General features: G+C 65.8%; 50 protein-coding genes (1 of these 50 cut by a window edge). 34 read left to right on the top strand and 16 right to left on the bottom strand.

The features are described from left to right. Together SAOR_RS01620 and SAOR_RS01625 are read left to right on the top strand one after the other, a co-directional pair. Positions 1-127, top strand: partial view of a transglutaminase-like domain-containing protein gene (locus SAOR_RS01620; RefSeq protein WP_123629913.1) — the final stretch only. The gene continues 659 nt to the left of window position 1, outside the view; the window shows 127 of its 786 coding nt (coding positions 660-786); its start codon lies off the left edge, out of view; the stop codon is at positions 125-127. Positions 128-573: 446 nt separating this feature from the next. Next, positions 574-1,317: a dienelactone hydrolase family protein gene (locus tag SAOR_RS01625; RefSeq protein WP_123629914.1), complete on the top strand. Its 744-nt coding sequence runs from the start codon at positions 574-576 to the stop codon at positions 1,315-1,317. 663 nt (positions 1,318-1,980) lie between these two features. Here SAOR_RS01625 and SAOR_RS01630 read toward each other — a convergent pair. The 5 genes from SAOR_RS01630 to SAOR_RS01650 form a co-directional block, all read right to left on the bottom strand. Continuing rightward, positions 1,981-2,628: a class II aldolase/adducin family protein gene (locus SAOR_RS01630; RefSeq protein ID WP_123629915.1), complete on the bottom strand. Its 648-nt coding sequence runs from the start codon at positions 2,626-2,628 to the stop codon at positions 1,981-1,983. Between the two features lie 158 nt (positions 2,629-2,786). Further along, entirely contained in the window at positions 2,787-5,333 is a 2,547-nt protein-coding gene (locus SAOR_RS01635) for a heavy metal translocating P-type ATPase (protein WP_123629916.1), read from the bottom strand. A gap of 17 nt (positions 5,334-5,350) precedes the next feature. Then, positions 5,351-5,653 carry a metal-sensitive transcriptional regulator gene (locus SAOR_RS01640; RefSeq protein ID WP_123592596.1) on the bottom strand — a complete coding sequence of 101 codons (303 nt, stop codon included), beginning with the start codon at positions 5,651-5,653 and terminating at the stop codon, positions 5,351-5,353. Next, entirely contained in the window at positions 5,653-5,853 is a 201-nt protein-coding gene (locus SAOR_RS01645; RefSeq protein WP_123592597.1) for a CopZ family metallochaperone, read from the bottom strand. The genes SAOR_RS01640 and SAOR_RS01645 overlap by 1 nt, the downstream gene beginning before the upstream one ends. A gap of 268 nt (positions 5,854-6,121) precedes the next feature. Continuing rightward, the gene (locus SAOR_RS01650) at positions 6,122-6,532 is read right to left on the bottom strand and encodes a MerR family transcriptional regulator (RefSeq protein ID WP_123629917.1); all 411 of its coding nucleotides are present in this window, start codon (positions 6,530-6,532) and stop codon (positions 6,122-6,124) included. 73 nt (positions 6,533-6,605) lie between these two features. On the opposite strand from SAOR_RS01650, the gene SAOR_RS01655 reads away from it, so the two are divergent. The 5 genes from SAOR_RS01655 to SAOR_RS01675 all read left to right on the top strand — a co-directional run bounded on the left by SAOR_RS01655 (position 6,606) and on the right by SAOR_RS01675 (position 10,227). Continuing rightward, positions 6,606-7,247 carry a cation diffusion facilitator family transporter gene (locus SAOR_RS01655; RefSeq protein ID WP_123592599.1) on the top strand — a complete coding sequence of 214 codons (642 nt, stop codon included), beginning with the start codon at positions 6,606-6,608 and terminating at the stop codon, positions 7,245-7,247. Positions 7,248-7,389: 142 nt separating this feature from the next. Continuing rightward, a complete protein-coding gene (locus SAOR_RS01660) occupies positions 7,390-8,004 on the top strand; it encodes a methyltransferase domain-containing protein (RefSeq protein ID WP_123629918.1) in 615 nt (204 codons plus the stop codon). 88 nt (positions 8,005-8,092) lie between these two features. Next, positions 8,093-9,180, top strand: a protein-coding gene (locus tag SAOR_RS01665) for an IS3 family transposase (RefSeq protein WP_123629919.1) whose coding sequence is annotated in 2 segments (ribosomal slippage) — positions 8,093-8,354 and positions 8,354-9,180 — 1,089 coding nt in all. Because the reading frame shifts where the segments join, the coding sequence is not laid out codon by codon here. Between the two features lie 119 nt (positions 9,181-9,299). Continuing rightward, the gene (locus SAOR_RS01670) at positions 9,300-9,629 is read left to right on the top strand and encodes a hypothetical protein (RefSeq protein ID WP_123629920.1); all 330 of its coding nucleotides are present in this window, start codon (positions 9,300-9,302) and stop codon (positions 9,627-9,629) included. Positions 9,630-9,786: 157 nt separating this feature from the next. After that, a complete protein-coding gene (locus tag SAOR_RS01675; protein WP_123629921.1) occupies positions 9,787-10,227 on the top strand; it encodes a DUF411 domain-containing protein in 441 nt (146 codons plus the stop codon). An 8-nt stretch (positions 10,228-10,235) separates the two neighbouring features. Here the strand turns inward: SAOR_RS01675 and SAOR_RS16755 are convergent, their stop codons facing one another. Continuing rightward, entirely contained in the window at positions 10,236-10,409 is a 174-nt protein-coding gene (locus SAOR_RS16755; protein ID WP_185015508.1) for a hypothetical protein, read from the bottom strand. A gap of 184 nt (positions 10,410-10,593) precedes the next feature. Here SAOR_RS16755 and SAOR_RS01680 point away from each other — a divergent pair, with 184 nt between their 5' ends. The 17 genes from SAOR_RS01680 (at position 10,594) to SAOR_RS01760 (ending at position 27,498) form a co-directional block, all read left to right on the top strand. Beyond that, on the top strand, positions 10,594-10,884 hold the full coding sequence (locus SAOR_RS01680; protein ID WP_123629922.1) for a hypothetical protein: 291 nt from the start codon (positions 10,594-10,596) through the stop codon (positions 10,882-10,884). A 69-nt stretch (positions 10,885-10,953) separates the two neighbouring features. After that, positions 10,954-11,589 carry a peroxiredoxin gene (locus SAOR_RS01685; protein ID WP_123629923.1) on the top strand — a complete coding sequence of 212 codons (636 nt, stop codon included), beginning with the start codon at positions 10,954-10,956 and terminating at the stop codon, positions 11,587-11,589. Positions 11,590-11,732: 143 nt separating this feature from the next. Then, the gene (locus tag SAOR_RS01690) at positions 11,733-12,368 is read left to right on the top strand and encodes a class I SAM-dependent methyltransferase (RefSeq protein ID WP_123629924.1); all 636 of its coding nucleotides are present in this window, start codon (positions 11,733-11,735) and stop codon (positions 12,366-12,368) included. Between the two features lie 36 nt (positions 12,369-12,404). Continuing rightward, complete coding sequence (locus SAOR_RS01695; RefSeq protein WP_123629925.1) at positions 12,405-13,223, top strand: TVP38/TMEM64 family protein; 819 nt, start codon at positions 12,405-12,407, stop codon at positions 13,221-13,223. Then, positions 13,220-14,407 (top strand): protein-disulfide reductase DsbD family protein, encoded by a 1,188-nt coding sequence (locus SAOR_RS01700; RefSeq protein WP_123629926.1) that lies wholly within the window; start codon positions 13,220-13,222, stop codon positions 14,405-14,407. The genes SAOR_RS01695 and SAOR_RS01700 overlap by 4 nt, the downstream gene beginning before the upstream one ends. Next, a complete protein-coding gene (locus SAOR_RS01705; RefSeq protein WP_185015509.1) occupies positions 14,394-15,011 on the top strand; it encodes a protein-disulfide reductase DsbD N-terminal domain-containing protein in 618 nt (205 codons plus the stop codon). The genes SAOR_RS01700 and SAOR_RS01705 overlap by 14 nt, the downstream gene beginning before the upstream one ends. Before the next feature lie 754 nt (positions 15,012-15,765). Continuing rightward, on the top strand, positions 15,766-16,410 hold the full coding sequence (locus SAOR_RS01710; protein ID WP_123629928.1) for a c-type cytochrome: 645 nt from the start codon (positions 15,766-15,768) through the stop codon (positions 16,408-16,410). Between the two features lie 50 nt (positions 16,411-16,460). Next, on the top strand, positions 16,461-18,446 hold the full coding sequence (locus tag SAOR_RS01715; protein WP_123629929.1) for a copper resistance system multicopper oxidase: 1,986 nt from the start codon (positions 16,461-16,463) through the stop codon (positions 18,444-18,446). Continuing rightward, on the top strand, positions 18,439-19,248 hold the full coding sequence (locus SAOR_RS01720) for a copper resistance protein B (RefSeq protein WP_123629930.1): 810 nt from the start codon (positions 18,439-18,441) through the stop codon (positions 19,246-19,248). Before SAOR_RS01715 ends, SAOR_RS01720 begins: the two co-directional genes overlap by 8 nt. A 97-nt stretch (positions 19,249-19,345) precedes the next feature. Further along, positions 19,346-19,696, top strand: coding sequence for an NADH-quinone oxidoreductase subunit A (locus SAOR_RS01725; RefSeq protein WP_123629931.1), 351 nt, complete (start codon positions 19,346-19,348; stop codon positions 19,694-19,696). Continuing rightward, positions 19,687-20,949, top strand: a complete 1,263-nt coding sequence (locus SAOR_RS01730; RefSeq protein ID WP_185015510.1) for an NADH-quinone oxidoreductase subunit D-related protein — start codon at positions 19,687-19,689, stop codon at positions 20,947-20,949. The genes SAOR_RS01725 and SAOR_RS01730 overlap by 10 nt, the downstream gene beginning before the upstream one ends. Beyond that, positions 20,946-21,860: an NADH-quinone oxidoreductase subunit H gene (locus SAOR_RS01735; protein ID WP_123629933.1), complete on the top strand. Its 915-nt coding sequence runs from the start codon at positions 20,946-20,948 to the stop codon at positions 21,858-21,860. Before SAOR_RS01730 ends, SAOR_RS01735 begins: the two co-directional genes overlap by 4 nt. Further along, positions 21,857-22,459 carry an NADH-quinone oxidoreductase subunit J family protein gene (locus SAOR_RS01740; protein ID WP_123592617.1) on the top strand — a complete coding sequence of 201 codons (603 nt, stop codon included), beginning with the start codon at positions 21,857-21,859 and terminating at the stop codon, positions 22,457-22,459. The genes SAOR_RS01735 and SAOR_RS01740 overlap by 4 nt, the downstream gene beginning before the upstream one ends. Positions 22,460-22,472: 13 nt before the next feature. Continuing rightward, a complete protein-coding gene (gene nuoK, locus SAOR_RS01745; protein ID WP_123592618.1) occupies positions 22,473-22,778 on the top strand; it encodes an NADH-quinone oxidoreductase subunit NuoK in 306 nt (101 codons plus the stop codon). Between the two features lie 2 nt (positions 22,779-22,780). Continuing rightward, a complete protein-coding gene (locus SAOR_RS01750; RefSeq protein ID WP_123629979.1) occupies positions 22,781-24,604 on the top strand; it encodes an NADH-quinone oxidoreductase subunit 5 family protein in 1,824 nt (607 codons plus the stop codon). A gap of 1 nt (position 24,605) precedes the next feature. Continuing rightward, on the top strand, positions 24,606-26,090 hold the full coding sequence (locus tag SAOR_RS01755) for a complex I subunit 4 family protein (RefSeq protein ID WP_123592620.1): 1,485 nt from the start codon (positions 24,606-24,608) through the stop codon (positions 26,088-26,090). A gap of 1 nt (position 26,091) precedes the next feature. Beyond that, complete coding sequence (locus SAOR_RS01760) at positions 26,092-27,498, top strand: NADH-quinone oxidoreductase subunit N (RefSeq protein WP_123592621.1); 1,407 nt, start codon at positions 26,092-26,094, stop codon at positions 27,496-27,498. Positions 27,499-27,630: 132 nt separating this feature from the next. Here SAOR_RS01760 and SAOR_RS01765 read toward each other — a convergent pair whose 3' ends face one another. From SAOR_RS01765 to mdcA, 8 genes are read right to left on the bottom strand one after another with little or no spacing between them, the layout of a single operon-like run. After that, complete coding sequence (locus tag SAOR_RS01765; RefSeq protein WP_123592622.1) at positions 27,631-28,869, bottom strand: multidrug effflux MFS transporter; 1,239 nt, start codon at positions 28,867-28,869, stop codon at positions 27,631-27,633. Between the two features lie 60 nt (positions 28,870-28,929). Then, positions 28,930-29,868, bottom strand: coding sequence for an ACP S-malonyltransferase (locus SAOR_RS01770; protein ID WP_123629934.1), 939 nt, complete (start codon positions 29,866-29,868; stop codon positions 28,930-28,932). Beyond that, a complete protein-coding gene (locus SAOR_RS01775; RefSeq protein ID WP_221179839.1) occupies positions 29,865-30,560 on the bottom strand; it encodes a malonate decarboxylase holo-ACP synthase in 696 nt (231 codons plus the stop codon). Before SAOR_RS01775 ends, SAOR_RS01770 begins: the two co-directional genes overlap by 4 nt. A gap of 26 nt (positions 30,561-30,586) precedes the next feature. Further along, complete coding sequence (gene mdcE / locus SAOR_RS01780) at positions 30,587-31,393, bottom strand: biotin-independent malonate decarboxylase subunit gamma (RefSeq protein ID WP_123629935.1); 807 nt, start codon at positions 31,391-31,393, stop codon at positions 30,587-30,589. Further along, positions 31,390-32,256 (bottom strand): biotin-independent malonate decarboxylase subunit beta, encoded by an 867-nt coding sequence (locus tag SAOR_RS01785; protein WP_185015514.1) that lies wholly within the window; start codon positions 32,254-32,256, stop codon positions 31,390-31,392. Before SAOR_RS01785 ends, mdcE begins: the two co-directional genes overlap by 4 nt. Continuing rightward, positions 32,253-32,567, bottom strand: a complete 315-nt coding sequence (locus SAOR_RS01790; protein WP_123592626.1) for a malonate decarboxylase subunit delta — start codon at positions 32,565-32,567, stop codon at positions 32,253-32,255. Before SAOR_RS01790 ends, SAOR_RS01785 begins: the two co-directional genes overlap by 4 nt. Further along, a complete protein-coding gene (locus SAOR_RS01795; protein ID WP_123629937.1) occupies positions 32,548-33,477 on the bottom strand; it encodes a triphosphoribosyl-dephospho-CoA synthase in 930 nt (309 codons plus the stop codon). The genes SAOR_RS01790 and SAOR_RS01795 overlap by 20 nt, the downstream gene beginning before the upstream one ends. After that, on the bottom strand, positions 33,477-35,123 hold the full coding sequence (gene mdcA, locus SAOR_RS01800) for a malonate decarboxylase subunit alpha (protein ID WP_123629938.1): 1,647 nt from the start codon (positions 35,121-35,123) through the stop codon (positions 33,477-33,479). The genes SAOR_RS01795 and mdcA overlap by 1 nt, the downstream gene beginning before the upstream one ends. 146 nt (positions 35,124-35,269) lie before the next feature. On the opposite strand from mdcA, the gene SAOR_RS01805 reads away from it, so the two are divergent. Beyond that, positions 35,270-36,175 carry a LysR family transcriptional regulator gene (locus SAOR_RS01805; RefSeq protein WP_123629939.1) on the top strand — a complete coding sequence of 302 codons (906 nt, stop codon included), beginning with the start codon at positions 35,270-35,272 and terminating at the stop codon, positions 36,173-36,175. Between the two features lie 13 nt (positions 36,176-36,188). Here SAOR_RS01805 and madM read toward each other — a convergent pair whose 3' ends face one another. Both madM and madL read right to left on the bottom strand, forming a co-directional pair. Beyond that, positions 36,189-36,956 (bottom strand): malonate transporter subunit MadM, encoded by a 768-nt coding sequence (gene madM, locus SAOR_RS01810; protein ID WP_123629940.1) that lies wholly within the window; start codon positions 36,954-36,956, stop codon positions 36,189-36,191. Then, a complete protein-coding gene (gene madL / locus SAOR_RS01815; RefSeq protein ID WP_123592631.1) occupies positions 36,949-37,359 on the bottom strand; it encodes a malonate transporter subunit MadL in 411 nt (136 codons plus the stop codon). Before madL ends, madM begins: the two co-directional genes overlap by 8 nt. A 399-nt stretch (positions 37,360-37,758) precedes the next feature. Between madL and SAOR_RS01820 the strand changes: the two genes are divergently transcribed. The 9 genes from SAOR_RS01820 to SAOR_RS01860 all read left to right on the top strand — a co-directional run bounded on the left by SAOR_RS01820 (position 37,759) and on the right by SAOR_RS01860 (position 47,526). Next, on the top strand, positions 37,759-38,586 hold the full coding sequence (locus SAOR_RS01820; RefSeq protein WP_123629941.1) for a hypothetical protein: 828 nt from the start codon (positions 37,759-37,761) through the stop codon (positions 38,584-38,586). Between the two features lie 134 nt (positions 38,587-38,720). Further along, entirely contained in the window at positions 38,721-39,752 is a 1,032-nt protein-coding gene (locus SAOR_RS01825; protein WP_123629942.1) for a substrate-binding domain-containing protein, read from the top strand. After that, positions 39,749-41,257: an ABC transporter permease gene (locus SAOR_RS01830; RefSeq protein ID WP_123629943.1), complete on the top strand. Its 1,509-nt coding sequence runs from the start codon at positions 39,749-39,751 to the stop codon at positions 41,255-41,257. The genes SAOR_RS01825 and SAOR_RS01830 overlap by 4 nt, the downstream gene beginning before the upstream one ends. Before the next feature lie 44 nt (positions 41,258-41,301). Beyond that, positions 41,302-42,321, top strand: a complete 1,020-nt coding sequence (locus SAOR_RS01835; protein WP_123629944.1) for an ABC transporter ATP-binding protein — start codon at positions 41,302-41,304, stop codon at positions 42,319-42,321. A gap of 464 nt (positions 42,322-42,785) precedes the next feature. Next, positions 42,786-44,936: a 5'-nucleotidase C-terminal domain-containing protein gene (locus SAOR_RS17185; protein ID WP_123629945.1), complete on the top strand. Its 2,151-nt coding sequence runs from the start codon at positions 42,786-42,788 to the stop codon at positions 44,934-44,936. Between the two features lie 268 nt (positions 44,937-45,204). Further along, entirely contained in the window at positions 45,205-46,410 is a 1,206-nt protein-coding gene (locus SAOR_RS01845; RefSeq protein ID WP_123629946.1) for a site-specific integrase, read from the top strand. Further along, complete coding sequence (locus SAOR_RS01850; RefSeq protein ID WP_123629947.1) at positions 46,407-47,009, top strand: hypothetical protein; 603 nt, start codon at positions 46,407-46,409, stop codon at positions 47,007-47,009. The genes SAOR_RS01845 and SAOR_RS01850 overlap by 4 nt, the downstream gene beginning before the upstream one ends. Positions 47,010-47,092: 83 nt before the next feature. After that, positions 47,093-47,290, top strand: a complete 198-nt coding sequence (locus SAOR_RS01855; protein ID WP_123629948.1) for a transcriptional regulator — start codon at positions 47,093-47,095, stop codon at positions 47,288-47,290. Then, a complete protein-coding gene (locus tag SAOR_RS01860; protein ID WP_123629949.1) occupies positions 47,287-47,526 on the top strand; it encodes a hypothetical protein in 240 nt (79 codons plus the stop codon). The genes SAOR_RS01855 and SAOR_RS01860 overlap by 4 nt, the downstream gene beginning before the upstream one ends. Positions 47,527-47,551 lie beyond the last annotated feature (25 nt).

Consider the following 47,551-nt stretch of genomic DNA (forward strand, 5'->3'; position numbering starts at 1 on the left):
CGGGCCTGTCGCCGGCTACGTGGCCGTGGGCTACGGGCGGGATGCCGCCGACGTGGCCATCTTCAACCAGTTCGGCCCGCCGGCGAACACCACGACGCAGGAAGTCGCGGTCTCGCGGATCGACTAGGGCCTGTTAACACTTCATGCGAACGCCGCGTCGGAGATCGCACATCGTGTGCTGCAAGCGCGAGTCGCCGATCGTGGCGAGCCACGATCCGGACTGGCAACGCCGCGGAGTGCCCATGGTTGTTTCAGGGGCGGCTCAACCCATAGGGCCAAGCGCCCCATGAAATGAACAAGGTGCGGCATTCCAGTGTTGTCGCACGCTGGCGCAGACTGATTGCGCCTTGCCTTGCCGCCCATAGTCGATTTTCAGAAAGCGCTTGGCGCGGGCTCGCATGAAGCGTTGACAGGCTCTGGCCGCGGGCACTCGCGGGGCAAGGCCGCTCGTCGCCCTCACGCGCGATAGGAGGCACCGGATCGGCGCGCCCGCGAAAGGCGTCGCCCCGGCTCGGGCCGTGGCGCCGCCATGGCAGAATGCGCGGTTTGGCGCACCCCGAAACGGAGGCCGACATGCAGCGCGCCCTCGACATTCCCGCCGACGGCGGCACCATCGACGCTCACATCGTCACACCCGACGATGCCGCCGGGCCGATGCCGCCGGTGGTGCTGTTCACCGACATCGGCGGGCTGCGCCCCTGCTATCACGACAAGGCGCAGCGTATCGCCGACGGCGGCTACGCCGTGCTCATGCCCAACGTCTATCATCGCGACGCGACCGGCCCGGTGGTGCCGGAGGGCAAATCCTTCCGCGACGACGACGTGCGGCCCACACTGTTCGAGTACGCCGGTCATCTCACCGCGGAAGCCCAGGCCCGCGACTTCGACGCCCTGCTGCGCTGCGTGGACCACGAATCCGAATTCGCCGCCGGCGGGGTCGCGGTCGTCGGCTATTGCATGACCGGCGCCTTCGCCCTGCGCATGGCCGCCTGGCATCCGCAACGCATCGCCGCCGCGGCGGGCTTTCACTCGGCGCGCCTGGCCGCGGCGGACGACCCCGACAGCCCGGTGCACGTCGTCGACGCCATCGAGGCCCGCGTCTATCTGGGTCATGCCGACGGCGACGAGCTGCTGCCACCGGATCAGATCGGGCGTCTGGACGCGGCCCTGGCCGCCGCCGGGGTGGACTTCACAACCGAGCTCTACCGCGGCGCGGCCCACGGCTACACCGCCGCCGACGCGCCGGTCTACAACCCGACCGCGGATGACCGACACTATCGGCGGCTGTTCACGCTGCTCGGAGAGACCATCGGCTGAGCGCTTGGCGACGGCCAAGGGCGGGAGGATGTCGGCGAGCGTCCGAGGGCGTGTTTGCCGACGGATCCCCAGGCCGAAGGGAAACACCTGAGCGGCCGATTCGATGATGCGCACGAACGCGTCGCGCGCTCACGGCGGCCGCCGACCACGCAGCGCCAACGAATTAGGACGCGCACGCTACGGCTCCGATCCGGCCAAACGTGGCCCGTAGCCAATCCGCGTCGTCCTCGCCCGTAGCCCGAAAGCCAGGGCCGGCGCGCATGCTAAGCCGCTGCCATGGGGGCGGATCCCAAGCCATCACGTCCCGGGCGGCTGCCGGTGTGACCCCTACTCCAACCCGGCCGCTCTATGCATCAGGATTCTTGCCGGAGCAAGGCTCAGGCGTGCCCTACCGGGCCAAATCGGGCCGACAACCCGATCGGACTCAACGATTCGACAGCACCCCGGGCTCTGCCCGGCTATCGCTCATCGCACGGGGACCACCACCCGGCGCATCGATCTACCGGAGCCGGCCACGCCGAATCCGTGACCGCACGCGCCGGTGCGGCGTCGTGACGACACCGAGACCCGTGGCGGCGCCGTGCCGAAGAGCGCGCCTAAACCGGGTGGCCAACTCTGTGACACGGCGCCTGTGCACCACGCCGCACGGCGGGCCGCGCGTCGTCAGACCGCGTCCGGCTGGGCGCCGTAGGTCCGGAACTTCTCCAACACCCGATCGATTTCGGCGCTGTCCAGCAACACCGGCCCGCCGAGCTGCAGCGACAGGACATACTGGCGCGCCAGCTCCTCGACCTCCACCGCCAGCGCCACGGCCTTGTCGAGGGTGGCGCCGCAGGCGATCATGCCGTGGTTGGCCAGCAGACAGGCCAGCCGGCCGTCGAGGGCGGTCAACGCCGCCTCGGATAGCGCGGCCGTGCCGAAGGTGGCGTAATCCGCGCAGCGGATGGTGGGCCCACCCGCTGCCGCGATCATGTAATGCAGCGGCGGGATCTCCCGACGCTGGATCGAAACCACCGTGGCGTACGGCGCATGGGTATGCACCACGGCGTGAACGTCCGCGCGCTGCTGCAGGATGTCGCGGTGGAAGCGCCACTCGCTGGTCGGCCGCAGCCGGCCGTCGAAACCGCCGTCCATGTACATGGGCACGATGTCCTCGGCGCCCAGCCGGTCATAGCCCATGCCGGTCGGCGTGACCAGCAGGCCGTCGCCGTGGCGCACGCTGATATTACCGGTGGTGCCATGATTGAGGCCGGCCGCGGTCAGCGCCCGGCCGTGGTCGATGATCGCCTGCCGCGTGGCGTATTCGGACATGACGGCTGTGCTCCGGCATCAATTCCAGCCGCCGATTCTGCCACGCGGGCGCGCCGGATGGTTCCGGCACCGACGGGCCCGAGCGCCTCCGGAACGCCGCCCGGCCCGGCCACCGACCACAGCGGCGGCGCCCGGCCGCGCCGCATCGCCCCGCGCGATCAGGCGGCGTCGCGGACCGCGGGTGCTTCGGGGCCGTCGGCGTTGGCGGGCCCGCCCCGCCTTGTCGACGCCGAGGCACGCGGCGCCAGCGTGGGGGCGAAGCGCCGCAGACGCAGCGAGTTCGTCAGCACGAAGACGCTCGACAGGCTCATCGCAGCCGCTGCCAGCGCCGGGCTGAGCAGCCAGCCGGTCCACGGATAGAACACGCCGGCGGCGAGCGGTATCAGCAGCACGTTGTAGCCGTAGGCCCAGCCGAAGTTCATGCGGATGGTGCTCATGGTGCGCCGAGCCAGCGCGATCGCATTGACCACGCCCGCCAGGTCGGCGCGCATGAGCACGACGTCGCCGGACTCGATGGCGATGTCGGTGCCGCTGCCGACGGCCACGCCCACGTCCGCGCGGGTGAGCGCCGGGGCGTCGTTGATGCCGTCACCGACGAACGCCACGCGGGCGTGGTCGCGCTGCAGGCGCCGGATCTCATCGGCCTTGGCATCCGGCATGACGCCGGCCATCACCCGGTCGATGCCGAGCTCATCGGCGACCGCGCGGGCGGTGGCCTCGTTGTCGCCGGTGAGCATGGCCACATCCAGGCCCAGATCGTGCAGCGCATCGATGGTGTCGCGCGCCTCGTTCCGGGCCGGATCGGCGACCGCGACGAGTGCGGCCAGCCGCCCGTCGATCGCCGCGAACAGCGGCGTGCGCGCCGCCCGGGCGAGGCTGTCGGCGCGCGCGTCGAGAGCCGCGGTGTCTATGCCGAGCCGCTGCATGTAGCGGGCCGCGCCGATCTGCACGCGCCGGCCTTCGACCTCGGCCTCGACGCCTTCACCCGTGTGCACGGCAAAGTCGGTCGCCGCCAGCAGATCGTGGCCCGCATCGCGGGCGGCCGCGACGATCGCCGCGCCCACCGGATGCTCGCTGAGCGCCTCGACCGCCGCGATCCGGCGCAGCACAGTGTCGCGGTCGAAGTCCGCGACGGGCTCCAGCTCGGTCAGCGCGGGCGCGCCCTCGGTGAGGGTGCCGGTCTTGTCGAAGACGACCGTGTTGACGCCCGCCAGCTGCTCGATCGCGGTACCGCGCCGGAACAGCACCCCCATGGCCGCGCCGCGACCGGTGCCGACCATGATGGCCGTGGGCGTCGCCAGCCCCATGGCGCAGGGGCAGGCGATGAGCAGCACCGACACGGCGGCCACGAACGCCAGCGCCAGCGCCGGGCTGGGGCCGAGGATCAGCCAGGCGACGAAGGTGGCCACCGCGATGGCCATCACGATGGGCACGAAGACCCCGGCGATGCGATCGGCGATGGCCTGGATCGCCGGCTTTTCCGCCTGCGCCTCCTCGACCATGCGGATGATCTGGGCCAGCACCGTGTCGCCGCCGACACTCGTGGCGCGGATCTCGAGATGGCCGCTCTGATTGACGGTGCCGCCCACGACCTCGGCGCCGGCGGTCTTTTCCACCGGCACGGGCTCGCCCGAGATCATGGATTCGTCCACATAGCTCTCGCCGGAGACCACCTGCCCGTCCACCGGCACGCGCTCGCCGGGCCGCACCGAGACGACGTCGTCGACCACCACCGCGTCGACGGACACCGCCTGCCAGTCGCCGTCGCGACGCACCCGCGCCGTCCGGGCCTGCAGCTGCATCAGGCCGCGAACCGCCTGTGACGTCCGGCCCCGGGCCAGCGCCTCGAGATAGCGCCCGAGCAGGATCAGGGTGACGATCATGCCCGCGGCGTCGAAATAGGTGTTCGCGGTGTCGCTCGGAAACAGCTTCGGTACGGTGAAGGCGGCCAGCGAATAGAAGAACGCCGCGTTCGAGCCGATCATCACCAGGCTGTTCATGCCCGGAGCGGCGTGCCGCAGCTCGGCCCAGCCCTGGGTGTAGAAACGCCGGCCGGCCCAGAACAGCACCGGCAGGACGAGCAATAGTTCGAGCCCCTTCCAGGCGCGCTCCGGCATCAGCCCGTGCATCGCGCTCGCCACGCCGGGGACCATCGGCGCCATGGCGATCGCGAACAGCGGAATCGTGAACGCCGCAGCGAACAGCACGGCCCGCTTCAGGCGCCCGGCCTCGTCGGCGTCCCCGGTGTCATCTTCGGTCGCGGTCTCGTCGGCGTCGAGCTCGACCGGCGTATAGCCGGTCGCCGTCACGCGCTCGAAGATGGCGTCCCGATCGACCACGCCGGCCAGATACTCCACCCGCGCGCGCTCCGTGGTCAGATTGACCGTCGCCCGGATCACGCCGTCGAGCGCGCCCAGGCGCTTTTCGATGCGTGCCACGCAACCGCCGCAGGTCATGCCCCGAACGCCGAACTCGAGAGTGTCGGCGATCGGCGTGTAGCCGGCGTTCTCGACCGCTTCGAACAGGGCGCCGACGTCGTTCGCACCAGCATCGAAGTCCACGCGCGCCCGTCCGGTCGCGAGATTGACGCGGGCATCGCGCACGCCCTCGACCTTCGCCAGGCCCTTCTCGACGCGGGCCACGCAGGCGCCGCAGCTCATGCCGTCGACGCCGAAATCGATCTGCTTCGTGTCCGTTCGGGCCATATCGGCCTCCCCCGCCGCTAGCGGTATTTGAGAACGTCCATGAGCTCGGCCACGATCGCGTCCTCGTCGCCGCGCTCGTGGGCCGTGACCACGTGATGCTTGAGATGCCCGCGCAGGATCAGATCACCGGTCTTGGACAGGGCGCCGTTGACCGCCTTGATCTGCTTGAGCGCGTCCACGCAGTAGACATCGTCGCGCTCGAGCATGCGCAGAATGCCGTCGACGTGCCCGCGAATGGAGCGCAGGCGCGACGCCGCATCCTCGCGGATGTCCGGATCGATCGCGAGGCGATCGCAGCAAGTCTTGCTTTCCTCGGCCATCAGGCGGCCCGGGCCGTGTAGCCCGCCTCCTCGACGGCGGCGATCAGCGCCTGCGTATCCGCGCGGCCCTCGACCGCTGCCTCGCCGGCCTCGAGATCCACCGCGGCGACCCGATCGACGCCCGCGACGCCGGCCAGCGCGTCCCGCACGGCCGACACGCAATGGCCGCAACTCATGCCTTCGATTTGCAACCGAATCATCTTCCTCTCCTGAAAACATCCACCCCCTATGGGGTGGGGTTTGATTGAAGTAGGCTAGGATGCGTGCTGCGTCACGTCAAACCAGACCGCGAAAATTCGCTATTGGAATGAGAACTGAGATCTATGTAATCGGCCACGGCGGCATGAGGTTACCCCCTCACCACCTGGGGTAAGACAAGGCCAGAAGCTTTCTGAAATATCCGCACTATTACGGGGATAACCGATCAGGCGTATCCGTTTACCAATCGTCCATCACGCCACTGGTGGCCTATGCCTCATTCCACCTCGTATCCGATAACGCGGCGAGGATGCCGCATTCGCGTATCGGATGCTCCCCGTCGCATGCACTCTGTAGTTGTCGCAGCCGCGCAGCCAGCGTCTGCAACTGTCTAATGCGTTTTTCGACTGAATGAAGTTGCGTCGCAATCAGGGTGTCGACGCCATCGCACGGTGAGTGCGGATGATCGGCCAGCCGAAGCAAGTCCGCCACCGCGTCGATCGAAAAACCCAACTGCCGTGCGCGATTCACGAACGCCAGACGCTCGATGTCAGCGACTTCGTAGTAACGATAACCGTTCGTGCCACGGCGCGCCGACGGCAGAAGACGCACGCGTTCGTAATAGCGGATGGTCGATGCCGGACAGCCGGCGCGGCGTGCTGCCTGCGCAATGGTGAACATTTCTGATCCCTCTTGACTTTGAAGTTACTTCAAGGTTGATCATCAGGCATCAGAAGGTCAAAAGGAGGAATCAATGACAGGCTGTTGTGATGAAAATGATGCGCATCTGCAACAGATGCGCAGTCAGCAAGCCCGGATGCTGTGGATGGTACTGGCCATCAATGCTGCGATGTTTCTGTTCGAGTTCACCGCCGGCTGGTGGGCGGCGTCGACCGCCCTGCTCGGCGATTCACTGGACATGCTGGGCGACTCGCTTGTCTACGGCCTGAGTCTATTCGTCGTCGCGCGAAGCGCACGCTGGAAAGCCGTATCGGCGGGTTTCAAAGGGATGGTCATGCTCATCTTCGGCCTGCTGGTTCTGAGCGAAGCTATCAACAAGGTCATCAGCGGACATACGCCGCAACCGACCATAATGGCGGTTGTTGGAATGCTAGCGCTCGCCGCCAACGTACTATGTCTACTTTTACTTACTCGTCACCGCGACGACGACGTCAACATGCAATCGTCCTGGATATGCTCTCGCAATGACTTGTTTGCCAATACTGGGGTGATCCTGGCGGCAGGCCTGGTTGCGCTCACGGGGAGTATCTGGCCGGATATCATTGTCGGTGCGGCCATTGCGACTTTGTTCCTTTATTCGGCCTTCGGTGTATTGCGCGAGGCGAGGCTTAGCTTTGCATCATCGACGCCACCTGAGGAAAGCCCGGCCCGGTAGCGTCGAAATCAACTCGATGGGGCTTGCGGTCATCTATACGAAGAGTGTAGCCGCGATCTTCGTCAACTCACTCTAGCAACGGCCGGCGATATTCTTTGATGCGATGGCGAGCGTGAGCGAGTAGCAACGAGCGAGTTTAATGATGGGCTTCTATAACGACGTAGTGTTACCACGGCTTTGTCATATGGCTATGCGTAACCGCCACTTCGCGCCCTATCGACGGCGTGTGTTATCCGGCACGCAGGGCGAAGTCTTGGAAATCGGCATCGGCTCCGGCCTCAATCTGCCGTTTTACGGACCGCATGTCCGCGCCATTCACGGCTTGGAGCCGTCACCACAGTTGGTTCGCATCGCGCGGCGCGCGGCGGAGCACTCCGCCGGACGGGTTACGCTGATCGAGGGCTCGGCGGAAGCCATTCCGTTTGATGACAAGAGCCTCGATACGATCGTGACGACCTGGACGCTGTGCAGTATCCCGCATGCGGGCCGGGCGCTCGCGGAAGTGCGCCGCGTGCTCAAGCCCGGCGGCCAACTTCTGTTTGTCGAACACGGCTTGGGCCCGGATGCAACTGTGGCCCAATGGCAGCACCGACTGACGCCTTTATGGTCGCAGGTCAGCGGCGGCTGTCACCTGGATCGCCCGATCCAGGCATTGATCGCACAAGCCGGCTTTGACTGTACACACCTCGAAACCGGCTACATGAAAGGTCCGAAGCCCATGACCTATATGTACGAAGGCCGGGCCGTTCCGAAGTAGACGCCGCATTATTCACCCGGTAATCCCCCCGGAAAACGACGCAGGTCAAAAGCGGAATTTTCTCGTAATCTAACCCGAGGAGGTTCCCGTGAAGACATCCCGTTATACCGACAGCCAGATCCTGGCGATCTTGAAGCAGGCGGAAGCCGGTACGCCTGTACCACAGCTCTGCCGCGAGCATGGCATGAGCTCGGCCACGTTCTATAAGTGGCGCAGCAAGTACGGCGGCATGGACGCCTCGCTGATGGCGCGCATGAAAGAGCTCGAGGACGAGAACCGACGGCTCAAGAAGATGTACGCCGAAGAGCGGCTCAAGGCCGAGATCGTGCAGGAAGCCCTGGCAAAAAAATGGTGAGGCCATCTCGCCGACGCGAGATGGCCCGACGCAGCGTGATCGAGCGTGGCATCAGTATCCGCCTGGCCTGTCTGGCCTTTTCGATCAGTCGGACTTGCTACGGCTATCAGCCGAAGTTATCCGATGAGAACGCCGAGATCGCTGACTGGCTGATCCGGTTGACCGACAACCAGCGCAGCTGGGGCTTCGGGCTGTGCTTTCTATATCTGCGCAACGTCAAAGGCTTCCGCTGGAACCACAAGCGCGTGTACCGGATATATCGCGCGCTGGAGCTCAACCTGCGGATCAGGCCGCGTAAGCGCTTGAAGCGTGATGTGCCGGAGAAACTGTCTGTGCCCATGGCGCCCAATCAGGTCTGGTCGATGGACTACATGCACGACCAACTCAGCGACGGCCGCAGCTTCCGGTTGTTCAACGTGATCGATGACTATAACCGCGAAGGCCTGGGCATCGAGGTCGACCTCTCGTTACCGTCGGCACGCGTGATCCGCAGCCTGGAACAGATCATCGAATGGCGTGGCAAACCCGCCGCGATTCGCTGTGATAATGGCCCGGAGTACGTCAGCGGCACACTGATCAACTGGGCGAAAAGCGAGGGCATACGGCTGGACTACATCCAGCCCGGCAAGCCGCAGCAGAATGCCTACGTCGAGCGCTACAACCGCACGGTTCGCACCGACTGGCTCAACCACTATTTATTCGAATCCATCGCCGAGGCACAGGAAGCCGCAACGCGATGGCTATGGTCCTATAATCACGAGCGCCCGAACATGGCGCTTGGCGGCCTCACACCCATGCAGAAACTCAGCATGGCGGCTTAGCTCCGCTTCTGGCTTGCGTTAAAAATGGGGGGATTACCACCCGGTTGCCTGAAAAAATAACGACCCCGTACCCCACTCCGGGTATTGTTCGCGGCGGATGTGTGGTCTATAGTAAATTTATGAAGTCCACCCTTGTCCACGCGCTGATCTCGATGCTGGTGTTCACCAGCGTGCTGGCCAGCCCAGCGGTCATGGCGTGGACAATGCCGGCCGAGAACACGTCAAGCGATTGCACGTTGTGTCAGGCCGACACCACGAAGTCGCAGCATTCCACCGCGGCGACTTCGACTTGCGCAGTGGCCATCTGCGGCATGATGGCTGATGTTGCGCATAATACGGCCGGGATCACGCCCCAGCCGCCCGCGGTACCCACGTTTCATATCGAAACGCATTTGGGCCGCCAACTCGAGGGGCCCGACCCTTTTCCCCCGCGAGCTATCCACGCTTGATCTGTCTGACGCCTGAGCGCGTCACCAATTCCGGCTGAGCTTACGCATACCGCACCTCTGCGGTCTGTGCTGGCCTGTCATGCGATACCAATGATTACGTCGCATGTGCGCGCCAAACGGCTTTCCGGGCATCCCTAGATCACGTGGAGTTCTTCCCATGACCCTATTACGCAATGCGACCATGACGCGGCTGATGCTCATGCTCGTTTTGTTTGTCTCGACCGGCGCGGCTATCGCGGCACCGGTACAGGCCCGTCTTTACCACAACCCCGGCTGCATATGCTGTGAGCAGTACGCCGACTACCTCAATGCCAAGGGGTACGACGTCGACGTGCTCGACACCGACGATATGGCGGCTCTCAACGAAAAGCACGGCGTCAAACCGGCGTTGTCGTCTTGTCACACCACCCTCATCGGCGACTACGTCGTCGTTGGTCACGTGCCTGAACCGGTTGTCGCCAAGCTACTGCGCGAAGAACCCGATATCCGGGGTATTGCGCTACCCGGCATGCCGAGCGGCTCGCCGGGCATGCCCGGCAAAAAGAGCGAATCGTTCGTCATCAAAACGCTGAATGGCGACGTCTACACGACGTATTGAGCCTGTATTCAGGCAATTACCGAGGTATCAATCATGAAAAGTTGTAATTCCGAAGCATCGACTTCGTCGTCCGACTCGGGCCATCCAGCCCGGCGCTGGCTCGAGCCGCGCAGCGTATTAGTCGGCGGTGTTGCAGCCGCGGCGGTCGGGCTCGTATTCAACTGGAACTGGGTCGTGGCCATCGGGGCCGTCCCGCTGCTGTTCACCCTGCCCTGCATGATCATGATGGGCTGGATGATGTGGAGTATGCGGCCGAAAGCCATTAACGATACAACGCCCCGGCACGAATCAAACACTCAAATCCCTTATTCACAGCAGACAGCGCCGTCGAGCGCGCCTTCTGCCCAATCCAAAGAGGACTAGAACATGCGTACAAAAGTAAAAACGATCATCGCCGCTGCCCTGATCGCGGGGGTGCCCGCCGTATTCGCCGCCACGCAAGGCGACGGCACGAAGTCGGCATCCGCGGACAACATGGGCCACATGATGCAAGGCCAGGACGGCAAGAGCCACGGCATGGGCATGATGGGCGATGGCAACATTGCCATGATGAAAATGATGGGTCAGATGAACGACATGATGGAAACCTGCAACAAGATGATGCAGAGCAAGATGGAGAATATGAACGGCCCGGACGGTTCGACCGACAAGGGCTAGACACAACCGCGCCGGCGGCCACCGGAATTGGGGCCGCCGGCCTCTTCTTCATCGAACAGGAGTATAGAAATGAGCCTACGTCTAGGCGATACCGCACCGAATTTTCAGGCCGACACCACCGAAGGCCGGATCGATTTCCACGAATGGCTCGGCGACGGCTGGGGCATGTTGATGTCGCACCCGGCCGATTTCACACCGGTCTGCACCACGGAGTTGGGCGCGGTCGGCGGACTCAAGGAAAAGTTCGCCCAACGCGATGTGAAAGCCATCGTGGTCTCGGTGGATTCGGTGGATGATCACAAACGCTGGTCGGCCGATATCGAGGAAACCCAAGGCCAGTCCGTGAACTTCCCGATCATAGGCGACTCCGACCGCAAGGTCGCGGAACTCTACGACATGATCCACCCGAACGCCGGCGACACATCGACGGTGCGCAGCGTGTTCATCATCGATTCCAGCAAGAAGATCCGGATGACGCTGACCTATCCGAAGAGTGCGGGACGCAACTTCGACGAGATCCTGCGGGTGATCGATTCGTTGCAGCTGACCGACAACTACAAGGTCACCACCCCGGCCAACTGGCAGGACGGCGACGACGTGATCGTGTCGCCGGCGTTGTCCAATGAAGAAGCCGAGAAGCTGTTCCCGGCCGGCTGGAACGAGCTCAAGCCCTACCTGCGGATGACCAAGCAGCCGAACAAATAACGGCTGAAAGCGTGCTCCCCTCGGATACAGGCACGTAGCTGTATCCGGGGTTTTAGGCAGGAATACGCAGCGCGCCATCCGAGTTTGGCATAGCCCGCACTATACATAACGTCAGACCTTTGTTGGCAGGGTTGGCCTCCAATATGCAAATCCAAGCCCCGCGCAAAAACGTGGTCGAGGAATACGCTCGGATTGCGGGTCGCTATGACCGGAGGTGGTCGCACTATATTGATGCGACAACGCGGAAAACGATCGCACGCTTGCCGCTGCGCAAAGGCGATCGATTACTCGATGTCGGCTGTGGAACGGGCGCCCTGCTTTATCGTCTTGCGGCCGTTCATCCCGCAACTCGACTCGTGGGCGTGGATCCGGTACCCGCCATGCTCAAAATCGCGCGCCGCAAACTCCCGTCTGATATCGCGCTTCATGAGGGATGGGCAGAGCAGCTCCCATTTGCCGACGCACAGTTCGACCTCGTCGTTTCCTGCAGCATGTTTCACTACGTCACGCAGCCGCTAGATGCACTGATCGAAATGCGGCGCGTGCTGCGCCCCGGCGGCCAGCTCGTGCTCACGGACTGGTGTGGCGACTATCTGATGTGCCGGTTGTTCGAGCGCTATCAACGGCTGCGCGCTCATGCGCACGCACGGACCTATCGAACGCATGAGTGCGCTCGAATGCTCAAAGAAAGCGGCTACGCCGCCGTGCAGATCGAAACCTACAAAATCAATTGGCTCTGGGGGCTCATGACCGCCCGTGGTACCCATGCTCAAGCTTAATTTCCTACCGAAACGAAAAGATCGGCGAGAAGCCCGATGGCGATGAACGCAGATTTGCTGTTCGTCTGCCTGGCGTTGGCCGCACTGGGCCTCGTGTTGTTGGCCGTGGTCTTCCGCACATTGCTACGCACTGCGCGCAGCGGGTGGATGATAGCGGCTGTAGTGCTAACCGCGGCACTGCTCTGGATCGATATCGTCATCGTCTGGTGCTTGGTCGAATACAGCCTGTTTGCTGTCGATTTTAGTAGTGACGGTTTGCGCACACTCCTCGAGCACGCTGGCCCCTGGGCGCCTGCGGCTTCCATCGGCCTGATGACAGCTCATTCTTTCGTGCCGTTTCCGGCCGAGGTGATCGCCATCGCCAATGGCGTCGTCTTCGGCTCCTGGTTGGGTGTACTGCTCACCTGGGCTGGTGCAATGATCGGCGCAATACTGAGTTACGAGATCGCACGGGCCTTGGGCCCGGCCACGCGGACGCGCTTGGTTCCGCTGCGTTACCAGGCGCGGTTGGACGCATTCGTGAGTGATAGCAGTATTTCGACACTGCTGACCGCGCGCCTGATACCGATCATGTCCTTCAATCTGGTCAATTACGCCGCGGGACTCGCCGGCGTACCGCGATGGACGTTCGTCTGGACCACCGGCGTAGGTATTTTGCCGCTGACTGTACTGAGCGTACTGCTCGGCAGTCAGGCGCTGCACCTGCCGGTCTATATCTGGATTCTGGCGGGGGTTGCCGTGCTGATCCTGTTCGGCGCGGCGCGCGTCATCCGATCGCGGGGCGCGCATGAGCGAAACCGCGAGCACGACCATTCCAGGGCGCGGGATCGCCGCCGCCAAAACGCCACGCGATGACGATCTGGACGAATCTTTTGCTGGCGCTGTTCGCCGGCGTGCTGCTCAATCTCACGCCGTGTGTGCTACCCGCTTTGCCCATCAAGTTGCGCACGATCGCGCGTGTGGTTGGCAGCGGTACGCGACAGCGCTTTTTGGCAGCGATCGCGCTGCTGGCCGGCACGCTCTCGTTCTTCGGCGCGCTCGCTTTGGCGACCGCCATGCTGAACTGGACCTGGGGCACCCTGTTCCAGGCGTTCTGGTTTCGAGCGGCACTGGCTTTCCTGCTCGCTGGTCTCGGCGTTTACAGTCTCGCAGGACGCGGCGTGCAACCGCCCCAATGGGTCTACCGCGTCCAGGGCAACGGCTATGCCGAACCCTACTTGGCCGGTTTTCTGGCCGCGGTCTTGTCCGCGCCCTGCACCGGACCTTTCCTGGGCGGCGTCATGGCGTTTGCTCTCACGCAGGCGCCGAGCACGATCTTCGCGCTGTTCATGGCGGTGGGCGTCGGGTTGGCCCTGCCCTACCTCGTTCTGCTGGCCCGACCCCGACTGCTGACACGCATACCACGCGGTGGCGCATGGCTGTCACGCGTGCAGCAGGTCATGGGCCTGATTCTCCTGGCCGGCGCGACGTTTTTTGCAACGACCGTGCTCGCGGAACGCGTCGGCACCCTGCTGTGGACCGCCTGGCTCGGGACCCTGGCTTTCTGGTTGATCCGCGCATTGGTGGTCGGCCCCGGATTCGGCGCACGTTTAGTACCGGCGCTCGTCTTAGTCGCTGGCGTGGCCGGCGCCGTCACGCTCGGCTTTGATCGTGGGGCCGGCGCACAGCGCGCGTTGCCTTGGCAGCCGCTAACGGAGCGCGCGCTTGCCGAGGCCCGCACTGCCAGCGCGCCGGTGCTTGTCGAGTTCACGGCGGATTGGTGTATCAACTGCAAGGTTCTGGAACAAACCGTTTACGCCGACGCCGCGATTGCGCAAGCCGTCGATGCAGCCCAGATGCGCGTTCTACGCGCCGATCTCACCCGGCCGGACGCTGCGCTTGACGCCTACCTACGATCCTTCGGTGGCGCCGGCCTGCCCTTCGCCGTGGTCTTGAAGCCGAGCGGGACCGTCCACCGGCGCCTGCCCGATTTATTTACGGTCAGCACATTGAAAGCGGCCATCGAAACCAGTGGAGAGCAGACGCGTGTCGACCCGTAAGAGTTTTGTCCTCTCTTGGCTATTGCCAGCGACCATCGCGATCACGGTCAGCGGCCTTTTTCTTTTTTGGCAATGGACCGTGCCTAGTACGGAGTCCGAAGTGCAATCGACGACGGACCAGTCAACAGTTAATAACCGGGATGCCAAGCGGGACGTTGTTGACCTCTATACCGCATCAGAGTCATCAACAGCCTCGAAGTCCGTCCCACCGCGTTTTAGCGCGGCCCACGTGAATCTCGGTGCAACGCGCGACGGCAATACGATCCAAATAGAACTGGACATCGCGTCGGAGTGGCATATCAACGCCAATCCCGCCTCCTTCGACTTTCTTATTCCGACCGACATCAAAGTATTGGCGAACGGCGTGCTGTTATCGACCGAGCTTGTATACCCAGCGGGCGATGAACTCGACGTCGGCCTTGAAGACCCGATCCGGGTGTATTCGGGTAAGGTTAAGTTGATAGCGGCCCTGGATGAAGTTGCCGACAACGACATATCCACCGTCGAGGCCGTGGTACAAGCCTGTAATGACTCGGGGCTTTGCCTTCCGCCCTCAACGCTTTCTACGTCGCTTCCGAGCACCGCGAACCCATCGCTACCTTAAGCTTCAAAAGCTCTAAGGTCTTCGATCGCTAATGTAAGACGAGCCCGGAATATGTTCGAGCTCGCATGCATGCGCCGCGCGCCTTAGAACCAGCCAACCTCGATGATTTACAAAAACGTTTTTTTGCTCGAGAAAAAACTTAGCCGACGGCCATTGCTAGCCTCGCCTATTTTGATATAGTCAAACCATGCGTGCCTTCTTGGTTCTAATTTTGCTGTTGCAAGCCTTGGTCGCCCAGGCGGGCGTTCCGGGGATATCTTGCCTGCACGATTCCGAGCACGCTAACGCGGAAACATCCGCTGTTACGAACCCGGGTGCGACGGCCAGCGAGCACTCGCACGCGACGAAGCACGTCGAGGGTAGTGGCGACTCCCCATCCCATGATCGATGCTGCTGCTCGGTCATGGGCCATTGCTCCTCAAGTGCGGTCAACACCAGCTTCCCAACTGATGCGCTGTCTCCCCCTGCGGCGCACTTGGTAAGCCGTGCGCTTGTCGCGGTCGCCCCCGGGTTCGAACATCCTCCCTATCGGCCGCCGTCTACTCGCGTCTAATTGAAGCTTTTGGTGCATTAATGATGCGCCGAACATCAATCAGAACGGTGGTTGCGGCTTTCGCATAGCGTTTCACTAGGAGATTGTTGAAAGTCGCCACTTGGCGGTTATCTCAGCAAAGTCCTAGAGCGCCGTGCTGCGTCACCGTTCCCACGGAGACGCATTGTGCGAACTTGGAAAATTGTCATAGCGACCCTACTCGTGAGCTTGCTCATCGTAGGCGCCGCAGCCGCCGGAGTCATTTATTCCGGTGTTTATAACATCGCGGCGACTAGCGAACACTGGCCGATCACGCGCTGGGCATTACAGAAAACGGTCCATCGCTCGGTTGAAAAACAGGCCTCCGGCATCGAAGCCCCGAAGCTGGGCTCTGAAGACCAGTTACTGGCAGGCGCTGCCAACTTCGACGCCATGTGCAGCGATTGTCATGCCCCGCCCGGCGGCCAACAGTCGGTCGCTGCGCGCGGCATGTACCCCAAACCACCGGAGCTTACCCATGCGGCCAAAGAGAAAAGTCCGGCTGAACTCTTCTGGGTAATCAAGCACGGCATCAAGGCATCGGCCATGCCTGCCTGGGGCGCATCGCATAGCGACGAGGAGATATGGGCGATGACCGCCTTCGTCGAGCAACTGCCGAGCATGTCCGCCTCCGATTACCGGCAGATGCTGCAGACCGCTAAGGCTCAGGGCATCGGCCATGGGGACGAAGGCCATCACGATGAATCTGACGAGAGCCACGGTGGCGGTCACGCCTCGGACGAGGCCAGCGGGCATCCAGACTCACACGGCGAGGCCCAAGAACAGCCCCATTCAGATCCGAACGGTAGTGCTCATGCACACGGCTGAGCATCACGGACTCGTCCATCTACAGAACACGAATTCAGGAGCACCCTTCAATGAGTGATCGAACACACGATAGCGACCGCCGTCGCCTGTTACGGGCCATGGGCGCAACCGGGCTGCTGGCGGGTTTCAACGCCCTGCTGCCCGCCTATGCCCGCGAGGGCATGACACGCCACCTCAATACCGCAGCGGCCCAGGTTCCGGGCGGCGGCGCGCGCGACGTCGTCATGGATGTCCATGTCCGTCGCGAGATGATCGATATCGCCGGCGGTCGCGCGTCGGCCATTACGCTGAACCACACCACGCCCGGCCCGATCGTCGAACTCTGGGAAGGACAGAACGCCCACCTGCGGGTGCATAACCATCTCGACGAGTCGACCTCGATCCACTGGCACGGCATTTTGCTGCCGTTCCAGATGGACGGCGTGCCCGGCGTCGCCTTTCCCGGCATCGATCCCGGCGAGACCTTCGAAGTCGATTTTCCGGTGCGCCAGGCCGGCACCTACTGGTACCACAGCCATTCCGGGCTGCAGGAGCAAGTTGGCCAGACCGGGCCGATCGTGATTCATTCGCAAGGCGACGACGGCATCAATGCCGACCGCGAGTACGTCATCGTACTCAACGACTGGACCTTCGAGGATCCGCATCGTCTGCTCGCAAAGCTCAAGGAAATGAGCGATTACTACAACTTCAGCGAGCGCACGCTCGGCGATCTGGCCGAGGATTTTCGCCAATCCGGCGTCGCCACCACGCTGAAGGATCGCCTTGCCTGGGGCGACATGCGCATGAGCCCGCGCGATATCGCCGACGTCACCGGTTACACCTATAGCTACCTGATGAACGGCGTACACCCGGATGCCAACTGGACCGGCCTGTTCACGCCCGGCGAGCGTATTCGCCTGCGCGTGATCAACGCCTCCGCGATGACCTATTTCAACGTCCGCATGCCGGGCTTGCCGATGACCGTGGTAGCGGCCGACGGCAAGGAAGTGCAGCCGGTCGAGACCGACGAGTTTCAGATCGGCGTGGCCGAGACCTTCGACGTGGTGGTCGAGCCCCGGGCCGATCAGGCCTACACGATCATGGCCGAAACCATGGACCGCAGCGGCTATGCCCGCGGCACGCTCGCGCCGCGGGCGGGCATGGTCGCCCCCGTGCCGGCACTGCGCGAACAGCCGCAGCGCACGATGATGGATATGGGCATGGACATGAGCCAGATGGACATGGGCGGCATGGACATGTCGCACAGCAAGAGCGCGAAACCGATGGGCCACGGCCAGATGGCGATGGATCACGGCTCGATGCAAAAGATGAACATGCCCAAAAAGGAATCGGGCATGGCCGGGATGTCGCATCAAGGCCACAAGATGGCCGACTCGAAGATGTCTGGAAAAATGGCCGGCATGGGCCACGATATGAAAAAGATGGCCCATGGCACGGGCCCGAATGCCGGGACCATGGGTACGGGCGCAATGATGGAACAATCCGGGCCGGTGATCGCCAAGCACGGCCCCGACATGCACGGTGCCGGCAATATCAACATCGCCAACGTACAGCGTGATCGCCTCGCCGAGCGCGGCACCGGGCTGGAGGACGTCAACCATCGCGTGCTCACCTACAGCCAGCTGCGTAACGTGGTGCCGATGCAGGACCAGCGCGAACCGTCGAAGACCATCGAGATCCATCTCACCGGCAATATGGACCGCTATATGTGGTCGTTCGACGGTGTGAAGTACTCCAATGCAACACCGATCGAATTTCCGTACGGCGAGCGGATCCGGTTGATCATGGTCAACGACACGATGATGGAGCACCCCATCCATCTACACGGCATGTTCATGGAGCTCGAGAACGGCCAGGGCGAGCACCTGCCGTTCAAGCACACCCTGAGCGTGCTGCCGGGTTCGCGCGCATCGCTGCTGGTCACCGCCGACGAGCCGGGCCGCTGGGCCTTCCACTGCCACCTGCTTTATCACATGGAAATGGGCATGTTCCGCGTCGTGCGGGTAAGCGATCAATCGGGAGAAAACAATGCTTAAAAAATCGACCCCAGCCATCCTCAGCGCGACTGTCTTTTTCTTGGGATCTACGGCGCCGGCTCTCGCCGCCTCCGATGGCAAAGCCGATCTCGACTCAGTGATACCCGCCGGGCCTGCCGACCCGAACAGCGGCGCACCGCTCAACTGGAAAAAACCGATCCACGATCAGCAGATCCATAAGTTCTTTCTGATCGATCGCCTCGAATACGGCGATGTCGACGGCACCAACAACTATCTCTGGGACGCCCAGGGTTGGATCGGTGGTGATTACAACAAACTTTGGCTGAAGACCGAGGGTGAAGGCCCAATGCGCGGCGGCTCGCCCGAGAGCACCGAATTTCAGGCGCTCTACAACCGCACGATCTCGCCGTTCTGGAGTGCGCAGGCCGGTCTGCGCTACGACGTCAACCCGAATCCGGACCGGGGCTTCGCCGTGCTCGGCCTGCAGGGGCTGGCGCCTTACTGGTTCGAGTCGGATACCTCGCTATTCGTCAGCGAAGACGGCGACGTGAGTTTCCGCGGCGAATTCGAGTACGAGTTGCTGATCACCCAGCGCCTTATCCTGCAACCACGGGCCGAGATCAATATGTCGGCCCAGGACGTCCCCGAGTACGGACTCGGTAGCGGTCTCAACAACACCGAGATGGGCATACGGCTGCGCTACGAAATCAAGCGCGAGTTCGCGCCTTATATCGGCGTACGCTGGGAGCAGACTTATGGCGAAACCAAGGACGTCGCCCAGGCCGAAGGCGAGGAAACGTCGTCGACCGCTTTCGTGGTCGGTATCCGCGCTTGGTACTGATAGGGAAATCACCGGATGTATGGAGGGCCTTCATCTCATTAGCATGTCTGTGGACTTTGCATACGGGCTTGCAGCGAGCCAAAGGGGATAAAACGCAATGGCGTTAACGGGCCTACTCACCATCATGGGCACGATCGTGGCGGGCGCCTTACTCTTGCAGTGGGTAGCGGCACGCGCGCGTCGCGATCGCCTGGCCGAGTCGCAGAAGATCCCGTTTCTCGGGGGTAGCGCGCCGAACACGCACGCCTGGCAGCGTTTTCATGTGCGTTACTACTCGATGACGCTGCTGTTCATCGCCTTCGAGATGGAGATGATGTTCATGTACCCATGGGCGGTCGTGTACGTCGCCGAAGGCGTCAAGGCGCTCGCGGAGATGGGCATGTTCCTCGCCATCCTCACGGTGGGCATCCTCTACGGCTGGCGCGAAGGCATCTTCCGGTGGCAGTGAAGCTGCTCGAGCGCCTGGCGGCACGCGCTCCCGTGCCAGTATTCGTGGCCATGGGGCGCGACCGCGCCCCTGCCGTCGAGCGTTTGCTGCGGAGTGCGGATATCGACGTAACCGCCACACCCCGACACGCCAGTATCCTGTTGATCGCGGGCCGCGTCCGGGATAGCGATCAGGCCTATCTCGACCGACTCCACGACCAGCTGCCACACCCACGCACCACGTTCTGGTGGGGAGACGAGCCGCAAGCCGACGTGGACGACGCCCGGCGCGCTGCGTCATCCGACGATCCAGTAATTTCTTTACGTGCGCTTTACCGCAACCTGATTTCCGGCGCCCATGCATCGGAGACCCACCGGCTCGCGGACGAGCCACCCGCGCCCTGGCGCGGCAAGGGCGACCACGGTCAGGGCGGCGAAGGGATGATGGGTGGCGTGCCCTACGGGCGCATGATGCCCATGCCGCCGACGCCGGATATTCGCGATGGGCTAACGCTGGATGTCTACACCACCCAGATCGGCCCGTTCATGCCGTACTGGCCGGCTGGATTGGTACTGGAGGTCACGTTCCAGGGCGATGTGATCCAGTCAGCCTATGTGGTTCAGCCGCCCTACCCGCCACGCGACGTCGATCGCGTACCGTTCGACCGCTTGTTGCACGAAACAACGGCCTTGGCCCAGATCGAGCGCGCACGCGCTGCGCACCACCTCGTGTGCATCGCCCGCGTACTGTCGCTCGTCGGATTGCCGACACTGAGTCGGCGCGCCCAAATATTGGCGGCACGCGTGCGCGCGAACGAGACCATCGCTATTGCGCCGCTGCGAAAAGCGGCCGCCCGATCCGGTTTGACGGCTGCCCTCGCACCGGGACTCGGTCGGATCGATGACCGACTGGCGCGTGAACTCGGCGGCCCGGTACAGCGCGCTGCCGGCCACGCTATCGACGACCGCAGCGATAACCCAACGTACACACGACTCGACTTCACGCCAGTCACGCAAACACAAAGCGACTGTCGGGCACGTCTCGCGCAATGGTTCGACGAAGCCGAACAAGCGCTGGCGCTCGTTTCGGCGGCACCCGACGCGATGATTGGCCAAGGCGCACTTGTCGAGGCGCCATGGGCGCTTCGGGCACCGCCGATCGACTATCGCGTAACCGAGCTGTTACCCGGACTTGAATGGAGTGAGGCGCTGCTGGTGCTCAATAGTTTCGATAGCGCCGCGCTGTGTCGCATGGGGCCACTGGAAACCCCATGACCCTGATCGCTCTAACCGTGGCCTGGGTCGCTTTCCTCCTCGGCATGGCGTGGTACATCGCCGTGCTCGACGGGCTCTGGGCGGCCGCGCGCGAAGGTCGAGCGCCGCGCGCGCCTCTCGCCAACCCGCTCTACCGGTGCGCCACGATACTGCGCCAGCAGTCCAATCTGACCGAAGCGCCGGATTTGCTGAACTGGCGTCTGGCGCCTGCACTGTATGCCGGGCTGGCCGGTACCGGCGTCGCGCTCGTGCCCTTCTCCAGTGCCAGCGTGCTTGCGGACCTCGAAGTCGGCATCGTCTGGTGGGGCGCCGTCGAAGCGCTGACGGTCGTGGTCGTCTTCCTGCACGGCTGGTCGGCCAATTCTCAACTCGGCCTGATCGGCGCCTACCGCTATGTCGCCATTGGGCTGCCGGTCATGCTGATCAGCATGTTCGTGCTTATCGCCGCCGCGTTGCCAGCCGAGTCGCTGGCCGTTCCGAAGATCATCGAATCCCAGCGCGAACTCTGGAATGTCATCCGCCAGCCGCTCGGGCTCCCGCTTTTCCTGCTGCTTGGCCTGTCTCTCAGCTTCAGAGGCCCGTTCAACTATGCCGACTCGGCAGATATTGCGGGCGGCACCGCGGCCGAGGTATCCGGCGCGCCGCGACTGGTCTGGGAATTCGCGCGGCTCGCGATGCTTACAGCGGTGGCCACCGTCGCGGCCAGTGTATTCCTGGGCGGCTACCTGGGGCCCTGGCTGCCCGGGCCGGTATGGCTGGTGCTCAAGACCACAGCCGTGCTTCTGGTCTCGGTCGGCCTCAGCCACCAGCTGGCTCGGATTTCGCCGAGTCGGATGATGACTTTGATCTGGACGGTGCTACTGCCGCTATCGTTCCTGCATCTGGTATGGGCCGGAGTATTGGCGCTATGAACGTCACCGATATCGCATTCTGGATCTTCGCGGCGATCGCCGTTGTGAGCGGCTGGCGTGTGTTCTGCACCGACTCGATGGTTCGCGCCTCGTTCCTCCTGATGCTGTCGTTCATCGCTGTCGGCTTGATCATGGTCTTGCTGAACGCGCCGTATCTCGGCATTGCGACCGTCTTCATGATGGCGGTGGAGATGATGGTGATGGCGCTGTTCATGGTCATGTACATGATGAACCCGGCGGGCCTGAATCCGATGATGATGGTGCACCAGCACCGTTTCTCGATCGCAGCCGGCGTGTTCGTCTTCGCTGCACTGACCGGTCTGATCGTTGTTACGCGCTTTTCCTCCAACCCGGTCGCGCCGGACGCCGAGGTCGTCGTCGGCCTCGGCAAGGAACTGCTCGGCGACTCGATGCTGATCTTCGAAACCGCCGGTGTCACGCTGCTGGCAACCATGGTTGCCAGCGTCATTCTGTCGAGCCGCAGCGGACGCTTCGGCGAGGCCGATACCGGCGCCGTGCCGCCGCCCCTGGAACCGGGTGGCGAACCGGCCGGGCGCCAGCCCGAACAGGCCAGCGGCCACGCCCATCACCACCATTGATCGGGAAGCGCTCATGACACTCACAACGATATTGATCGTCGCCGCCGCGCTCATCGGCATCGGACTATACGGCACGTTGTCGCAGCAGTCTTTCGTAATGCTGATGATGGGCCTTGAACTGATGCTCAACGGCGTCATGCTCGCAGCGGTCGGATTCTGGTCGCTTACCGCAGGCGGCCTGCCCACAGGCCAGCTGCTGACCATCATCGCGATGGCCGTGATGGCGGTCGAAATGGCCGTAGGCTTCGCATTGATCACCGCGGTCTATCGCAACCGCCAGGCCGATGTCACCGAAGGCCTGACGACCCTGAAGCATTGATCATGCTCTGGCTTGTCGCCCTGGTTCCGCTTCTCGCTGCCGCGATTGTTCACGCGTCGCCGATGCAGCGCCGCCCCGCTCTGGGCGCTACGGGCTGTGGTGTGCTGCTGGTCACACTATTGCTGACTGTTTTCGCGGGCCTGGACGGCTGGGTCGGAAGATTTGCCTGGAGTACCCCACTTCAGTTTGAGGTGGTGCTGACCTCACGGTCGGTCGTCATGGCGTTGCTGGTACCGGTCATTGCGCTTCCCGTGCTGGCCTATGCCGCGGCCCACGAACGCTTGCAGGGTTTGAACCGTCTGGTATCGCTGTTGCTGCTGTTCGTCGGCGCCATGCTGTTGCTGGTGATCGCGGCCGACCTTATCACCCTGCTTATCGGCTGGGAGCTAGTCGGCGCCTGCTCTTGGGCCTTGATCGGGCACGAACGGCAACGCGTATCGCATGCGGCCTCGGCGCGCTACGCATTCGTGATGACCCGTTTCGGCGATCTCGGACTGTTCGCTGCGGCCATGGTCGTGTTCAGGGATACGGGTACCTTCGCTTTTGCGGCGCTGGAAACCCTCGGCGCGCCGCAGCAAGCGATTCTGGTTGCCGGGCTTGTGCTCAGCGCGGCTTCGAAATCCGGCCAGCTGCCATTCGCGCCCTGGCTGTTTCGTGCCATGGACGGGCCCACATCGGTGTCTGCACTGTTGCATTCGGCCACCATGGTCGCTGCAGGGGCCTATCTGTTGATCCGGCTCGAGCCGACGCTCGCTCAGATGCCATGGTTTGGTCCTGCGACAATTGGCATCGGGATCGCCACGGCCCTCGCAGGCGGTTTGACCGCTTTGCTCCAGCCGCACGCGAAAAAATTGCTCGCGGCGTCCACCTCCGCGCACTACGGTTTGATGTTCGTTGCGGTCGGCGCGGGCTATCCTGAAATAGCGCTGCTCCACTTGGTCGCGCACGCGGCTTTCAAGGCGTTGCTGTTTCTAAGCGCCGGCATCGCGGGCCGCCAGGCCGTGAGTTTCAGCCTAACGGAGATGGGCTTCGGCCGCGTGCTGCCGGTCGCGGCCGTGGCAACTGCGGTCGGCGGGCTCGCCTTGGCCGGCATACCGCCGCTGGGCGCAGCGTGGACGAAGGAAATGGTCGTCACGGCCGCCGGGCATTTCAGCCCGTGGCTGGCGTTCGCCGTCATGCTTGCCGGCGCCCTGAGCGCAGCCTATGCCATGCGCTTTGTCTATAGCGCCTACGGCCCTGGTGCCGACGATATCAGCGCTACGTCGCGAACGACCGAAACCATAGCGACCGGTTCGCTGGCTGCCGCCAGCCTGGCGCTTACCCTCCTCTGGCTGCCGGTCATACAGCAGGCGTTGGGTAGCTGGTTCGCGACCTCGTTTCCGGCGGCCCCGGCCTGGGAGACCATCGGCTCGTTGCTGGCTGTCGGCGTCGGCCTTTACGGCGGCCTCGTGATCGCGCGCCTGCATCCGGCGCTGGGCGCGAGCGGCGCCATCGCAAGCTGCGCCGACTGGCTCGGCCTGCCCTTCGCGATCGAGCGCTTGGTCGGGCGCCCCATTCAGGCGCTCGCACAGCGCTGCGCGGGGTTCGACGATGCCATCATCGATGGCGCCGTGCGCCGAATCGGCGCCGGCGGGCTGTTCACGGCGCGTGTCGCCTATCGAGGGCTGGACCGTCTTGCCGACGGCCTGCCGGAGGGCGCCAATCGCTGGTTTGCCCTGAGCGGCGATGACAGCCGCCGTTTCCAGACCGGGCTTTCGCACCACTATCTCGCCTTCATGGCCGCGGGCGCCGTGGTGTTGGCAATCATTCTCTTTGTGGGGCGCTAGCATGCTCACGGCCACCATTCTGATCCCGCTGCTGGGCGCGCTCGCGTTCAGTTTCTTACGCCTGAATGAACCGGCGTACCGCTGGCTCGCCTGCGGCGTAGGCAGTGCGCCGTTGCTCCTGCTCGTGGCAGTCTGGCTCGGCTTCGATACCAGCGCGGGCGCACCCGCGTTTCAGTACGTTGTCGACTACCCCTGGATCCCGGCGCTCGGCATCGGCTGGCGTATGGGTGTCGACGGCATCGCGCTGGTAATAGCCACAATGAGCGCCGTGTTGTTCGTCGCAGCCATCGCCTGGCCCGCCGAAACGCGGGGGCGGGCACGCGAATACTACGCGTGGTTTCTGTTTCTCGAAGCGGTATCGCTCGGGGTGTTCCTGACCCTGGATCTGGCGCTGTTCTATGTCTTCTTCGACCTGAGCCTGGTCGGTCTGTTCTTCCTGATCGGGCGTTGGGGCCACGGCGATGCCGAGCGCGCCGCGATCAAGTTCTTCGTCTATACCTTTGCCGGCTCGTTAGCCATTCTGCTGGCGATCATCGGCCTCGTGCTGGCGACCGACCCGCTGACCTTCGACATGCGTACGCTGATCGCCGAGCAGCCACTCGCAGGCATGGACCTGCGCGCGACGCTGGTGCTGGTGGGCTTCGTCGTCGGCTTCGGCATCAAGACGCCGTTCGTACCCCTGCATACCTGGCTGCCGCCAGCGCACGTGAATGCGCCCGGCCCGGCGTCGGCCGTGCTCGCGGGCGTGCTGCTCAAGATGGGCACCTATGGTCTCATTCGCATCCCCTATTCGATGCTCAGCGAGACCTTCGCACGCTATGCTTTCGTGCTGGCCGTTCTGGCGGTCATCTCGATCCTGTGGGGTGCGCTGGTCTCGATGGCGCAGCGCAATCTCAAACGCCGCATTGCCTATACGTCAGTGAATCATATGGGCTATGTGCTGCTGGGTATCGCCGCGGCCGCGACCATAGGCGGCGAGCAGGCCGCGCGGCAGATGGCGTTGACCGGCGCCACCGTGGAAATGGTCGCGCACGGGCTGATCACCGGCGCGCTGTTCTTAATCTGCGGCGCCTTTTGGCAGCGCACCGGCGACTACGACCTCGAGCACTACGGCGGGCTGAGCCAGGTCGCGCCGAACCTCACGCGTTTCACGGTTCTCGCGTCGTTCGCGAGCCTGGGTTTGCCAGGGCTCGCCGGTTTCGTTGCCGAGCTGCAGATATTCGTCGGTGCTTTCAGCGTCTATCCGTGGTTGGCCGCCATCGCGCTTCTGGGGATTCTGATTACCGCCGCGCTCTTCCTGCAGATGCTGCAGCAGCTGTTCTTCGGTGAGCTGCCTGCCGACCGCCAGGGTTTCGGGGATCTCGCGCGCGTCGAAATCGGTACCCTCGCCATACTCGCACTGCTAATCGTGGTGATCGGCATATATCCGAATTGGCTGCTGACACCGATCAACAGTGCAACCGCCTTTTTGACGGCCGGGTTCTAGGATGCCGGTCGGCGACGTTCTCCCCGAACTCAGCGTTCTGGTCAGCGCTGTCGTGCTGCTACTGGCGGCAAGCTTTATGCGCGAGCGCGATCAGTGGTTGGCTGCCCCGGGCGCGCTCATCGGTCTGACCGTGGCAGCCGCGTTCTGTCTCGCCCAACTGGGCGAGGCCCCAAGAATCACATTTTCGGGAGTCTGGGCCCTCGACGGCGCCAGCATCTGGGCGCGCCTGATCATCCTGGCCACGGCTGCCTTGAGCGTTCTGCTGACGCCCGAATGGCTGCGCACCGACCGGCGCCACGGCGAATACTATGCGATCTTCTTGTTGGCCACACTCGGGGCCATGCTGCTTGCCGGCGCGGCAGACCTGATGCAGCTGATCATGGCCGTCCTGCTGTCCTCGGTGACGGGCTATACGCTGGCCGCCTACCACCGTAACTGGCCGCTCTCGGTCGAAGCCGGCATGAAGTATTTCCTGGTCGGCGCGCTGGCTAACACTCTGCTCGTGCTCGGTGTGACGTTGATGTTCGGGCTGTTTGCCACCACGGACTACGGCGAGTTGGCCACCCGCACGAACGACAGTCCGCAATGGATGACGCACGTCGCCTTCAGCCTTGTCGTTGTGGGTGTCGCGTTCAAGCTCGCTGCCGTGCCGGCCCATACTTGGATGCCGGACGTCGCCGAGGGCGCCCCGCCGCCCGCGGCCGCCTTTCTCACTATTGCACCCAAGGTCGGCGCGGCCATCGCGCTGGCCCGCTTCGTCGATCTGTTCCCGCAGGAAGACATCGCCTGGCGCGCCGTGGTTGCCACGATCGCGGTCGCGACCATGACCATCGGCAACCTGAGCGCGCTTGGCCAGAACGACGTGCGGCGCATGCTCGGCTGGTCCTCGGTCTCGCAATCCGGCTACGCACTGATGGCGGTCGCCGTGCTGGGTCTCGACCCCTATGCCCTGCCGGCGCTGCTATTCTTTCTCGCGAGCTATGCCGTCGCGAACCTCGCAGCATTTGGTGTCGTGACGCAGCTACGCGGGCGCACGAATCTGACCGACTATCGCGGCCTCGCCACCGCCCATCCGCTGCTCGCGGCCGCATTGATCCTGAGTTTTCTCTCGCTGGTGGGTATTCCGCCGCTTGCCGGTTTCGTCGGCAAGCTGGCGCTGTTCGTCACCACGATTGAATCCGGCTATGCCTGGCTGGCGGTGGTGGCGCTGGTCAATACCGTCGTTTCGCTGGTTTACTACTTGCACGTGCTTGCACCCGTATATTTCGCCGAGCCGGCACGGCCCATGCACACACTCGGCTACTGGGCGGCAGTCTCTGTCTTCTTATGTGCGTCGTTTACCCTCGCTCTGGGCGGCTTGGCAGATCCGCTCTGGCGGATGCTGTCACAAGCCACTCTTCTTCCCTAAGCCGCTACTGAAATAGCGCTGGGTTTGCGCGCCAAGCTTGGCCAGTCAGCAATAGCGCCTCGACCTCGCCTGCTTTCTGAGCAAATGCGCCACTGGCTCGATCCAGCCCAGTCAAATGCTGAGACTGGACCGCTAGGCCGGGCCCGGGCGCTCCCCGGCAGCCGCACCCGGTGTCGGCACGCGCATCAGCAGCGCAATGAACGCAGCCACCGAACCACCGGCCGCGATCGTCATCACGATCGCCATGGCGAGGGCGTTGCCGCCGAGCACGCCCACGCACCAGCTCGCGAACGCACCGGCGGTGAACTGGCAGACGCCGAATAGTGCCGACGCCGCCCCGGCCGCATCCGGCGCCTGATCGAGCAGTCCCGCCACCGTGTTCGCACCGGCCACGCCCACGGTCGACAGCAGGAAGAACAGCGGCACTGCCACCCCCCAGAAACCACCCAGCCCGGTAACCGAGGCCACCAGCAGCACCAGCGAGCAGACGAGAGTGTTGCAGACGGCCACGCCGAGCAGCCGCCGATAGCCGAAGTGCATCACCAGCCGACCGTTGGCGAAGGTGCCCATGAGCATGGCCAGCACGTTGGCACCGAAATAGAAACCGAACTGCGACTGGGGAATGCCGAACTGCTCGATGTAGACGAACGAGCTGCCCGCCACGTACGAAAACAGCGCCCCGAACATGAGGCTGCCGCAGACCAGAAACAGGGCGATGGGCCCGCGCCGGACCAGCGCCAGATAGCCAACGTACTGGGCGAACAGGCTGCGATCGCGCACGCGTCGCGCGGGCGGGTGCGACTCGCGCAGCAGCAGGCGCAGCGCGATCAGACACATCGCCGCATAGACGCAGAGCAGCGCGAAGATGCCGCGCCAGGAGGCCACCGCCAGCACCACGCCACCGACGAGTGGTGCGACCAGCGGCGCGGTCGCCATGACCATGACCACGAACGACATCACGCTGGCGGCCTGCGCGCCCTCGAAACGATCGCGCACGATCGCGCGGGCCATGACCGGCGCGGCCGCGGCGCCGAAACCCGCGGCCAGACGCGCGGCGAGCAGCACCGGCATCGACACCGCCAGCGCACAGACGAGGCTGGCCGCCAGATACAGACAGATGCCGAAATAGAGCACCGGCAGGCGACCGTAGCGATCCGCGATCGGGCCGTAGGTGAGCTGGCCCAGCGCCAGCCCGACGAAGAACAGGCTCAGGCTGTACTGCACGTGGGCGGCCGATACCGAAAACGCATCGGCCAGATCCGGCATCGCGGGCAGATACATGTCGATCGACAGCGGCGCGATGGCCGTCAGCATGCCGAGCACGCCGACGAAGATCGCGTGCGCGACGGGGCTTTGCTCACGCGTGACCATGCGGTCGGACTCCTGGCTGGCGGGTCGCGGCGGCCGGAAGGCAGCCGCCGGGCGGGCGCTTCAGCGGTCGTCGCGAACCGCGGCGCGCGCAATCAGAGCGGCGGCATTATGCCAGCCCGCATCGACCACGGCCACGGCCTCGCCGGGCGGCGCCACATCCGGATGCAGGCCCGTGAGCACCCGCGCCGGGGGCATCTCCACGGCCAGCGCGAAACCCGACTCCGCGGCAATGCGCGCGCTCGCGGCCCAGTAGACGGGCCGCGCCATGTTGTGAACCAAGTCGTCGCGCATCGCCGCCGCACGCCACAGACGACGGCGCGCGTTGGCACTGAAATAGGCACACCGCGGCGTCCGGAACGTCACCCCCGCCGCGACCTCGGCCAGCGTCTCGGCGGGTGCGGCCAGCAGCTCGCAGTGCGACGGCACCGCCATGTCCAGCCGCACGACCCGCGAGGCGCCGGCCGCGAGGGCGCGCTCCCGGATGTGTGCGAGCGCGTCGTCGCGGCCGGCCACGGCGATCTGCCGGTCGCTGTTGATATTGCCGACATACACGATCCAACCCTCGGCGCGGGCGGCCTCGACCAGCGCCCGCACCGGCGCCTCTTCGAGTCCGATGACCGCGGCCATGCCGTGGCCCTCGGGAAAGGCATCACGCATCAGCGCGCCGCGCCGCGCCACCAGTCGCAGCGCGTCGGCGAAATCGAGCGCATCGGCGACGACCGCCGCCGGCCAGGCGCCGATCGACAGCCCCATCACCGCTGACGGCTCGGCGCCGCGCGCGGCGAGCTCCCGCGCCGCCGCGACGCCGACCACCGTCAAGGCGACCTGGACCGTCTCGGTGTCGGCCAGCGCCGCGGCCGTATCCAGCTCGGCCGTATCGCGATCGAGCACGTCGGCGGCCTCGGCCAGCGTGGCCTGCACCGCCGCGCTGTCGGGCAGATCGGCGAGCATGCCGGGGCGCTGGGCGCCCTGCCCCGCGAAGGTGAACAGCGCCGTCATCCGCTCGGAGACTCGGCCACGGATGACGGGCGACGATCCGCGTCTGCGGACCCCGACTCGGACCACGGATCGGCACACAGAAACGGCCCGGCGTCGCTCTTGACCAGCACCCGCTTGGCCGCTCCCGCCCAATCGGCCAGCGCCACCCCGCCGGCGGGCGTCTCGATCTGGGCATCGCAGGGCGCGGACAATGCCTCCAGCGCTCGGGCCAGGCGCCGGGCCTCGGCGCGCGGCACCCGTTCGGGCGCGCGGATGAGTACGTCGAGATCGGAGTCGGCGTGGCAGACCGGCTCGCCGGTGGCCAGTTCGAAGCCGACCGCGCCGGTCACACCCCAGCACCAGCCGCCGGCATTGAGCAGACAGGCGGCACCCGCCGCGGCGCCGATCGCGGCCACCGCCGCCGCGCGCGGGTGCTCGATCCAGGCGCCGTCGGCCGCCAGCGACTCGGGGGTGCGCAGCGCCTGCCAGCGGCCGGTCTCGAGACGCGCGGCCTCGCGCTGGCCGCGGTGCGCGCCGCGCACCCCCACCGGCAGCCCGCGGCCGGCGTCGCGGCGCGCGCGCCGGACCACCACCGGCTGACCGGCGGCCACGCGGGCCAGAGCCCAGGGCGCGATGTGTTCACCCAGCGCGTCCGGTTCGATCCAGACGAGATCGTGCGGCCGCGGCACGGCCGTGTGGCGGCTGTAATCCACCGTCGGCGTCGTCCTAGCTCGTGCGGTCAGGACTGCCACTGTGCACGCAGACGCCGGCGCACGGCCAGCGATGCCGCCCGCCCTTCGCCGAGACGCGCGCCCAGATCCCGGCTGTCGCCGATGTCCCTACAGGCCTCGGTCAGCGCATCGCGCACCGCAGCCACATCGGGGCCGGCGGGCGAATCCGCATCGGCGACCGACAGCAGCCGGTGCAGCAGCCCCAGCCGCTGGAAACTGCGGATGTCGTAGGCCATCGGCGTGATCGTGCGCGCGAGCGCCTCCACACCCTCGACCGTGCGCTGGGTGATGCGGGCCGCGGCCTGCTTGCCCATGGCGTGTACTTCGACCGCGGCATCGTCCAGGGCGATCAGCCGATTGGCCTGATAGCCGTGCGCGAGAAAAGCGCCCGACATGGCCTTGCCCACGATCAGCCCGATCACCGGGTGCTCCGCCCGCCGGGCCGCGGCATAGGCGTCGGCGGCCGCCGCCAGCGCCTGGTGGATGCCGAAGGCCTCCTCGGTGCGTCCGTAGGCCTGGCTGGGCACGTCGATCACGGCCACGATCGGCCGTCGCGGCCCGTCAACATCGGCCGTCATCGTTTCACGTACGGCGCGCGCCAGCGTCCAGCCCTCGACCAGGCCCACTTCGCCGCCGCGTGCCCTGGGGAAATCGCTGGCCGGATCGGGCACGACCGCGATGTAGCGCGCCGGGGCACCGTCGAGTTCGCCGTCGACCACGCGCACGCTGTCGGGGTAGCCGGGCAGCGCCGGGGCCTCGTCGGTGAGCGCGGCCAGCCAGCGGCCGCCGCGGCTGGAGGGGGTCGTCGCGGTCATGCGTCGCTCCGGTCATCCGTGGGTGTCTGGAAGGCATCGCGGACCCAGTCCGCCTCGGCGCGCCGGTCGCCGTCGATTCGCGCCAGGCGGGCCAGCGCGGCGTCGACGTCCGCGACGCGGGCCGGATCTTCGGGACCGGCTGCGACCGCAGCCGCGACTTCGGCGGCGATGGCCTGCGCATCGTCGGCGCAGAGCGTGTCCACCAGGCCGGTGGCCCGCCGCTGCTCGCCGCCGGTCAGGCTCCAGATCATGGGGCGATCGCGTGAATCGAACTCGTCCACGCCGGCCTCCTGTTCGATGACCTGCGGCCCGTTCAGGCCCAGCCGGGCCTCGCGGGTCGCGATCAGCTGCGAACACAGCCCCGCCGCGATGGACATGCCGCCGAAGCAGCCCACCGGCCCTGCGACCACCCCGACCACCGGCACGTGGGCGCGCAGCGCGGCGATCGCGGCATGGATCTCGGCGATGGCGGCCAGACCGCAGTTGGCCTCCTGCAGGCGCACCCCGCCGGTCTCCAGCAGCAGCACCGGCACGACCGGCCGGCCGGCCTCGGCGTCCTCCAGCGCCAGCTCCAGGGCGCCGGCGATCTTGGCGCCGCCGACCTCGCCGATGGCGCCGCCCTGAAAGGCCGGTTCCACCGCGCAGCACACGACCGCCGTGCCGGCAATCGCGCCCCGGGCGATCACGACCCCGTCGTCGGCCTGGGTGACGATGTCCTGCTCGGCGAGCCAGGGCGAGCGCAGGCGTTCGAACGGATCCAGCAGCTCGCGCATCGTGCCGGCATCCAGCAGTCCGGCGACGCGTTCGCGGGCGCCGCGCTCGACGAAGCTCTCGCGGGCGATCAGTGTCGCGGTGTCCATCAGTGCGCTCCCGTGTCGGCGCCGGCGGCCTGTTCCATCGCCTGGGCGATACGCAGCCGCACGACCGCGGGCGTGGCGCCGAAGTCGTTGATCTCGAGGGCGACCGCCGGCTGGGCCGCGTCCGCGAAGATGCGATCCACGACCGCCGTCCAGATCTCGTTCACGCCGTCGACCGAGGTGTTTATCTCGACCGTCGAGCGGCCGTCGGCCCCCGGCTCGAGCAGCACTTCGAGATCGCCGGAACCGACCACCCCGGCCAGCGCTCGCCGGGCCGCGGGCGCGCCGGCGGGATAGTCAAGCGACAGTGTTTGCATGGTGTGTCTCCTTCGCTGCGGCCGCGCCCGGCGCGGCGTGCCCACCCCAGGCGGCGCAGGCCGCGGTTTCGAGTGCATCGACGAACAGCGCCGCGGCCAGCAGATCGGCACTGCCGCCGGGCGAGGCGTTGAGCGACAGCAATAGCCCATCCAGGCGCGCGAGCGCCCGCCCGCCGGCGACGCTGCCGACGCCGCCGGCATCGAGCACGGCCGCCGCGCCGGCCTGGACCCGCCGCAGGCCCGCCGGTCCGGCGCGGCTGAGTACACAGGTGTCCTCGAGCGTGGCCATCACCGCAAGCAATGCATTCAAGCGGGCCACCCGTTCGCCCGCGCCGGCCGCGCGCGCGTCGCGCAAGGTCGGCAGCGCGGCATCGAGCACCGCGGGAAAACCGCGCTCGGCCTCGCCGCGCGCGCCGGGCACACCGAAGGCGCGCACCACGCGCTGGCCGTTGGATTCGCGGGCCGGCGACACCGCCGGATCGTCGATGGCGGCCAACGTGGCGACCCGGGCCAGCAAGGCGCGGGCCTGCCAGCGCCCCGGCTCGGCGGCCGCCGCGGCCACCAGCAACCCCAGACACCAGATCGCGCCGCGGTGGGTGTTGACCCCGCCGGTGGCCAACATCATGCGGGCCTCGCTCTCGCGGCCGAGCACGCCCAGCTCGGCGCGCAGCCGCGCCGGCTCGCGCTCCGTCGCGGCGGCCGCCGCCATGTCGTGAAAGCCGGTGGTCAGCGCCGTGGCGGAGGCGTGCATCAGCGCATGACTCATGTCGCGGTGGGCGCCGGCGTCCCGGGCGTCGACCAGGCCCGGCTTGGGGGTCAGATCGACCTCCGCGCGCAGCGCGTCGGTCGCCGTGCGCGCGAGCATCGCCGCCAGCGTCTCCGCCCGGATCGGGGGTTCGCAGGCTGTCATTACCAGCTCCGAAAGCGCGGCGGCGGCGCGTACAGGCCGCCGGACCAGTCGACCAGGTCGGCGATGCTGGAGGCCGCCAGCTGGGACCGGGTGGCCTCGGTTCGGGACACGCCCAGATCCTCCGGCGTGCGGACCTTGTCCTCGTCGCGCAGGCGTTGCGTGGTCGCAGCATCGGCCGACAGCCCCAGCGGCGTGACCCCGGCCACGGCCGCGATCATGGCGCGGCGTTCGGCCGGCGACTCGGCCTTGTAGAGATAGGCCAGCCCCTCTTCGGTGAGCAGATGCGTGGTGTCGTCGCCGTAGACCATGACGGGGGCGATATCCAGACCGGCCTTCTCGGCGACCGCGACCGCATCCAGCGTGTCCACGAAGGTCGGCGTCAGTCCCGCCTGAAAGGTCTCGACCATCTGCACCACGAGCTTGCGCCCGCGGGCCAGCGGGTCGCCCTCGGGGGCGAGATTCGCCCAGGCCGGCGTGGCGTGGCGGCGCCCGCGCGCGTCGCAGCCCAGATTCGGCGCGCCGCCGAAGCCGGACACGCGCGAGGTCGTCACGGTCGAGGAGTTGCCGTCGGCGTCCATCTGCAGGGTCGAGCCGATGAACATGTCGGCCGCATAATGCCCGGCGAGCTGACAGAAGGCGCGATTCGAGCGCAGCGAGCCGTCCGCGCCGGTAAAGAACACGTCGGGCCGCGCGGCGACGTAGTGCTCCATGCCCAGTTCGGTGCCGAAGCAGTGCACGGTCTCCACCCAGCCGGATTCGATCGCGGGGATCAATGTCGGGTGCGGGTTGAGCACCCAGTTTGTCGCGATCTTGCCGCGCAGGCCGAGCTTTTCGCCGTAGGTGGGCAGCAGCAGCTCGATGGCCGCGGTATTGAAGCCGATGCCGTGGTTGAGCGAGGTCACCCCGTGCTCGGCGTAGATGCCCTTGAGCGCCATCATCGCCATGAAGATCTGGACCGGCGTGATATGGCGCGGATCGCGGGTGAACAGCGGCTCTATGTAGAACGGCTTGTCGGCCTCGACGACCACGTCCACCCAGGAGCCGGGGATATCGACGCGATCCAGCTGCGAGACGTCGTCGACGATCTCGTTGGCCTGGGCGATGACGATGCCGCCGGAAAAGGCCGCCGCCTCCACCAGCGCCGGTGTGTCCTCGGTCGAGGGCCCGGTGTAGAGATTGCCCGCCCGGTCGGCCTTGAAGGCGGCCGCCAGCACCACCTTGGGGATCAGATCCACGAACAGCCGCGCATACAGCTCGATGTAGGTGTGGATGGCGCCGACCTCGATCGTGCCGTCCATCATCAGCTGGCCGATGCGATGGCTCTGGGTGCCGGAGAAGGCGAAATCCAGCTTCTTCGCGATGCCCTTCTCGAACACCGCCAGATGCTCGGGCCGGCCGACGCTGGGCTGGATCATGTGCAGATCGTGGACCTGGTCGGGGTCGAGCTCGGCGAGCGCGCGCGACAGGAAATCGGCCTGCTTCTGATTGTTGCCCTCGGCGATGACGCGATCGCCGGAGCGGATCAGCGCCTGCAGGGCGTCGCCGACGCGATCGCGCTCGAGCACCTTGCCGTCGAGCCAAGGCTCGGCGGCGGCCATGCGCGCCCGCTTGTCGTCGCGGCGGGTCGTCCAGTTGCGTTGTGTCATGTGAAATCCTGGCTGGCGCGAACCGCGCTCACGTTAGAATGCGGAGTGCGGCGGTTCAATAAACCGGTCGTTGGGTTTGTTAACGTCGAGTCGCGCGAGTCGGGCACCGAACGCTCCGGCGATGCGCCGCCACCACGAGGCCTGTGTTGAGCAGCGACGAAATCACCCTGCGCAAGCTCGAGATCTTTCTCGTATTCATGCGCGAACGAAACCTCGCCCGGGCGGCGGAAGCGATGTCGCTGTCGAGCGTGTCCATCCACAAGGCGATCCATTCGCTGGAATCCGCCGTGGGCTGCCCGCTGTTCGCCCACCGCAGCCGCTCGCTCGAACCGCTGAACTCGGCGTTCGTGCTCGAACGTCATGCCAGCGAGATCATCGAGCGCATCCAGCGCAGCGTGGACGATACCCGCGCGGCGGCCGGCATTTCGCCGAGCATCTTTCGGATCGGCTCGCTCTACTCGCTCACGGTTGCCCTGGTGCCGCGTATCGTCAACGCCCTCAAGGAGAGCGTGCCGGAATGCGACATCGAGCTGGTGTTGGGTTCCAACGCCGATCTCGAGGCCAAGCTGGCCGCCGGCGATATCGACGCCGCGCTGATCTGCGTGCACGAACTCGGCCGCCAGCGCCACCGCATCGTCAAGCCGCTGTTCGACGACGAGATCCAGCTCGCCTGCCGCGCGGGCGACGCGCCGCGCCGCCCCGCCGGGCCGATCGATCTGGCGCGCTACGACGGCGCGCCGTTCGTGGTGCTCTCCCAGGAGTTTTCCACCGGGCGCGACAGCTACCGCATGTTCCAGACCGCCGGCATCACGCCGCGGGTGGCGCTGCGCGCGAACGACATCTTCACGCTCACGAGCCTGGTCAAGGGCGGCGTGGGCCACGCCCTGCTGCCCGGGCGCATCGACGACATCTACCCGGGCGCGCTGTCGTTCACGCCGGTGGCCGAAGCCCAGCGCGTCACCCAGACGCTCGGGCTGTGCTATCTGAAGTCGCGGTCGGCCGACCCGCGCATCGCCGCACTCGAGCAGGCGGCGATCGCGGTCACCGCCTAGGGCCGGCAGCACGCTAGCCACCGAGCACCCCGCGTACGATCAGATACAGCACCGACGGGCCGAGCAGGCAGCCGAAGCCGGTATAGAAGGTCGCCGTCATCGCGCCGTAGGGCACCAGGCGCGCGTCGGTCGCCGCGAGCCCACCGGCGACGCCGCTGGTCGTGCCCATCATGCCGCCGAACACCAGCGCGGCGGACGGATTGTTCAGCGAGATCGCGCGCGCCACCATCGGCGTGACGATCATCACCGAGATCGACTTCACCAGGCCGATGGCGATCGACAGCGCGATCAGATCCGAGCCCGCGCCGATGGCCGTGCCGGTGACCGGGCCGACGATATAGGTCGCCGCGCCCGCGCCGATCGTGGTGACTGACACCGCGTCGGTATAGCCGAAGGCATAGGCGATCGCGCCGCCGAGGAAGAACGGCACCACGATGCCCACGAGCAGCGCGATCACGCCGTTCATGCCGGCCTTGCGCAGCTCCTCGACGTCCACGCCGAAGGCCGTGGCCACGATGGCGAAGTCGCGCAGCATGGAGCCGCCCATGAGGCCCAGCCCCGAGAACAGCGCAACATCGGCCAGACCGTCCTCGCCGCCGGTGCTCACCCCGCCGATGTAGGACAGCAGCAGACCGGCGGCGATGGCGATCGCCGAGCCGTGGATACGTCCGGCGGTGAGGTGTTTCGAGATCAGGTTGCAGACCAGCATCAGCAGGCCCACCGCCGCGAAGGCGGTGATCAGGCCGTTGCCGGCGATCACGTCGAGTAGGCGTTCACTCATGACGGCCCTCCCGCGCGGTGTCGAGATCGTCCAGCGGCACGGCATACTTGCCCTTGCCCAGGCGCGCGATCACCGGCACCAGCGCGAAGCTCACCGCGACCACCACCAGGCCGCCGACCAGCGCCACCGGGCCGCCGGCGATCGCGCCGGCCACGTTCTGGCCCGCGGCCATCGCGACCACGATGGGGATATAGAGCGAGCTCCAGAACTCCACGCCGCGCCGCGACGTCGTGTCCAGCCAGCCCGCCTTCTGCATGCGATAGACCACGAACACCAGCAGCAGCATCGCCAGACCCACACCGCCGACGTTCGAATCCACGCCGATCGCGATGCCGATGACTTCGCCGATCAGCTTGCCGACGAGCATGCACGCCGCCAGCAGGGCCACACCGTAGATGACCATTCATCTCCTCCTTTCGCTTTCGTTGTGACAGGAGTGATCACACAGGCGCCGGCGGCGTTCAACGAAGACGACGTTAAGCGACTTAGACTGAACTTAAGGGTCCCGTCGCACGGGCTCTCCGCGGGGCGTGCCTACAACCAAAGTGGTAAGCCGCGACGTCGCCACACCGCCGACACGGGCCGGGTGGCGACGGTTCGCGCGCCGCCGCCAGCCGGGGCGAGCAGCGTGAACGGTCGACCGAAGGTGCCGTCGCGGGCGTCCAAGATGTGCCCCTCGTGACGGAAGGCCGATGCCGGCGTCTCCGCGCGACCTCGACATGCGGTCGATTCGCGTCGCGGCATTGGAATGGGAATGATTATCAGTTAAATTCCGATGACCGCTGTTTTGCACGAGGGCACGATGAGAGCACGTACCGGATTGAATACCGCGCTGACCGCTGCGCTGATCCTTGGCGCGACCGGGCTGTCGGCCCCCGCCTTCGCGCACGGCGACAAGGGCGCGCACGTCGATGCATTCGAGACGCATCTCGACGATTACGAGCAGGAGATCGAGCAACTCGTCGCCACCGTCGACTCGATCGCATCCGACTATGCCGGCGACGGCGTCGCCTCGGAGCAGCTGGGCCAGCGAGCCGACGCCCTGGTCGACGACTGGGAGCACGTCGATTTTCACGAAGCGCTGGAAACCCACGCGATCTCGCTGTATCCGCCGATCTGGGTCGCCCTCGGCGGCCTGGAGGAGGCGATCCACAAGGACGGCGCCGAGGCCGAGGTCCGGCAATGGCAGCAGCGCACCGAGGCCGCGCTCTGGCAGGGCATGGGCGCGCTGAAATACGCCGCGCAGCAGCGCGACACGGCCGCCGCCGACGCGGACACGACCACCGAAAAGGCGACACCTGCCAGCGGCCCGGAAACCATCGACATCATCCAGAAACGGCTCGACGAGGTGCTGGCGGCCTATCGCGAGGGCGACGGGCAACGCGCCACCACCCTCGTCAACGAGGCCTATATGCAGCGCTTTGAGGGCGTCGAGGGCGCGCTCATCGAACGGGACGCCGACCTGGTCTCCAGTCTCGAGAAGGATTTCAACGCCACCCTGCCGCTACTGATCGAACGCGGCGCCGACAGCAAGGCGGTCGCCGATCGCATCGCGGCGATGAACGACGATCTGGACACCGCCCGCGAACTGCTGAAAGAGGCCGAGACGGACAAGAGCGACGTGTTCTAACGCCGCTCGCAACACCGGCGCGGATCGCGGATAGCGCGGCGTCGGATATCCGCGGTCGCCCGAACACGCCCTCGCGCAGGCGAGCGGCCGGGCGGCCGGTCGCATGCGTCTTTTGACCGCCACAGGGGCACATCATGCAACGTCGTCACTTTGTTCAGGGACTTGCCGCACTCGGCCTGCTGTCGCCGTCGCGGCTGCTCGCGGCCGCCGCCGAATCCGGCGGGCCGGGTCCGGTCGGCGCGGATGCGCTGCCCGAGCTGTCGGGCCCGTTGACCGTCTATCTCGGTCGCGGCGAAGGCGGGCTCTACGACGACGTCGTCACCGCGATCGAAAAGCGCAATCCGGCGCTGGAACTCAAGATCCGGCGCGCGCCCTCCGCGGCGCTGGCCAACACCCTGCTCGCCGAATCCCGCGCCGGGGTCAAGCGCGCCGATTTGTTCTGGTCCATCGACGCCAGCTCGCTCGGCGCGGTCGCCGGCGCCGGTCTCGGCCGGCCGGTGCCGGACGACATCCTGAGCCAGATCAAGCCGGATTTCCGCTACGACTCGTGGGCCGCGGTTTCGGGCCGGCTGCGCACCGTGCCCTACAACCCGACACGCGTGTCGCGCGAGGCGATACCGGACGACATCATGGCGTTCGCCGACAGCGACCTGCGCATCGGCTGGGCACCGGCCTACGGCGCCTTCCAGTCCTTCGTGACCGCCATGCGCCTGCTGGCCGGCGAAGGCCCCACCCGCAGCTGGCTGACCGGCGTCAACCGACACGCCAAGACCTACGCCGGGGAACTCGGCGTGGCCATGGGCGTGGCCCGCGGCGAGGTGGACGTGGGTTTCGCCAACCACTACTACACGCTGCGCCTGAAGCAGGGCCAGCCCGACGCCGACCTGGCTCTGGCCCTGACCGCAGGTGATGCGGGCAGCCTGGTCAACTCGTCGGGCGTGGTCCTGCTCGACGACAATCCGCTGGCGGCGAATTTCCTGCGTTATCTGCTGAGCCGCGAGGTCCAGTCCTATCTGGCACGGGAGGCCTTCGAGATCCCGATGGTTGCGGGCGTGCCGGGGCCCGCGGGCCTGCCGACGCCGATCGAACCCCCGGCAATCGATCTCACCCGTCTCGACGATCTCCAGCCCACGCTGGAACTGCTGCGGGAGACCGGCGTGCTATGAGGCGGACACGCGCCTCGCTGCTCGCGAGCCTCGTCGTCGCGACGGCAGCGCTCGCTCCCATCGCCGCGATCGCGACGCTCGCGCTGGGCGCCGACATCGTCTTCGACATGCGCAGTCTCGGCATTCTGACGCATACCGTGCTGTTGGCCGGCTTGTCGGTCGCCGGCGCCGTGCTGCTCGGCGTGCCGCTGGCGGTGCTCACGACCTACGCCGATCTGCCGCTGCGCCGGCTCTGGGTCGCGGCCCTGGCCGCGCCGCTGGCCATCCCCAGCTACATCGGCGCCTTCGCCTATTTCGCGGCCTTCGGACCCGGCGGCGAGCTGGATCGTCTCATCGGACTGCCCTCGCCGCGGATCGAGGGCCTGGCCGGATCCGCGCTCATCATGAGCCTCTACACCTATCCCTTCGTGCTGCTGTCCACGCGGGCCGCGCTGCAGAGCCTGGACGGCAGCGTGGTCGACGCCGCGCGGACGCTGGGCCTGTCGCTGCCGGCCGCGCTCTGGCACGTGGTGCTGCCCCGCGCACGCAACGGCATCGCCGCCGGCGCCCTGCTGGTCGCGCTCTACGCCCTGTCGGACTTCGCGACCCCCGCGATCATGGGGCTGGACACCTTCACACGCATGATCTACGTGGAGTACAACGCCTTCGGCCTCGATCGTGCCGCGATGATGTCACTGCAATTGCTGGCGCTGGTGGTCATCGTCCTGTGGCTGGAGGCCCGCGTGCGGGTACGCCGCGAGCACTTCGGCCGGCGCGTGCACTTTTCCCTGTCGCCGGCCGCGCGGCGGCTCGCGCTGGCGGTGGCCGCGGCGGTGGTCATGGCCACCGTCGTCATTCCGCTCGCCGTTTTCGGGCTATGGCTCGCACGAGAGGGCGCGATAGGCTTCGAGGCGTCGTTCGCATTCAACTCCGCCTACGCCGCAGGTCTTGCCGCCGCGGTCACCCTCGTCGTGGCCGTGCCGGTGGCCCATGCCGCGACCACCGGCGGCCTCGGGCGTCTGTGCGAGCGCATCACCTATCTCGGCTTTGGGGTGCCCGGCATCGTCATGGGGACCGCACTGGTCTATATCGGCCTGCGGCTGCCGCTGCTCTACCAGACGCTGGCGCTGCTGGTGCTGGCGTATGTCCTGCGCTTCCTGCCGCTGGCGGTCGGCGCCGTACGCGCCAGCAGCGATCGGGTGGAAGACAGCATGGTCGGCGCGGCGCGCAGCCTGGGCGCGAGCCCCGCCGAGGCCTTTCGACGGGTCAGCCTGCCGCTGATCCTGCCAGGGGTGATCGCGGCGGCTGCGCTGGTCTTTCTGGAGGCGATGCGCGAACTGCCGGCCACTCTGCTCCTGCGTCCGACCGGGTTCGACACCCTGGCCACCTATCTCTGGCGGGTCTACGATGCCGGGCAGCTGGGCCGCGGCGCGGTGCCGGCCCTGGCGCTGGTGGCCATTTCCGCGGCGGCGCTGGCGATCATGCTCGCCGGCGAATCGCGTCGCCGGCGGCTCACGCCACTCTAGACAGACCCCGGCCAATACACCGGGCCCGCGAGGACGACCGCATCATGCTCGAGACACGTCGCCTGACCGTCCGGTACGGCCGCACCACCGCCGTCGACGCGCTGGATCTGGCGCTGGCGGACGACGAGATCGTGACCCTCGTCGGCCCGACCGGCTGCGGCAAGACGAGTGTGCTGCGCGCCGTCGCCGGTCTGCTGCCGCCGAGCGACGGCGAGATCCGGCTCGGCGCGCTACACATCGACGCCCGCCACGACGTGCCGCCGGAAAAACGCGGCGTCGGGCTCGTATTCCAGGATTTCGCCCTGTTCCCGCACCTGAGCGTTGCCGACAACGTCGCCTTTCGTCTGCGTGATCGCAGGCCGGCCGAGCACTGGATCGAGCGCCTCGGACTGGCGGCCCATCGGCAGGCCATGCCGGACACCCTTTCGGGGGGCCAGAAACAGCGCGTCGCTCTGGCCCGCGCGCTGGCGCACGCGCCCGCATTGATGCTGCTCGACGAACCCCTCGCCAGCCTGGATGCCGCACTCAAGGCCGAACTGCGCTGGGAGATACGCGACGCGCTGAAGGCCGCCGGCATACCGGCGCTGTGGGTCACCCACGATCAGACCGAGGCGCTGTCGGTCGGTGATCGCATGGGCGTCATGCACGCCGGCCGGCTGGAGCAGATCGCCACCCCCGACGTGTGTTTCCGGCTGCCGGCGACCCGCTTCGTGGCCCGGTTTCTCGGCGATGCGGCCTTCGTGCCCGGCCGCCTCGAGGCCGACCGGCTGGTGACCGCCATCGGCCACGCCCCGGCGCCGCGCGACTGTGCCGGCGAGCGGGTCGACGTGCTGGTGCGGCCCGATGATCTCTCGCTGCAGCCGGCCGCGGGCGGCGACGGCGGCAACGGCCATGTCGCCTGGGCCCGCTACGAAGGCGAGACCCGGCTCTACGGGATCGGCCTGGATCACGGCGACACGCTGCGCGTGCGCACCAACCACGAGCACGACTACGCCCGCGGCACGCGTGTCGCCGCCCGGATCTGCGCCGAGCATCCGCTGGCCGCGTTTCCGCCCGCCGACTGACGCGATCGCGGCACGCCCGCCGCCATGGGTCGGCAGGCGCTTGTTACACCGATTGGCGGCCGCTCCGGCCAGGCCGGCCGTCCCCGGGCCCCCAACCCGTCGCCATGAGCGACGCGCTTCGCGCTGCCGCCAGCCGCATGGCGTCAACTCGGGGTTCGAAGACATACGCAGCGCCTCCCGAACCGCGCTCGCGATAGCGATTCGTCATAGCGGCGCCGGCGTTGCGTACCCGGCCACACGCCGCCGATACCGCTGGCGAATCGGTCGCCAATCCGTGGATACCGAACCCCGGCCGCGGTCGCCCGCGTCTATCCACAGACTTGTGCACGGCAACTGGGGATAACACCGGGCAGCGGTCCACGCCGCTGGCCCGAGCCGGCGTTTCATCGCCTTGTCACAGGCCCGTCATCGGTGCGTCGCATGCAAGGGCTAGCCTTGCCGCGATCCACGCAACGGGGGAACCGATGACTTCAAAGACACGCCGCGCGGGCCGGCTGCGCCCGCTTCTCGTACTCGTCCTGCTCGCGGCCCTGGTCGGCTGCTCCGACAGCGACGACGACGCCGACATCGATCGTGACGAGCCCCCCGTCGGGGATGCGAGCTACCAGCTCCAGCTGCTGCATTTCGCCGACATGGACGGCGCGACCGCCGCACTCGACAACGTCTCCAACTTCTCGTCCCTGATCAACGCTTTCCGCGACGTGGACGAGCTGGGCGGCAACACCCTGGTGGTCAGCTCCGGCGACAACTACATTCCCGGACCGCGTTTCTTCGCCGCCGGCGTGGACACCGAGCAGACCCGCGAGGCTCTCAGCGCCCCGGGCAACGGCCGGGGCGACATCGTCTTCACCAACGCCTTCGGCACCGCCGCCTCCGCGGTCGGCAACCACGATCTCGATCAGGGTACGGAGGCGTTCGCGGGGCTGCTCGCCGCCGACGGCGACTATCCAGGGGCCGCCTTCCCGTACCTGTCGACCAATCTCGACTTCTCCACCGATTCGAATCTGGCCGATCGGGTGGTCGACGACGGCCAGAACGTCGACGCCGGCGCCGGCGGGCTGGCCGGCAGCGCCACCGTCGAGGTCGGCGGCGAAACGATCGGGCTGGTCGGCGCGAGTACGCCAGCACTGGCCAGCATCACGTCGACGGGCGGGATCACGGTCGCGCCGTCCGAATTCGCCATGGACGAAGCCGGCTACGACGCGCTGGCCGCCGAGATACAGCCCGCGGTCGATGCCCTGGTCGACATCGGCATCGACAAGATCGTGGTTCTGGCGCACATGCAGCAGATCGCCATCGAGAAGGCACTGGCCGAGCGGCTCGCGAACGTCGACATCATCGTCGCCGGCGGATCCAACACCCTCCTCGCCGACAGCAACGACGTGTTGCGCGACGGCGACAGCGCCGCCGACGACTATCCGCTCGCCTTCACCGGGCCCGACGGCTCGCCCACGCTGGTGGTCAACGTCGACGGCGACTACAAATACCTCGGCCGGCTGGTCGTCGATTTCGACGACGCCGGCGTGCTGATCACCGACAACCTGGACAGCAGCGACAACGGCGCCTGGGCCTCGACGGACGCGGTGCTCGAGATGCTCGCCAACCGGGGCCTCGACACGGCCGCCGACGGCACCGTGCTGGCGGTGCAGTCGGCGCTGCAGGACGTTCTGGCCGACCAGGACGGCAACGTTCAGGGCATCACCGACGTCTATCTGGACGGCCGTCGCGGCCAGGTGCGCACGGAAGAGACCAACCTCGGCAACCTCACCGCCGACGCCAACCTGTTCTACGCCCGCCGGGTCGAGCCGGACGTGCAGGTCTCGCTGAAGAACGGCGGCGGCATCCGCGATGCGATCGGTCAGGTGATCGTGCCGCCGGGCAGCACGGGCGATCCCGAACTCCGCCCGCCGCAGGCCAACGCATCCATCGGCAAGCCGGCCGGCGGCGTCTCCCAGTTCGACATCGCCGGCGCGCTGCGCTTCAACAACAGCCTGACGCTGATCACGGTCACCGCCGCGGAGCTGCGCGACATCATGGAGCACGCGGTGGCGGCCACGACCGACGGCGCCACGCCCGGTCAGTTTCCCCAGATCGGCGGGCTGCGTATCGCCTTCGACCCCGACCGCACCGCGCGCAGCGGCGGCCAGATGAACATGGGTTCGGCGACCAGCGGCAACCGCATCCGCGCCATGGTGCTCATCGACGACGCCGGCAACGAGACGACCCCCCTGGTGACCGACGGCTCGTTCGTGGTCGATCCCGACATGCCGATCCGAATGGTGCTGCTGGCCTTCACCGCGGCCTGCGTGCCCGGCGACAACTACGACGCGGGATCGCAGGAATGCGGCGACGCCTATCCGCTGACGGGGCTATCGGATCCGCAACGCCTCGACCTGGATCCGGCGACCGTCGAAGACCCCGACGCCGTGGACACGGCCTACGATCCCGGCCGCGCGGGCTTCGCCGCCACCGGCACCGAACAGGACGCCTTCGCCGAGTATCTTCAGGCGCGCTACAACCCCGCCAACGGCGGCAGCGCGTTCGCGATGCCGGAGACCGTGCCGGCCGATGACACGCGCATCGTCAATCTCGCCGCGCGCCGGGCTGCGCAGTAGTGCGGCGCCACTCGGCCGATTGGCGGGATAAGGCATCCCGACAAAAAAAGGCCCGGCGGGCGCAAAGCCTGCCGGGCCTTTATCTTGTTCGGTGGTGGAGCCGGGCGGAATCGAACCGCCGACCTTCGCATTGCGAAAGCATTTAGAGCCTACCGTCACACAAGGCTTTCGAGGGTTAAAAGCCCGTATATAAAGGCTTCCACGTTTCCCGTTGTTTCAGCGTGTCGCAGCGAGTAAGCTGTAAGTGCACTTAGGGAGCACTTACCGCATGAGAGCCAGCGTCACACAGAAGACCGTCGAGGCCGCCAAGCCCGACGCCAAGCCCTACGAGATACGCGACACAAAGCTGTCCGGCTTTATCTGCCGAGTCCAACCGTCGGGCCGCAAGACCTACATAGTCGAGTATGCACGCGGCCGTCGGATGACGATAGGCAACGCCGCTGTACTAACGCCCGCCCAAGCGCGCGAGAAAGCGAAGACGATTCTAGGCCAGGCCGCCGAAGGCCACGACCCGGCGCTTGAGAAGCGCAAGCAGAAATCCGGCACGCTGCGCGCCTTCATCGAAAACGAATATCGACCGTGGGCGAAGGCGAACCGCAAGCAAGGCGACGCCAACTGCGACCGGGCGTTAAAGGTGTTCCCTACCCTCGCCGACCGCCCATTACATGAAATCACGGCGCATCAGGTAGACCGCATCCGTACCGAGCGCCTGAACGCAGGCCGCGCACCGACCACGATCAACCGTGACGTGGCGTGCCTGTCTGGCGCGCTCAGTTATGCCGTACGCGCCAACTATATCGACACGCACCCGCTGGCCGACATGAAGGCTGCTGACGCCGACACGTCAGGCAAGGTGCGGTATCTATCCGATGATGAAGCCCGACGCCTGAGAGCGGCGCTCAGGGCACGAGACGACGAGATGCGGGCCGGGCGCAATCGTGGCAACGAATGGCGCCAGGAACGCGGCAAGGAGCTTATGCCGGCGATCCCGCTGGACGGCTACGGCGACCATCTCACCCCGCTGGTGCTGCTGTCCCTGAATACCGGCGTGCGGCGTGGTGAAGCGTTCGGGCTGGAATGGGCCGACGTGGACTTCGAGCTAGAACAGGTAACGATCCGAGGCGCGACCAGCAAGAAGAACCGCACCCGTCACATACCGCTGAACGCCGAGGCATTGGACGCACTCAAGCGCTGGCACAAGCAATCAGGCGAGACTCGACTGGTCTTTACGAACCGCGACGGTGCTCGCGTCGATAACGTGCGTAAGTCATGGGCTGGCGTACTCAAGGCGGCGAATATCACCGGCTTTCGATGGCACGACATGCGCCACACGTTCGCATCGTGGCTAGTCATGCGCGGCGTGGACCTGAATACGGTGCGCGAGCTATTAGGCCATGGCGATATAAAGATGACGCTGCGCTATGCGCATCTTGCGCCCCAGCACAAGGCCGATGCCGTGGCGAGGTTGATATGAGCGACGAACATTCACGCCTAATGGAAAGTTTAACGGCCCAAGCCAGTAAGGCGCGCGACGCTCTCGAAGTGCTGGAAGCCGCCAATGTTAGCCCTAAAATAAATCAACTGATTGTTGATTTTTATGGGGGTAACGAAGGAACCTCTATAAGTGACCGGATTTTCATTCTGGTTAGTATATGCAAGCACATACACGAAAAGAATATAAACGCTTACCCTCAAATGGAAGAAAATAACTCCGTTTATCTTTATAGATATATCTTTGAAAAATTATTTTCCGATTACTGCCAAGCTCGAGACAACAACACCGAAGCAATTAAAAAACTGGAATACAAGTGCTTAAACTCAGTAAGCGATTTGCTTTCAGCCGAAGACGAAATCCTTAGAGAAATCAGCCTATCGGAAAGGAATAAGCAGAATGCATCCAATCCTCGCACTAAAAACGCTGAAATGCACGCTGAAATTCAGCGGATCGGCAGAAGTGTTCGTCAGACCCACTCAGATCATGAAGTCACGGGCATTGTGATGCAGAGAATGGCGGACCCTCCAAGCCGTCCAACGGTACTCAAATCGCTGCGCAGGGCTGGGGTCATCAAATAAAACAGAAAAAGAAAAGCTAGCGGCGCTAGCTTTCATCTATCTTGGCATCGTTCAAATCGCCACTAACAGAAACGGTTTGAACAATGCCGAAGCAAGAAGCACCGGGGCGCAGCTACACTTTTGCCGCGTGGTGTGAACTACGGGGATTTTCCCGCACGACTGGATGGCGTTTGCTCAGGGACGGCGAGATCACGACCTATAAGGTTCGTAGCAATCGCTACGTCACCGAGGCCGCCGACCGCGACTTCATTGCTCGCAAAGAGCAGGAGGCGGCGGCATGAGCGAGTTTCCCGAGCCGAGCAGCGAATACTACGTTACCGAGCGATTCGAGCTTGCCGGTGGCCAGACCGTCACCGAGTTTGTAGCCGGCCCGTTCGATGATCCCGACGACGCCCGCCATGCCCGCGACTTCATCCGGCGCGATGCACCGAGTCGTCGTGTTCGTTGTGTCGAGGTCGTGAGCTTCGGCGACTGCCTGAGCGGTCCCAAAGAAAAAGCCGCCCGGAGCGAATCCTAGGCGGCTAACTGTGGGCGTAGCAGTG

The organism is Salinisphaera orenii subsp. orenii MK-B5 (assembly GCF_003788635.1).
Taxonomy (GTDB): domain Bacteria; phylum Pseudomonadota; class Gammaproteobacteria; order Nevskiales; family Salinisphaeraceae; genus Salinisphaera; species Salinisphaera orenii.

Excerpts from the sequence above, each read along its gene's own strand:
- SAOR_RS01625 (WP_123629914.1), top strand. The coding sequence starts at position 574 with ATGCAGCGCGCCCTCGACATTCCCGCCGACGGCGGCACCATCGACGCT.
- SAOR_RS01630 (WP_123629915.1), bottom strand. The coding sequence starts at position 2,628 with ATGTCCGAATACGCCACGCGGCAGGCGATCATCGACCACGGCCGGGCG.
- SAOR_RS01635 (WP_123629916.1), bottom strand. The coding sequence starts at position 5,333 with ATGGCCCGAACGGACACGAAGCAGATCGATTTCGGCGTCGACGGCATG.
- SAOR_RS01640 (WP_123592596.1), bottom strand. The coding sequence starts at position 5,653 with ATGGCCGAGGAAAGCAAGACTTGCTGCGATCGCCTCGCGATCGATCCG.
- SAOR_RS01645 (WP_123592597.1), bottom strand. The coding sequence starts at position 5,853 with ATGATTCGGTTGCAAATCGAAGGCATGAGTTGCGGCCATTGCGTGTCG.
- SAOR_RS01650 (WP_123629917.1), bottom strand. The coding sequence starts at position 6,532 with ATGTTCACCATTGCGCAGGCAGCACGCCGCGCCGGCTGTCCGGCATCG.
- SAOR_RS01655 (WP_123592599.1), top strand. The coding sequence starts at position 6,606 with ATGACAGGCTGTTGTGATGAAAATGATGCGCATCTGCAACAGATGCGC.
- SAOR_RS01660 (WP_123629918.1), top strand. The coding sequence starts at position 7,390 with ATGGGCTTCTATAACGACGTAGTGTTACCACGGCTTTGTCATATGGCT.
- SAOR_RS01670 (WP_123629920.1), top strand. The coding sequence starts at position 9,300 with ATGAAGTCCACCCTTGTCCACGCGCTGATCTCGATGCTGGTGTTCACC.
- SAOR_RS01675 (WP_123629921.1), top strand. The coding sequence starts at position 9,787 with ATGACCCTATTACGCAATGCGACCATGACGCGGCTGATGCTCATGCTC.
- SAOR_RS16755 (WP_185015508.1), bottom strand. The coding sequence starts at position 10,409 with ATGGCCACGACCCAGTTCCAGTTGAATACGAGCCCGACCGCCGCGGCT.
- SAOR_RS01680 (WP_123629922.1), top strand. The coding sequence starts at position 10,594 with ATGCGTACAAAAGTAAAAACGATCATCGCCGCTGCCCTGATCGCGGGG.
- SAOR_RS01685 (WP_123629923.1), top strand. The coding sequence starts at position 10,954 with ATGAGCCTACGTCTAGGCGATACCGCACCGAATTTTCAGGCCGACACC.
- SAOR_RS01690 (WP_123629924.1), top strand. The coding sequence starts at position 11,733 with ATGCAAATCCAAGCCCCGCGCAAAAACGTGGTCGAGGAATACGCTCGG.
- SAOR_RS01695 (WP_123629925.1), top strand. The coding sequence starts at position 12,405 with ATGGCGATGAACGCAGATTTGCTGTTCGTCTGCCTGGCGTTGGCCGCA.
- SAOR_RS01700 (WP_123629926.1), top strand. The coding sequence starts at position 13,220 with ATGACGATCTGGACGAATCTTTTGCTGGCGCTGTTCGCCGGCGTGCTG.
- SAOR_RS01715 (WP_123629929.1), top strand. The coding sequence starts at position 16,461 with ATGAGTGATCGAACACACGATAGCGACCGCCGTCGCCTGTTACGGGCC.
- SAOR_RS01720 (WP_123629930.1), top strand. The coding sequence starts at position 18,439 with ATGCTTAAAAAATCGACCCCAGCCATCCTCAGCGCGACTGTCTTTTTC.
- SAOR_RS01725 (WP_123629931.1), top strand. The coding sequence starts at position 19,346 with ATGGCGTTAACGGGCCTACTCACCATCATGGGCACGATCGTGGCGGGC.
- SAOR_RS01735 (WP_123629933.1), top strand. The coding sequence starts at position 20,946 with ATGACCCTGATCGCTCTAACCGTGGCCTGGGTCGCTTTCCTCCTCGGC.
- SAOR_RS01740 (WP_123592617.1), top strand. The coding sequence starts at position 21,857 with ATGAACGTCACCGATATCGCATTCTGGATCTTCGCGGCGATCGCCGTT.
- nuoK (WP_123592618.1), top strand. The coding sequence starts at position 22,473 with ATGACACTCACAACGATATTGATCGTCGCCGCCGCGCTCATCGGCATC.
- SAOR_RS01750 (WP_123629979.1), top strand. The coding sequence starts at position 22,781 with ATGCTCTGGCTTGTCGCCCTGGTTCCGCTTCTCGCTGCCGCGATTGTT.
- SAOR_RS01755 (WP_123592620.1), top strand. The coding sequence starts at position 24,606 with ATGCTCACGGCCACCATTCTGATCCCGCTGCTGGGCGCGCTCGCGTTC.
- SAOR_RS01760 (WP_123592621.1), top strand. The coding sequence starts at position 26,092 with ATGCCGGTCGGCGACGTTCTCCCCGAACTCAGCGTTCTGGTCAGCGCT.
- SAOR_RS01765 (WP_123592622.1), bottom strand. The coding sequence starts at position 28,869 with ATGGTCACGCGTGAGCAAAGCCCCGTCGCGCACGCGATCTTCGTCGGC.
- SAOR_RS01770 (WP_123629934.1), bottom strand. The coding sequence starts at position 29,868 with ATGACGGCGCTGTTCACCTTCGCGGGGCAGGGCGCCCAGCGCCCCGGC.
- mdcE (WP_123629935.1), bottom strand. The coding sequence starts at position 31,393 with ATGACCGCGACGACCCCCTCCAGCCGCGGCGGCCGCTGGCTGGCCGCG.
- SAOR_RS01790 (WP_123592626.1), bottom strand. The coding sequence starts at position 32,567 with ATGCAAACACTGTCGCTTGACTATCCCGCCGGCGCGCCCGCGGCCCGG.
- SAOR_RS01795 (WP_123629937.1), bottom strand. The coding sequence starts at position 33,477 with ATGACAGCCTGCGAACCCCCGATCCGGGCGGAGACGCTGGCGGCGATG.
- mdcA (WP_123629938.1), bottom strand. The coding sequence starts at position 35,123 with ATGACACAACGCAACTGGACGACCCGCCGCGACGACAAGCGGGCGCGC.
- madM (WP_123629940.1), bottom strand. The coding sequence starts at position 36,956 with ATGAGTGAACGCCTACTCGACGTGATCGCCGGCAACGGCCTGATCACC.
- madL (WP_123592631.1), bottom strand. The coding sequence starts at position 37,359 with ATGGTCATCTACGGTGTGGCCCTGCTGGCGGCGTGCATGCTCGTCGGC.
- SAOR_RS01820 (WP_123629941.1), top strand. The coding sequence starts at position 37,759 with ATGAGAGCACGTACCGGATTGAATACCGCGCTGACCGCTGCGCTGATC.
- SAOR_RS01825 (WP_123629942.1), top strand. The coding sequence starts at position 38,721 with ATGCAACGTCGTCACTTTGTTCAGGGACTTGCCGCACTCGGCCTGCTG.
- SAOR_RS01830 (WP_123629943.1), top strand. The coding sequence starts at position 39,749 with ATGAGGCGGACACGCGCCTCGCTGCTCGCGAGCCTCGTCGTCGCGACG.
- SAOR_RS01835 (WP_123629944.1), top strand. The coding sequence starts at position 41,302 with ATGCTCGAGACACGTCGCCTGACCGTCCGGTACGGCCGCACCACCGCC.
- SAOR_RS17185 (WP_123629945.1), top strand. The coding sequence starts at position 42,786 with ATGACTTCAAAGACACGCCGCGCGGGCCGGCTGCGCCCGCTTCTCGTA.
- SAOR_RS01845 (WP_123629946.1), top strand. The coding sequence starts at position 45,205 with ATGAGAGCCAGCGTCACACAGAAGACCGTCGAGGCCGCCAAGCCCGAC.
- SAOR_RS01850 (WP_123629947.1), top strand. The coding sequence starts at position 46,407 with ATGAGCGACGAACATTCACGCCTAATGGAAAGTTTAACGGCCCAAGCC.
- SAOR_RS01855 (WP_123629948.1), top strand. The coding sequence starts at position 47,093 with ATGCCGAAGCAAGAAGCACCGGGGCGCAGCTACACTTTTGCCGCGTGG.
- SAOR_RS01860 (WP_123629949.1), top strand. The coding sequence starts at position 47,287 with ATGAGCGAGTTTCCCGAGCCGAGCAGCGAATACTACGTTACCGAGCGA.